We start from the raw sequence: 55,545 nt of genomic DNA, 5'->3' as shown, positions 1-55,545 counted from the left end.
AGTCGAAGTTCACCGCTCACGCTCAAAAGAGATTGGAGAGCGATGCCGGCAACGCCTTTCTGGCGCGCCTCATCACCGCCAGCAACTCACGCGGGGCATTGATCGAGAACTACATCAGGGCCATGACTGGCTCGTCGCTGCAGTCCGTCGAGCAAGTGCAAACAGTCGCCGGCGCCCTCGCGATCACCGACAAGGCGCCCCGAAAGGACATCGTCAAACTTCGCGGTATTTTCGTGGCACGGAACGAGATCGTCCATGAGCTCGACCTAAGGGAACCGTCTCGTCACGGTGACAAGCGGCGTCGCCCGCGAACGATCAGCGCCACCACCGACCTCTGCCACCAAGCGCTAGACATCACCCAGCGCATGATCAACTCTGTGGGCTTGATGCTGGCACCTTGAGCAACGGTCTCTCGACCCGAAGCGTCTTAGCCCACCCACCACCCTTCCACTCGGGAACCGCCTGCTGAGCGACTGCGGCCCCCCGCCGACGGCACCCACCGCTCCCCCGCGGCTGTCCCACATCCGATGGTCTCGCGGGCCTCCCGGTGTCGTGTCGACCTGTCCGCGCTGGCTCTACTCCGGCGCGGTCGTCAGGACGTCCCACCATGGCGACGGCGGCGCACCGACGTCACGGCGAGGAGAACCAGCGCAGCAGCACCGCCGGCGGCCAGCCCGGAGATCAGGCCGACGACCGGATTGTTGAGCACCCCCTGGGCCACCCCGGTGGCCAACGCGATGACAACCACGAGAGAGATCACGAAGGTGGCATCTGTCCGCATCGCTTCACCGTAGCCATCGAGACCCCAGCCATGTGGTCCTCACGCCAGGCCGCGGATGGTCAATCCCCGCTTCTACGGCAACGCCGGGACGTCCCAGCAGACGACCGTCTACCGGTGATGCCGCAGGTCATGGCTGTGACCGAGCGGCGACTGGCGTCGCCTGTCCCGATAGATGGCCTCGTCCGGATGGTCAGTCCCGGACAGGGGGGGTTCAACGGACGCCTTCGGGACCCAGCCGAGTCCGGCGGGAGAAACCCCGTTGCTGTCGAGGGGGGCGGACGCGGAGGGTCTCGCGGATGGACCTCTCCCCCTCCTCTCTGCTCGCGCTCTACGACGAGCAGCTGCGGACCGATGCCGAGACACCGAGTGCTCGAGCGGTCACCCGCCTCGGTCCGCTTCGCCTGGTCACCTTCGACGGTGGCCGCGGCTTCATCACCTACCGCGACCTCGACGGGACGGAGGCGTCCGCCGTGCGCAACCTGGTGGCCGGGGCGCTCGAGCACTACCGCGCCGACCCTTCGGTCGACCGCGTGGAGTGGAAGACCCGGGGCCACGACGCAGCGCCCGACTTGCACAGGGCGTTGCTCGAGCACGGCTTCGCCCCGCAGGAGCAGGAGGTGGTCGTGATGGGCGACGCCCGCTCACTGGCGATCGACGTCACGATCCCGGCGGAGGTCGGTCTGCGACAGGTCACCTCCGAGAAGGACGTCCGAGCGATGAGCGCCATGCAGGACGAGGTCTTCGGCGACCCGGTCTCACCGCGCTACGCCGACGCGCTGCTGCGGCGCCTGGCCACCGGCGACGGGATGGAGCTGTGGGTCGCTGAGGTCGCCAGGCGCATGGTCGGCGCCGCGCGCCTCGAACCGGTCGCGGGTAGCGAGGTCGCCGGCCTGTGGGGTGGAGCCGTGCGCGCCGAGTGGCGCGGTCGAGGCATCTACCGGGCGCTGACCGCAGCGCGGGCACGGTCCGCGCTGCGCCTGGGCAAGCGGCTGCTGCACAGCGACTGCCTCCCGGACTCTCGACCGGTGCTCGAGCGGTCCGGCCTGGTCCCCATCACCACCACGACGCCCTACCTCTGGCGCCGCACCCCGCTCCCCCAGCCATGACCGAGTCGCGGACGCCCGCCCCGCCAACATCGTCAGTACCGGCGGCGTCGCTTCCCACCAGGACGGTGGTGGCTCGGTGCCCTCGGCGAGGACGGTGCCGTAGAGCGTGGCCCGGCTCACGCCGAGGTCCTTGGCCACCGATGTGACCGTGCTCGACATCTGCCTCGGGCGCTGTCGAGAGCGCCCGGGAAGACCGGCAGTCTCGCCGAAGCAGCCAGCCGCCCGCCGCCCCGGTGGCATGTGTGCCGGATCGGGCGGTAGGTACCCGTCCGGCCTCCACGAGATCGGCTCGGACGAGCACCGGCTCGCGCCTAACGACCGCTCCGCTCAGACCGTGAAGCGCCCCACCAGCGTGCGCAGCCGCCCGGACAGCTCGCTCAGCTCGGTCGCCGCGCCGAGCGACTCGGCGACGCCGGTCCGCGTGGCGCCGGCGGCGGCGGCCACCCCCGCGATGGTGCTGGCGATGTCGCCGGCGCCGGACGCGGCGGAGGAGACGCCGCGGCTCATCTCCGCGGTGGTGGCGGACTGCTCCTCGACCGCGGAGGCGATGGTCCCCTGGTAGCCGTTGACCTGGTCGACCACGCCGCTGATCTCGGCGATGGCGGCGACGGCCGCCTCGGTGTCCGCCTGGATGGCCGCCACGCGGGCCGTGATGCCTCCCGTCGCGCGCGCCGTCTCCTGCGCCAGGTCCTTCACCTCGTTGGCGACGACGGCGAAGCCGCGCCCCGCCTCGCCGGCGCGGGCCGCCTCGATGGTCGCGTTGAGCGCCAGGAGGTTCGTCTGCTCGGCGATGGTCGTGATGACCTTGACCACCTTGCCGATCTCCTCCGAGGAGGCCCCGAGCCGGGTGACGAGCTCGGAGGTGCGCGCGGCCACCTCGACGGCATGCTGGGTCACGGCCGCGGCGCTGCCGGCCGTCGTGGCGATCTCGCGGATCGACGCGCCCATCTCCTCGGAGCCGGACGCAACGGTCTGCACGGTCCGGGAGACCTCGGACGCCGCGGCGGACACCTGCGAGGAGCGGGCGGAGGTCTCCTCGGCCGACCCGGCGATGGCGCGGGAGCTGGCCGAGAGCTGGTCCGCAGCCGCCGCGAGCGTGCCGGCACCCGCGCTGACGTCGCGGACGACGCCGGCGACGGCGTCCTGCGCGACCTCGAGCGAGCGGGCCATCCGCCCCAGCTCGTCGTCGCGCTCGACGCGCGGGCGCTGCGTGAGGTCGCCGGCGGCCATGGCGGACAGGACGCGGCCGACCTCGTCGAGCGTGCGCCGCATGCCGCGCACGACGGCCGCGGCCACGACGACCCCCAGGAGGAGTGCGACGAGGGCGAGGGCGACGAGGGCGGCGCCGGTGCTGCGCGCCGTGCCCGCGGCCGCGTCGACCCGGGCGGTCGCCGCGTCGCGCTCGGCGGCGACCGCGCGGTCGAAGGCCGCGGTGAGGGTCGCCACCTCCGAGGAGGTGCCCTGGATGGCGGTCATGAGCGCCGCCTGCTCACCGCTCCGGGCCGCCGGGACGATCTCGTCAGCCAGTGCGCGCCCGTAGGCGTCGAGCGCCGACGCGAGCTCGGCCGCCAGGTCGGGGTCCGCCGCGATGCCCCGGTAGGTCGCCATGTCCTGCGCGATGCGCTCGGTGTCCTCCGCGATCGTGGCGACGCTCGCCTCGGCGGTCATCGGCTGCAGGAGGACGTCGCGGGCGAGCACGCGCTCCTCGAGGTAGGCCGCGCGTGCGTCGTAGACGGCGTCGAGCGCGGCGAGGTTGCGCTCGCGCACGGAGGCGGTCTCGCCGCGGACGTCGTCGAGGGCGACGACGGCCACACCGGCGACCACGACGAGCCCCACGCACGGCAGGGCCGTCGCCGCGGCGATCTTCTGGACGAGGCTGCGGTCGCGGAGCAGGTGGCGGCGGGCGGGTGCGGGCATCGAGGCTCCACGGGGGCTGGGTGGGTCGGCCGGCGGGTCGACGAGCGGGGTCGGCCGGGATGGGGCCGTCTCCCCCGCCCATCGGCGCGTCGGGGGCCGGACCTGAGCCGGGGCGGGGCGCCGTCGGTCGGACGCCCCCGGAGGTCGGTCAGACGCCCGCCGGCACCGCGGGCATCCGGTGGCGGCCGGCGGCGGCGCCGCGGCTGCGCAACCGCATGACGAAGGCGAGCACGCGGGCCACGGCGGTGAAGAGCTCGGCGGGGACCTCCTGGCCGAGCGCGCAGGCGCCGTGCAGGGCGCGGGCGAGCGGCACGTCCTCGACCATCGGCACGCGATGCTCGGCGGCGCGCTCGCGGATCTTCGCCGCGACCGCTCCGGCGCCCTTGGCGACGACGCGCGGGGCGCCCTTCCCGGGCTCGTAGCGCAGCGCCACGGCGACGTGCGTCGGGTTGAGGAGCACGACGTCGGCCGTGGCGATCTCGGCCATCATCCGGTTGCGGCTCATGGCGAGCTGCTTCGACCGGATGGCCCCCTTGAGCTGGGGGTCGCCCTCGGACTGCTTGTGCTCGTCCATGACCTCCTTGCGGGTCATGCGCACGCCCTTGAGGGTCCGCTTCCGCACCACGAGGTAGTCGGCGATCGCGAGCGCGAGCCCGGCGACGACCGCGGTGCGGATGAGGGTCGCCGTGCCGCCGCCGACGGCGTCGACGGTCGCGCCGAGGGGCAGGGAACCGGCACCGACGAGGACCGGCGTGAGGCCCTTGACGGCCAGCCACAGCACGACGCCGAGCACCGCGGTCTTGAGGAGGATCTTGCAGGCCTCCCACCAGGCCTGCGGCCCGAGGATGCGGGTGAGGCCCTGCTTCGGGCTGAGCTTGGAGAACTGCGGCTTGAAGTTCTTCGTCGCCGGGTGCAGGCCGCCCTGCGCGGCCGCCGCGCCGATGGCCACGACGACGGTGACGGCAGCGAGCGGCGCCATGACGAGCGCGATGGAGCGCAGCCCCTCCGACAGCGCCGCGACGGCGAGCTCCGGGTCCGGCGTCGCCGCGACGTCGCGCACGTGCTGCAGCGAGGTCTGCGCCGCCTCCCACCCGCGCGTGACGGTCATCGGCAGCAGCGCGCCGGCGGCGGCCATGCCGAGCCAGGCCCCGACGTCGGGCGAGCGCGCGACCCGCCCCTCCTTGCGCGCCTCCTTGAGGCGCTTCTCGGTGGGCTGCTCGGTCTTCTCCCCGGAGTCACCTCCTGCCACGGGTCACCCCCTCCCGCTCGCGCGCGCCGTGCCCATGACCGTCTCGGCCATCTGGTCGGCGAGCGTGCGGACGACGTCGGGCAGCAGCGTCGCCGTGAGGCCGACGAGGACGAGGGTCACGAGGATCTTCAGGGGGAAGCCGAGCGAGAAGGCGTTGAGCTGCGGCGCGACGCGCGTCAGCAGGCCGAGGCCCACGTCGGTGAGGAAGAGGACGGCGATGAGCGGCCCGGCGATCTGAAGGGCGGCGAGCATGAGGCCGCCGATGCCCTCGGTGGCCACGCGCGCGACGGTGGACAGGTCGATCGCCTGCCCGACGGGCAGCACGTCGAAGGTGCGCAGGAGGCCGCCGAGGACGACGAGGTGGGCGCCGCTCGCGAAGAGCAGCGCGAGCGCGAGCAGCTGGTGGACCTTGCCGAGGATCGACGAGCCGCTCTGCATGAGCGGGTCGTAGCCCTGCGCCAGCTGGAAGCCGCCGAAGACGTCCAGCAGGTCGCCGGCGCTCTGCACGGCCGCGAAGACGAGGTAGCACAGCCACCCCAGGGCGGTGCCGATGACGAGCTCCTGCGCGGCCGCCACGAGCAGCGCGACGGCGCTCAGCCCGGTGGCGACGAGCGCCGAGACGTCGGGCTGGACGACGAGGGCCAGCGCGAGCGCGAGCAGCGCCTTCACCTGCCCCGGGAAGCCCTTGTAGGCGAAGGGCGGGGCCAGCAGCAGCCAGCCGAGGACCCGGAGGCTGGCCAGCGCCGTGGCGACGACCTCGTCGAGCGGCAGCGAGAGCTCCACCGGCTCAGCCGGTCCCGGAGACGAGGCCGGGGATCTGGCCGTAGAGCTCGGTGGTGAAGCTGACCATCTCGATGATCATCCAGCGGCCGCAGACCATGAGGGCGATGCCGACCGCGATGGCCTTGGGCACGAAGCTCAGCGTCACCTCCTGGATCTGGGTGACGGACTGGAAGAGCGAGATGACGAAGCCCACGCAGAGGGCCGTGAGGAGCATCGGGGCCGCGATCTTGGCGGCCACCGTCATCGCCTGGACGGCGACCTCGAGGACGGCGACGTCGTCCATCAGTTCCCCGTCCCGTAGCTGCCGATGACGGCCGTGATGACGAGGCCCCAGCCGTCCACGAGGACGAAGAGGAGGAGCTTGAAGGGCAGCGAGACCGTGACGGGCGGCAGCATCATCATGCCCATCGACATCAGCGCCGCCGAGACGACGAGGTCGATGACGAGGAACGGCACGTAGATGACGAAGCCGATGATGAAGGCCGCCCGCAGCTCGGAGAGCACGAAGGCCGGCACGAGCGTCAGCAGCGGGGTGGCCTCGGGGGTCGCGGGGTTCGGCCGGTCGGCGGCGCGGGTGACGAGCGCCAGGTCGTCGGCGCGGACGTGGGCGAGCATGAAGTCCTTGAGCGGGGCGACGCCGGCCTCGAGCGCCTGCTGCTGGTCGAGGCTGCCGTCGAGGAAGGGCTGCACGCCGAGGTCGTTGACCTGCGCGAGCACCGGCGCCATGACGAAGAGGCTGAGGAACAGCGCGAGGCCCGCGAGGACCTGGTTGGGCGGGGCCGCGGTGAGCCCCAGCGCGTTCCGCGTGATGGAGAGCACCACGAAGATCTTCGTGAAGCTCGTCATCATGAGGAGCAGGGCCGGCGCCACGGACAGGACCGTGATGCCGAGGAGGATGACGAGGGCGCTGCTCGGCTTGCCGTCGACGCCCTGGACGTCGACCGACACGCCCGGCCCCTCGGTGAGGCCCTCGGCGCCGGCCGCCGCGGCGCCCGGCGCGCTGAGCACGAGCAGGACGAGCGCGAGACCCACGAGAGCGGCGGCGAGGACGAGGGCGCGGGCGCGGCCCGCGAGGAGCGCGCTCACCGGCGGCCCGCCAGGTCGCGCACGGCGCCGACGGCCTGGACCCAGGTGCTCGGAGACAGCGCCGACCCGCTGAGCGGGCCCGCGGCCCGGGCGCCGTGCCGGGCGCGGCGCGGGCGGGCGTCGGCGCGCGGGCCCGCCGCGGCGGGCAGGGCATCAGCGAGCAGGGGGGCGGCGGGCGTGCCGGTGGGGACCGCGGCGTCATCCTCGAGGGCGGCACCGAGCTGGGCGTCGAAGGAGACCGGCTGCGGCGCAGGGGCGGACGTCGGGGCGGACATCGCGACGGGGGCAGGGGCGGAGGCGGGGACGGGAGCGGCGCCAGGGGCCGGGGCGACACCGCGGCTCTCCTGCCGCGGCAGGTCGGCGACGGCGGCGGCCCGGCGTCGCAGCTCCTCGTAGAGGGGCTCGGCCCCGGGGAGGGAGCCCGCGCCCGCCGGGGCGGGCGGCAGGACCTCGACGGGCGCGGCGGGGGCGACGGGGGCGACGGCGTCCACGGCCGGCTGCGCGGGCAGAGGCTCGACGGGCAGAGGCTCGACCGGCAGGGCCTCCGCCGCGGGGGCCGCGACGAGCGCCGGCAGGGCGATGACCTCGCGGCGCGACGTCGGCAGCAGCCGCCGAGGGGCCGGGCGGCTCGCCACGGCGCGGGGCCCGCGCGGCGCGGGCTGCGGAGCCGCCTCGACGGGCTGCGCGAGCAGCTCGTCGACGGGGCGGCTGGCCAGCACCTGCACCGAGGAGTCCGTGACGCCGAGCACGAGGCCCGTCCCGCCGACCTGCACCAGCGCGACGCTGGCGCGGTTGGTGAGCTGCTGGCGCGCCAGCACGGAGATGCTGCCGACGGCGGCGCGGGCGCGACCGCCCTGGCCGCGCAGCATCCCGCGGCGCACCATCCAGACGAGGCCGAGCACGGCCGCCAGCGAGGCGACCACTCTCAGCAGGAGACCGAGCGAGTCCATGCCTGGTTCCTCGGCACGTCCGGGCTGCGGGTTGAGCCGGTCGGGTGGTCCGCGCGCGGACGCCGAAGGTCGCCGTCCACCCCACCGGCGCGCCTCCCGCGCGCGCCGTCTTGAGGGTCCTCGGGTGGAGGAGGCGCCGCCGTCGCCGCCCCGAGGCCCCCGGGGTGAAGGAGGCGTCACCTTCACGGTCACGAGGGCCCGAGGGGTGAAGGAGGCGTCACCGTCACCGCCGCGAGGGTCCCGGGGGTGGAGGAGACGTCACCTCCTCCACCGCACGGGGCCCCGGACACGACGAGGCCCCGCCGCGACGTCGCGCGGCGGGGCCCCTGGGGCGGTCGGTCAGCTCTGCTCGCTCCCGAGGATCTCGGTGACGCGGAGGCCGAAGTCCTCGTCGACGACGACGACCTCGCCGCGGGCGACGACCCGGCCGTTGACGAGCAGGTCGGCCGGCGCGCCGGCGGCGCGGTCGAGCTCGACGACCCGGCCGGGGGCGAGGGTCAGCAGCTCGGCCACCGTCATGCGGGCCCGGCCGATCTCGACCGACAGCACCATCTCGACGTCGCGGAGCAGGTGCAGGCCGGCGCTCGCGCCGACCGGGGCGCCCGGCGTGACGGCCGGGAGCTGCTCGCCCGTGGCGACGAGCGAGGCCCACGCCCGGGCGGTGCCGTCGGTGAGCAGCGGCACGACGGGCGCGGACGCGAGGTCCAGCTCGCCGGCCGTCGCCGTCCGCAGCGGGCCGAGGGCGACCGGCCCGAGGCTCCCGGCCGCCGCCTCGAGGGCCGGGCGCAGCGCCTCGGCGAGCCCGTCGGCGCCGGGACCGGCGGGGTCGGCGGCGAGCGCACCGCTCGTGGCGGCGTCGAGCACGAGGACGACGAGGCCGCTGCGGGCGCCGGAGAAGGTGGCGACCACGGCGGGGGCGCTCGGCTCTGGCCACGTGGCGGGGGCGCCGTCCGCGGCGGGGTCGACGACGAGGGCGCCGGGGGCGGGCACGAGGCCGGCGGCGGCGCGCGCCGCGGCGGCGACCTCGGCGACCCCGAAGGGGGCGGTGGTGGTGGGGGCGCTCATCGCGGGTTCTCCTCGGTGGACACGACCATGCAGGCCAGGCGGGTGGAGGACGCCGTCGGGACGGCGCGGGCGACCACGAGCCCGGCGACGACGACCTCGAGGGGGCGGGACGTGGGGTGGCCGAGGGGCACGACGTCGCCCACGGCGAGGTCGAGGACCCGGTCGGAGGTGACGCGCGTGGGCGTCAGGCGCAGGGCGACCTCGACGGGCACGCGGGGCATGGCGCCGACGACGGCGGCCTGGGCGCGGGCCTCGGCCTCGAGCTCCTCGGCGGAGCGCGCCGGCGCGGTCGAGGAGCCGAGGCGGGCCTGGAGGGGCGCGAGGACCAGGGCGAGGGTGGCCTCGCCGGTGGTGGCGCCCACCGTGACCGTGAGGTGGGCGACGACGACCTGGTCGGACGGCTGGGCGGCCTGCGCGAGCTGGGGGATCTGCTCGGTGGCCGTCCGGCGGGCGCCGAGCGGGGTGATGGTGGCGAAGGCGTAGTCGAGCGCGGCCATCGCCTTGTCGCCGAGGTCGCGCAGGACCCCGACCTCGAGCTCGGTGAGCTCCCGGGCCTCCTGCTGGCGGCCGGGACCGCCCAGGCCGTGGTCGACGACCGAGAGGACGACCTCGGCGGGGACGTGCAGGAGGCCGGCGGCCCCGATGTCCGTGCCGATGACGACGAGCGGCGACGGCACCGAGAGCGTGCTGGCGTGCTCGTCGTAGGTGGTCTGCTCGACGGCCCGCAGCTCGACGGCGACGTCCGCGCGCAGGCGCGTCACCATCTGCGTCGTCCACTGGCGGGCGAGGGTCTCGAAGGCGAGCTCGAGCACGCGCAGGTGCTCGCGCGCCATGCGGCCGGAGGCACGGAAGTCCCAGGGGACCACGGCGCCGCGGCGCCGCTGGCGCGCGCTCACCGGCCGGCCGGCGGTGGCGCTCGGCTGCGCTGATCGGGTGGTGGGCACGCCACTGCATCGGCCGCGCCGCGCCGGTGCTTGAGCCCGGCGCGCCGGCGACCTCGGCGAGGACGTCGGTCCCGCCCCGTGCGGGGCGGGACCGACGTCCTCACCGGGTCACTGGGTGACGAACTCGGTGAAGTAGATCTCCATGACCTCGTCCGGGTAGGCCTCCTCGACCTCGCCGAGGAGCTCCTCCTTCAGCTGGTCGCGGACCTCGGGCTTGGCCAGCTCCTCCGTGGTGCGGCCGGAGAAGGTCTTGATGGCGAGGTCGAGCGCCTCGCTGCCGTCGACGGCCTCCGCCGCGTCGACCGTCTGCTGCAGGGCCAGGCCCAGCCGCAGGTACGACCCGTTGGCGAGGTTGATCGACACCGGCTCGAGGGGCACCACCTCGCCCTTCTCGGGCTCGGGCTCCGGCTCCGCGGCGGCCTCGGCGTCGCCCGGGGCGAGGACGAAGAACCAGGCGCCGGCGCCGACGGCGACGAGCGCCACGACCCCGCCGAGCAGCAGCGGCAGCTTCTTCTTCTTGGGCGCCTCGGCCTCGGCGTCGGCGGGCGCGGCGGTCTTGGCGGGCATGGACTTCTCCGTGGTCGTGGTGGGGGTTGCGGTGGTGCGCTGGACGGCCACGTCAGTGGCCCCCCGCGTCGGCGTGGTCGGCGGCGGACGCCTCGACCGGCGGGGCGAGCGCGACGGCGGCCGGGGCGACCTGCGGCTCGGGCGGCGCGGCGCTCGCGGCGGCCTCGGCGGCGGCCTCCGGCAGCAGGGCCTTGACCTCGGCCGGCTGGTCGGAGAGGACGACGAGGTCGACGCGGCGGTTGCCCGAGAGCGCCTGCTCGTCGTCCCCCGGGTAGAGGGGCCGGGTCTGGCCGTACCCGACGGCGGTCATGCGGTCCGAGGCCACGCCGTCGGACTCCAGGTGGCGGACGACCGAGGCGGCGCGGGCGGCGGACAGCTCCCAGTTGCTGGGGTACAGGCCGCCGCGGACCGGCAGGGAGTTCGTGTGGCCCTGCAGCTCGAGCGGGTGCTGGTCCGCGTCGAGGACGGGGGCCATCGCGTCGAGCACCTCACGGCCCGTCTCGCGGAGGGCGGCGCTGCTCGACTCGAAGAAGACGTCGTCCGCGACGATCGCGCCGACGAGGCCACGCTCGGTGATGCGGAAGTCCACCCGGTCCCCCAGGCCGCCGCTCTGCAGCGACGCGTCGAGCTGCCGCTGGAGCTCGTCGAGCCGCTCGACCTCCTCGCGGGCCGCCTGCATCGCCGAGGCGCCGCCGGCGGCCGAGGACGAGGCCCCCTGCCCGGCCGAGCCGGCGTCGGGGGCCTCGGCCTGCACCGCGGTCTGCGGCTGCGCCGGGGCGGCGATGGAGCCGTTGCTGACGAGCAGGCCGGAGCCGCCGTCCACGGGGATCGTGCTGCTGGCGCCGACGCCCTCGGCGAGGCCCTGCTTGAGCTGCAGGAACTTCTGGGCGTCGACCTGGCTGATGGCGAAGAGCACGATGAACAGGGCCATGAGCACCGTGATCATGTCGGCGTAGCTGACGAGCCAGCGCTCGTCCGGGCCGTCGTGCCCGCCCTCGTCGTGTCCGCCCCCGCCGCGGCGGCCGCGGCCGTGGGCGCCGCCGGCGCTCATGCCGCCTTCTCGTCGGCGGGCAGCTCACCCTCCGGCACGAGGCTGGCGAGGCGCTGCTTGACGAGGCGCGGGTTGGAGCCGGACTGGATGGCGAGGACGCCCTCGACGACGAGGTTCATCTGCGCCGCCTCGACCTCCGCGAGCCGCTTGAGGCGGTTGGAGATCGGCATCCAGAACACGTTGGCCGAGAGCACGCCCCAGAGGGTCGCGACGAACGCGCCGGCGATCATGTGGCCGAGGCCGCCCGGGTCGGAGAGGTTCTCGAGCACGTGGACGAGCGAGATGACCGTGCCGATGATGCCGATGGTCGGCGCGTAGCCGCCCATGTCGCTGAAGAACTTGGCCGAGCGCTTGTCGGCGGCGGCCTTCTGGTCGCTCTTGTCGAGCATCATCGTGCGGAGGTCCTCGGGGTCCGTCCCGTCGACGGCGGCCTGGAGGCCGTCGCGCAGGAAGTCGTCCTCCACCTCCTTGACGGCGTCCTCGAGGGCCAGCAGGCCCTCGCGGCGCGCGCGCTCGGCCAGCTCGACGATGGTGGCGACCGTCTGGTCCATCTTCTTCGGCGGCGAGAGGAAGGCCTTCTTGAGGCTGCCGACGACGGCCTTGGCGTCCTTGAGCAGTCCGCCGGCGATGGCGACGCCGAAGGTGCCGCCGAAGACGAGGATCATCGGGGGCGGCAGGAAGATCGCGAGGGGGTTGCCCCCCTCCATGATCATCATGGTGAGGATCGCCCCGAGGCACAGGACGATGCCGACGATGGCTGCGGGATCCATCAGGACCTCCTGCGGCGGCGCAGCGGCACGGCCGGCGCGAGACGGGGGGTGACGTCGTCCGGCCACGGCGCCGCGGCCTCGACCTGGTGCTCGAGCTCGGCGGCGGCCGCCTGCTCCTCCGCGAGGCGGCGGGCCGTCGCGATGACGGTGGCGCGGTAGTCCGCGACGCGGCCCACGACCTCCTCGAGGCCCTCCGCGACGACGTACTTGGTGCCGTCGAGCAGCGTGAGGACCGTGTCGGGCGTGGCCTCGACGCGTTCCAGGAGGTCGGGGTTCACCGCGAAGCGGGACCCCGCCAGGCGGGTGAGGATGATCATGGTGGCCGTCCTTGGGCGAGCGGTGGAGCGGTGGGTGCACCGCTCGTCGGGGGGCCCGTCCGTGGGCCTCGCTGGTCTATCGGCCGGACGGGGGGCGGGCTGAGGTCCGCCGGCGGGCGGGCGGCGCGCACGACCACCCGTCCGGACCAGACCGGCGGCAGGCGCACGGCGACCTGCGGAGCAGTCGGCCGGCGCGGGCGGCCAGTCCCCTGACCTGCGACGACGTCAGCGGGCGTCGTGCGTGGCGGGTGTCCTGCAGGTCGCTGTGCGGGCAGCCGACGGGTGGGAGCGCACGACCGCCCGGCGCCGCGTCGAGCGGCACCGGGCGGACGGGTGCGGGAGCGGGCGCGCCCGGGGAGGACGCGGGCCCGCGGGGCGTCAGCGCTTGAGGTTGACGAGGTCCTGGAGCAGCTCGTCGGAGCTCGTGATGACGCGGCTGTTCGCCTGGAAGCCGCGCTGGCTGATGATGAGGTTGGTGAACTCCTGCGCGAGGTCGACGTTCGACATCTCCAGCGCGCCGGTGGACATCGTGCCCGCGGCACCCTGGCCGGGCGGGTCGATGACGACGTTGCCGGAGTTGACGCTCTCGCGGTACATCGACGAGCCGGCCTTCTCGAGGCTGCCGTTGTTGGCGAAGGTCGCGACGGCGATGCGCGCGACGGCCTGCTGCGTGACCTGGCCGGCGGCGGCCCGGTAGACGCCGGTGATGACGCCGTCGGAGCCGATGCGGTAGCCCATGAGCGCCTGGACGCCGCCGTCCGGGTCGGCGGGAGCGGAGGCGTTGAGGTTGATGTCGCCCATCGTCGCGCCGGTCTGCGGGCCGAAGACGCCGGTGGCGTCCGCCTGCCAGCCCTGCACCTTGGCGCCCTCACTGTTGACGAAGGTGCCGTCGCGGTCGAAGTCGAAGGAGCCGGCGCGGGAGTAGAGCTGCTCGCCGCCGCTGTCGACGACGAAGAAGCCGTTCCCGTCGAGCATGACGTCGGTCGCGCGGCCGGTGGACTGGGTGGCGCCCTGCGTGAAGTTCGTCGTCATGCCGGCGACGCGGACGCCGAGGCCCACCTGCGAGGGGTTGACGCCGCCGCGGTCCGGCGGGCCGGCCTGCGGGGCGCTCGCGCCCTCGATCATCTGGCTGTACGTGTCCTGGAACGTGATCGCCGAGCCCTTGAAGCCGTTGGTGTTGACGTTGGCGATGTTGTTGCCGGTGACGTCCATCATCATCTGGTGGGCCCGCAGGCCGCTGATGCCGGTGAACAGGGAACGGAGCACGGGGCGCCTCCTCAGGCGGGGTGGTGCGGGTCGGTGTCGCTGGTCTGCGTGGGGTGGTCAGGGGTGCGGGTCGGTGCGGCGGGTCAGGCGGTGGCGGTGGTCGTCACGCCGGTGACCTGCGCGAGCGGGACGTCGGCGTCGCCGACGCGCAGCACGGGGCCGTCGGCGGTGAAGCGGACGGCCGAGACCGCGCCCGACCCGGAGGTCTTCAGCTCGGTGTCGGCCCACTGCACCGTCTGCCCCACGAGGGCGGACGACGACAGCTGCTGCTGCGACGCGAAGGCGGCCTGGCTCGAGCGGACGAGCGTCGTCAGCTGCTCGACGGTCGTCATCTGCGAGGTCTGGGCCATCATCTGCGTCGTGTCCATGGGCTGGCTGGGGTCCTGGTAGCGCATCTGCGTGACGAGGAGCTGCAGGAACGCGTCCTTGTCCAGCTCCTGCTTCGGCACGCGGACGGCCTGGCTGGAGCCCGTGGCGTCGACGGACGTCGCCGGGGTCGGCGCCGGCGTGAAACCGGACGGCATACCGGAGATGGCGGGCACGGGGTCCTCCTGGGACGATAGGTCGGGCTGATCGGGTGGGCTGGGCGAGCGGGACGAGTGGAGCGCTCAGACGACGAGGTCCACGCGCCCCGACCCGGGAGCACCGGCCCGGTGGCCCGGCGGGGCGCTCGAGGTGCCGGCCGCGGCGGTGACGGGCTCGCCGCGGGCCGGGCGGCCGTGCGAGGGGCGCCCGCCCGCGCCGTGGCCGGTGGTGCCGGCCCAGGCGCCGCGGCCGTCGCCGTCGGCGCCGCTGCCCTCCCAGCCGGACGCGCCGAGGGAGACGCTGCCGCCGGCAGCGGAGCCCATGTCACGGCGCAGCTCGGGCAGGGCCTGGCGCAGCGCCTCGTGGCCCGCCTCGGTGGCGGCGTGGAGCTGGACCGAGAGCGATCCGCCCGACACGTCGGCGACCACCCGCACGGCGCCCAGGCCCTCGGGCTGGAGCCGGACGACGACGCGGTGGACGCCGTCGCCGAGGCGGCGCAGGGCCGCCGCGCGCGGGACGAGCTGGTCGGCGACGCCGGAGCCCGAGCGGGCCGAGGCGGCCACCCAGGCCGCCGCGCCCGTCGGGGCCGCGGCGTCCACGGCCGCGACCGCGGGGGCGACGCTCGCCGCCGCGGCGTTCGCGGGGGTGGCGTTCGCGGGGGCGGCGTTCGCAGGAAGGGTGGCGGAAGCCGCCGTCGAGGCCGACCCGGTGCTCGGGGCCGCCGGCGCGCCGCCGGGGCCGGTCGCCGCGGGGAGACCCTCGGCGGACCCGGTCGGCGACGGGAGCTCCTGCCCCGCAGCGGCGCTCGGGGCCGACGAGCCCTGCCCGCCCTGCCCCTGGCTCTGCCCCTGGGTCTGGCTCTGGCTCGAGGAGCCCTGCCCCGTCGAGCCGTCACCGAGAGCGCCCTGAGCCGTGGAGCCGGGGTCCGCGACGGTGCTGGCCTGCGCCGCGACGCCGTCGGCCGGGGGCTGCGGGGCGGCCGTCGTCGAGGGCGCCGGTGCCGCGGTGCCGGGCGGGACGCCGTCGGCCGGGCCGACGGGTGCGGGCGACGACGGCGCGGCGCCGGCGGGCACGGGGGCCGACGCCGCGGCGCCGCCCGTCGGCGCGGGGACGGAGCCGTCGGCCGCCGGGGTGGTGCCGGACGGGGCGGTGCCGGACGGGGCCGGGCCGGCGGGCGAGCTGCCGTCGACGAGAGGGCCGTCGGGGACCGGACGGACGTTCGCCTCGACGGGCACCGGCGCGACGTCCTCGGACGGGCTGGCGCCGGGCGCCGTCCCGTCGGTGGCGGCCGGGTCCGGGACAGGCGACGTGCCGGCCGCGGGCGCGGACGCCGCCGACGGGCCACCGGCGCCTGCGAGGCCGACGGCTGCGGGAGCCGGCGCGGCGCTGCCGGCCGCCGCGGCCTCCGCCGTCGGTGCAGGGGTCGACGAGGTGGGGACGGTGGGGACCTGGCCGGTGGGGACCTGGTCGGTGGGGGCCTGGGCGGTGGAGGGCGCCGCCACCGGCGGGGCTGTGGCGGCCGCGGCAGGGGCACTCGCGACCGAGGCACCAGCGACCGGGGCACCAGCGGCCGGGGCGCCAGCGGCCGGGGCACCGGCGGCCGGGGCGCCAGCGGCCGGGGAGGGCGTGGTGGAGGACGCGGCCGCGTCCACGGCGACAGGTGCCGCGCCCGCGGAGGGCGTGGTCGTCGGCACGGCGGCGGCGAGCGCCGGGTCGGCGGCCGGGGCGCTCTGCCCTGCGACGACCGGCGTCGCGGGGAGGACGGAGCCGTCCGGCGCCGCACCGTCGGTGCGCCCCACCGCGTCGCGCGGCAGGGGCTCGGTCGAGGCCTGCTCCCCGCCGCGGGCCTGCGGGTGCGGCCCGCGCAGCTGCGCGAGGACGCGCCGCTCGTGCGCGCCCGGGCTCGGGTGCGCCGGGGGGCGGCCCCCGCGGTGGTCGCCGACGGGCGTGCGCTCGCGCGGGCGGTCGTCCGGGGCGGCCCCGGCGCGGGCCTGGCCGGCGAGGAGCTCGGCGAAGCCGCCGTCCCCGCCGCCGCGGCGCGGGCCCTCGCCCGAGGGGCCGGGGAGGGTGCAGGACGGGCCGCGGCCCGTCACGGGTGCGGCGCTCACGCGGCGAGGCCCAGGGCTGCGGTGATCTTCTTCACGTACTGCTGCGTCTCCCGGTAGGGCGGCACGCCGTCGTAGCGGGCGACGGCGCCGGGCCCGGCGTTGTAGGCGGCGAGGGCGAGCGGGACGGACCCGTCGTAGCGGTCGAGGTGCTGGCGGAGGAGACGACCGGCGCCGTCCACGGCGGAGGCCGGGTCCATCGGGTCGACCCCGAGGCCGCGGGCCGTGGCGGGCATGAACTGCATGAGGCCGCGGGCGCCGGCGGGCGAGACGGCCGAGGCGTTGCCGCCCGACTCCTGCTGCGCCACGGCGGCGAGCAGCCCGGCGGGCAGGCCGTAGCGCTCGGTGGCGGCCGCGAACAGCGGCTCGAAGCGGCGGACGTCGGCCGAGACGGCGCTGCGGATCGCGCTGGGGCGCGCGGCCCCGGCGTCGAGCGTCGTCGCCCCCCCGGCACCCGCCGCGTGCGCCGCGCCGGTGGTGCCGGCCGTCGAGCCGCCCTCCCCCAGCACGCGGCGGATCGCCGTGGGGGTCTCCCAGACCGCCGAGATCTTGACGACGTCGCCCTTGTGGGGGGCGTGCAGCATCTTGCCGTCGCCGACGTAGATGCCGATGTGGCCGCCGCCGTCGAGGACGACGAGGTCCCCGGGGCGCGCGGACGCGAGATCAGGGACGGGGGCGCCGACGGTCCCCTGGTCCTTCGCCACCCGGGGCAGCTGCACGCCGAGGTCCTGGTAGACCCGCTGCACGAGGCCGGAGCAGTCGAGGCCGGTCGCCGGGTCGGTGCCGCCCCAGCGGTAGGGCACGCCGAGGTACCGGCGGGCGGCGGCGACGACGTCGTCCCCGCTCGCCCCGCCGCGGGACGGCGCCGCCGCACCCGCTCGGGTCGCGCTCCCGCCCTCGACGAGGCCGGCGAGCAGGTCGGAGAAGCCGCCCGAGGCGGAGGTCGTCGTGGCCCCGGCACCTGCGGCGGCGCCGGCCCCGGCCGTCGAGGACGCGGCACCAGCCGCCGTCGCCGGCGCCCACGAGCTCGCGGGGCGGGCGGTCGCCGGGGCGAGGTCCGCGATCATCGACTGGATGCCGGCGATGCGGGACTGGACCGCGGCGATGCCGCTCACAGGCGCTCCTCGTCGGTGTCGTCGGTGGGGTCGTCCGGCGCGTCGTCCGGCAGGTCGGCCCAGGGGCCGCTCGGCCCCGCCCTCAGGTCATCGATCCGCCGCTGCTCCTCCTTGAGCGCCTGGCGGGCCGTCTCCTCGGCGCGGCGGGACTCGAGCTGCTCCAGCGCGCGCGTGCGGGCGCGGGCGGCGGCCCAGCGGCGCTCGGCCTCGCCGGCGCGCTCGGCGGCCAGCTCGGCCTCGCCCTGGGCCTCGAGGAGCCCGCCGCGCAGCGCCGAGCGGGCCGCGACGGACGCGGCCCAGCCGGCGGGGCCTCCCCCGGCCAGCTGGTGGGCGCCCAGCACGGCGCGCGCCTCCTCGTGGAGGCGCCGGGCCACGCGCGCCTCGGAGGCGGACATGGCGCTCTCACCGGCGGCGAGCTTCTCCTGCGTGCGCCGCACCCGCAGGAGGCCGGCGAGGCGGAAGCCGCTCACGCGGCGGCGCCCGGGGAGACGGCGTGCTGGAGCGGCGGGGCGTCGGGGTCGAGCAGCCGCGCGAGCCCCGACAGGGCGGCCCACGACGTGCCCGGGTCGGCGAGGGAGTCGACGGACTGGGTGAGGAAGGCGCGCGTGCTCGGCGCGGCCGCGAGCGCGGCGTCGACGAGCGGGTCGGCGCCGGGCACGTACGCGCCGACGTCCACGAGGTCCTGCGCGTCGCGACGCGCGGCGAGGGCCCGGCGGACCGCCGTCGCGTCGGCGCGCTGCTCCGCCGTCGTCACGCGGGAGGCCACGCGGGAGACGGAGCCGAGGACGTCGACGGCCGGGAAGTGGCCCGCCGTCGCGAGCTTGCGGTCGAGGACGACGTGCCCGTCGAGGATGGAGCGCGCGGCGTCGGCGACCGGCTCGTCGTGGTCGTCGCCGTCGACGAGGACGGTGTAGATGCCGGTGATGGACCCGACGACGCCGGGGCCCGCCCGCTCGAGCAGGCGCGGCAGCAGGGCGAAGACCGACGGCGGGAAGCCGCGGGTGGCGGGCGGCTCGCCGACCGACAGCCCGATCTCGCGCTGGGCCGTGGCCACGCGGGTGAGGGAGTCCATCATGAGGACGACGTCGAGGCCCTGGTCGCGGAAGTGCTCGGCGATCGCCGTCGCCGTGGCCGCCGCCTTGAGGCGCACGAGCGGCGGCTCGTCGGAGGTCGCGACGACGACGACGCTGCGGGCGAGGCCCTCGGGCCCGAGGTCGTCCTCGAGGAACTCGCGGACCTCACGGCCGCGCTCGCCGACGAGGGCCAGGACGACGACGTCGGCGCGGGCGCCGCGGGCCACCATCGACATGAGGCTCGACTTGCCGACGCCGGAGCCGGCGAAGAGGCCGAAGCGCTGCCCCCGGCCGGCGGGGACGAGGGTGTCGAGAACGCGCACGCCGAGCGGCAGGGGCTCGCAGACGCGCTGGCGCTGCAGGGCCGGCGGCGGCGGCGCCTCGAGCGGCACCTCGGCGAGGCCCGCGGGCAGCGGCGCGCCGTCGAGGGGGCGCCCGAGGCCGTCGAGCACGCGCCCGAGGAGGGCGTCGCCGACGCGGACGGTGAGGCGGGGGGCGGAGCGACGGACCGGGACGCCGGCGGCCAGGCCGTCGGCGGTGCCGAGCGGCATGCACGCGAGGACGCCGGCGCGGACGCCCACGACCTCGGCGCGCACGGGCGGGACGCCCTCGTGGCCGATGTCGAGCACCTCGCCGACCCCGGCGGTGAGCCCGACGACCTCGACGGCCAGCCCCGTGACGGACCGGACGACGCCGAGGGCGAGGGGGCCGCCGGCGCGGCGGGCGGCGGCCACGCGGGCGGCGAGCGCCCCGAGCCCGGCGGGCATGGCCGGCACGGGGACGTCGGCCGCCGTGTCCGGCAGCGGCACGGCGCTCGGGCGGGGCGGCTCCTCGACCGGGGGTCGGCGCTGCGCCGGCGGGGAGGCGAGGGGGGCGGACCAGCGGTGCCCCACCAGGGAGGTCGGGCGCTCGGCGTCCGCGCGGCTCGCCGGGGCGGCCGCTCCCCCGAGCTGCCCGGCCTGCGCGAGCTGCCCGACCTGCACGGCGTGACCGGACTGCAGGGGGTGACCGGACTGCAGGGGGACGCTCACGCGCCGCCGCCGAGCAGGACGTCGGCGGCGCGCTGCAGCGCCTGGTCGAGCCGCGCGTCGACGCTGCCGCCGGGGTGCTCGGCCACGGCGTCGCCGCGCCCGAGCGCGGGGTCCTCGAGGAGCTGGACGCCCTCCGGGACGTCGCCCGCGCGGCGGACCTCGACGAGGTCGGCCGGGTGGAGGTGCACCGTGATCCGGCCCGTGGGCGGGCACGGGGCCAGGGCGCGCAGCAGCGCCGCGCGGGCGCCGGCCCCGGCGCGCACCTCGGCGCCGACGACGGCCGCGGCCAGCTCCAGGCCCGTGCGGGCCAGGGCGTCGGTGAGGTCGGCGAGCGCGGGCGCGTCGCGGGCCTCGAGGTCCGAGGCGGCGCGCAGCAGCGCCGTGAGCGCGAGCCGCGAGCTGGCCTCGCGGCGCTCCTCCGCCTCGAGGCGGCGCGCCGTCTCGGCCTCCAGGGCCGCCCGCGCGCGCTCGTCGGCCGCGGCCGCGCCCTGCGCCCAGCCCGCCGCGTACCCGGCCGCGTACCCCGCCGCCCGTCCCGCGTCGGGAGCGGCGGGGCCGGCGGCCAGCCAGGGGGCGGGTCGGTGGGACGCAGCAGCGGCGGGTCGGTGGGACGCAGCAGCGGCGGGTCGGTGGGACGCAGCAGCGGCCGGTCGGGTGACCGCGTCTGGCCCGGACGGGTGGTGCGCGCGCGGCGCCGGCACGAGGACCTCAGGAGACGTACTCATCAGCACCCTCTCGGCGCAGGACGATCTCGCCTGAAGCCTCGAGGCCGCGGATGACGGCGACGACCGAGCCGCGGGCCTCCTCGACGTCGGAGAGCCGGACGGCGCCGAGCAGGTCGATCTCCTCGAGGAGGTTCTCGCGGGCCCGCTCGGAGACGTTGGACAGGACCTTGTCGCGCGTCGCGTCCGCCGTGCCCTTGAGGGCGAGGGCGAGCACGGCCGTCTCGACCTGGCGGGCCAGCAGCTGGACCGCCTTGTCCTCGAGGCCGGTGATGTCGTCGAAGACGAACATCCGCTGGCGCACCTGCTCGGCGAGCTCGGCGTCGACCGTGTCGAGGCCCTCGAGGACGAGCTTCTCGGTCGCCGGGTCGGCGCGGGCGAGGACGTCGACGAGCGGCTGGAGGCCGCCGACGGGCGCCGTGGAGGCGGCCGCCGGGATGATCGTCGAGCTGCGGCGGGACAGGTCCTCGGCGACGAGCTGCACGAGGTCGGGGTCGGGGCGGTCCATCACCGCGATGCGGTGCGCCACCTCGGTCTGCACCTCGCCCGGCAGGCCGGCGAGGACGGTGGCCGCCTGCACCGGCTGCAGGTGCGCCAGCACGAGCGCCGTCGTCTGCGGGTGCTCGCCGGTGAGGAAGCTGAGGATCTGGCGGGGGTCCATCTCGAGGAGGAACTCGAAGACCTTGCCGGGGGTCGCGATGGCGACGCGCTCCATGACGTCGTCGGCGCGGGTGCTGCCGAGCGTCGCCTCGAGGAAGGAGCGGGCGACGGCGACGCCGCCGCGGGTGACCTGCATCCCGCCCGACTCCGCCAGCTCGCGGAACTCGGTGATGACGTCGTCGGCGACCTGCGGGTCGAGCGCGCCCAGCTGGGCGATCTCGGCGGCGAGCTCCTCGACCTCCACCGGGCCCATCCGCGACAGCACGCGGGCGGCGTGCTCGCGGCCGAGCTGGACGAGGACGACGGCGGCCTTCTGGCTGCTCGTCAGGGTCCCGGGCTCCCCGCGGACGGCGAGGGCGCTCACCGCTTGTCCGCCGTGAGCCAGCCGCGGAGGAGCTCGGCCACGTCGTCGGGCGAGCTCTCGGCCAGCTCGACGACCTGCTCGCGGGCGACCGCGGCCGGCGGCTTGGCCACCTGCTCGAGGGCCGGGCGCGGCGCCGGGACGGCGGCGATCGCCTCGGTGGGCGGCGGCGCCGGCGCGGGCACCGGCTCCATCGGGCCGAGGTCGAGCGGCTCCTCCTCGCCCCGCTTCTTGCGCCGGCGCAGGGCCGCGATGGCGGCGACGACGAGGAGGAGCAGGACGACGGCGAGCACCGCGACCGTCTGGATGAGCGCCGTCCGGGCGTCGGCGGCCTCCGCCGCGTCGGCCGCGGCCGCCGCTTCCGCCGCGGCGTCCGCACCGGCGGTGTCGAAGGGCATCTGCGAGACGCTGAGGACGTCGCCGCGGGCCGCGTCGATGCCGGCCGCGGCGCTCACGGCCTCCTGGAGCTGCTGCAGGTCGATGGTGCGCGACGCCTCGGTGTCGACGACGACCGAGACCGACTGGCGGCGGACCCCGCCCGGGGCGGCCTGCGTCTGCGTCGTCGTCTTGTTGACGCCGTTCGTCCGGTCGGTGCTCGAGTTCGTGTACCCGCCGGCGTCGGCCCCGTCGACGCCCTGGGTCTGCTGCGTCGGCACCGCGATGTTGTCGGGCCCGAAGATCCCCGTGCCGCCGAGCTGGCCGCCGACGAGCGCGCCGCTCGCCCCGGTGTACTCCTCCTCGGAGCCGCTCTCGGCGAGCGCCAGGGGGCCGCCCTCGGGGTTCGTGAAGACCTCCTCGGTGCTGCGGACGTCGTCGAAGTCGAGGTCCGCCGTCACGGTCGCCACGGCCTTGCCCGGGCCGACGACCCGGTCGAGCACCTGCTGCAGGTCGCCCTGCACGCGGCTCTCGTAGTCGGTGGTCTGCTGGTCGCGCATGCCGCCCGCCGCGCCGCCGGCGCCGGCCGCGGACAGGAGGGTCCCGGCGGCGTCGACGATCGTGACGTCCTCGGGCTTCATGCCCTCCACGCTCGAGGAGACGAGGTTGAGGACCGACTGCACCTGGCCGCCCGTGAGCTCCTGCCCGGGGCGCGTGGTCACGAGGACGGACGCCGTGGGGGTGCCCGCCGTGTCGGCGAAGACGTCGTCCTCGGGGATGGCCAGCTGCACGCGGGCGCTCTCGACGCTCGCGATCGAGCCGATCGTCGTGGCGAGCTCGCCCTCGAGGGCGCGCTGCCACGTGGTGCGCTGCTGGAACTGCGAGGCGGTGACGCCCTGCTCGTCGAGGAGCGCGTAGCCCGTGCCGGCGTCGCCGGGCAGGCCCGCGGCGGACATGTCGAGGCGCAGGTCGTAGACCCGGTCCCGCGGCACGAGGACCGTGGAGCCGCCGTCGGCGAGCTCGTACGGCGTCCCCGTGCTGTCGAGCTGCTCGGTGATGGCGCCGGCGTCGGCCATCGCCAGGTTGGAGAACAGCGGCGTCATCGTCGGGGCGCTGGCCCAGCGCCAGAAGAGCACCCCGCCGGCGACGAGCGCGACGACGGCGACGATGGCGACGACCTTCTGCGCGGCGGTGGACGAGCCGAAGCTCGCCCCCAGCTTCTTGAGGGGCTCGAGGGCTCCCGCGGCGGCACCCATCAGGCCTGCAACCTCATGATCTCGGAGAAGGCCTCGACGGCCTTGTTGCGGACGGCGACGGTGAGCTCGGTGGCGAGCTTCGCCTGGTTGGCGGCGATCACGTAGTCGTGGACGTCGGTGAGGTCACCCGTCGCGGCCTGCACGGCCTTGACGTCGGCGGTGGCCTCCATCGACTGCACGGTCTGCAGGCCCTGGGCCATGGCCGCGCCGAAGGCGCGGGTGACGTCGGCGCTGCTCGAGGGCTGCTCCACGAGGCCGGCCGGGGCGACGGAGCCCGTCGGCAGCGACGGCAGGCTCGGCGCGACGCCGCGGACGCCGACGGAGCCGATGGCCTCGACCCCCATGACGCTCACGCGCCGCCGCCGATCCGGAGGGCGGCCATGTAGGACTCACGGGCGCGGTCGACGACGGCGAGGCTCGCCTGGTAGCCGCGCTGGGCCATGATCATCTGCGACATCTGGCTGCTGAGGTCGACGTCGGGGTAGCGCACGTAGCCCTCCGCGTCGGCGTAGGGGTGGTTCGGCTCGTAGACGAGGCGGCCCCCCGGCGTGGAGCCGGCGGCGATGCCCGCCACCCGGACGCCGCCGGTGCCAGCGCCGTAGTCGACGGCCTCCGCGAGCACCCGCTTCTCCTGGTAGGCGGCCTCCGTCGTCGGCCGGGCCGTGTTGACGTTGGCGATGTTGTCGCTGATGGCGTCGAGCCACTTGCGGTGCACGGTGGCGCCGGTGCCCGCGATGCCGATGGCCTGGAAGATGGTCACGGGAGCCTCACTGGGTCCGCATCGAGGTGCGCAGCAGCGACATCCGGTCCGTCACGGCCTGCGTGACGAGCTGGTAGCGCAGCACCGTGTCGGTGTTGGAGATGGTCTCGGTGTCGAGGTTGACGTTGTTGCCGTCCTCGCGCGTCGGCTCGAGGGAGCGCGCGGTGGTGTGGCCGGTGGAGGCCACGCGGCGGGTCTCGCCCGACCGCACGGCGTCGCGCAGCGAGTCCTCGAACTGCACCCGGCCGGCGAGGAAGCTGGGGGTGTCGATGTTGGCCACGTTGTCGGCGATGGCCCGCTGGCGGGCCGACAACCCGTCCATGGCGACCCTGAGCGCCACGCTCGTCACGTCTGCGAACACCGGCGTGCCCTGCCTTCGGCTCGTCCCCCCGGCGAGGCCGGGAGGTGGTGCGGCGGCCAGTCCGTGGCCGGGGGGTGAGCCGCTCCTTGGCTCACAGGTGGCTTCGGCCGCACGGGTGGTTCCCTTGAGCGCAGGGCCGGGCGGGTGATCACGCGATGCGCCAGGAGGGTGACGCCCCGGCGCGCCTCCGCCGCCGGCGGCGTCGGGTGCGCTGCGGCGATGCGCCTCCGGGCGCGCTCCCCCGCTCCCCCCGCCCCGCGAGGGGCGATGTGTGGCCATGTCGCCCTAGGGCCGCCCCACGGAGGGCGATGTGTGGCCATGTCGCCCCCGCAGAGCCGCCCGGAGGGGCGACATGGCCACACGTCGCCTCCAGGGGGGCGGCGGCAGGGGACGACGTCGGGTCCCGGGAGGGGACGACGACGCGACGACGCCCCGCGGCTCGTCGTCGAGCGCGGGGCGGTGGCGTCGGCCGTGGAGGCCGTGCGCGAGAGCTAGAGGGCGACGTCGAGGTAGAGCGCCTGCTCGCCGTCGCGGCGGGTCTCGCGGGCGTCGGCGAGGGCGTCGACGGCGCGGGCCTGGCGCCGGTTGAGGACGATGGCGCGCCCGAGGGCCTCGGCGGTGCGCGCCTGGCGCTCGGCGAGGGCGCGGGCGCGGTCGGCCAGGGGCGCGGGCAGGGGGCCGAGCCCGACGGGCGGCGCCCAGGGGCGGCGCGGGGTCGCCGGCGGGGCCTCGGCCTGGTGGTGCAGCCGGGCGAGGAGGTCCTCGGCGGCGGCGACCTCGAGCTCGAGCTCGCCCAGCGCCGCCTCCCACCGCGCGCGGAAGGCCCGCCCGCGGTCGTCGTCCCCGACGGGCGCGGGGGCGTCGACGACCGGCGCGCGGTCGCCGTCGCGCCGCGGCGCCGGGCGCCCGTCCGAGCGGCCGTCCCGGGGCGCGGGCACGGCGGCGCGACGCTCCTGCTGCCGCGCCCGCAGCGCGGGGAGGAGCCCCCCGCGCCGGCTGCTCGTGTCCGCCACCGGGGTCAGGCGCTGACCGAGAGGAGGCCGCCGGTGCCGGCGGTGACGCTCGCCGCCCCGGTGCGCTGGGAGGGCAGGACGGGGGTGGCGTGGCCCGCCGGAGCGGACTGCTGGGCCACGGTCTGGGCGGCCTGGTGCCACGCGTCGCGCAGCGGCTCGACGAGGCCCCGGCAGGCGGCCGTGCGGGCGACGTCGCCGGTGATGTTCGCCTCGACGAGCTCGGAGGCGAGGAAGGTGTAGAGCCCGGCGAGGCCGGCGGCGCCGGCCCACCCGGAGGCGCCCGAGGTGTCGAGCGAGCTGTGGAGCTCGGTGACGACGTCCTGGGCGTGCTGCAGCTGGGCGTTCGCCGTGGCGCGGTCGCCCGCGGCCTGGGCGCGCTCGGCGCGGGACAGGTCGAGCACGAGCCGGTCGTAGAGCATCGTCAGCAGCTTGGCCGGCGACGCGGTGGCGACGGCGTCGGCGAGGAAGCGGGCGCGCGCGGCGGCGGGGTTGTGCACGGGTGGTCCCTCTCGTCGTGGTGCGGTCGGGGCAGCGCCGCCGTGGTGGCGGCACCTCCGGGGGGCGCGACGACCGGCCGATGTCGGTCGTGGCCGTCGCTCAGCCGTACGTCGGCAGACCGGCGATCTGGCTGGAGAGGTAGGAGGACTGCGACTTGAGTCCGGACAGCACCGTCTCGAGGGACGCGAACTGCCGCTCCAGCGTGGTGCGCCGCAGCTCGAGCCGGGTGTCCCAGCGCTCGACCTGGTCGTTGAGGTCGGTGACCGTGCTGCGACGCCCGGTGATCGCGGTGGTGAAGGTGCCGCTGACCGGGTCGCTCGCCCGGTCGGCCACGGCTCTGACCCTCTCCGCCAGGCCGGAGACGAGCGCCTCGGCGCGCGCGGGGTCCTTGGCCATGAGGTCGTCGAACGCGGCCTGGTCGAAGACGAGGGTCCCGTCACGGGTCAGCTGGACACCCGCCGGGGCCACCGAGTCCGACGAGCCCGAGACCGCCGACAGCAGGTCCTGGATCGTCGACCGCACGACGGCGTCGCCGGCGAGCGCTCCTGAGACGCCCTTGGTGCCGCCGGACCCGGGGGTCGAGGAGCTCTGCGAGCGGAGCTCGGCGAGAGCGGTGTTCACCGTCTCGACCAGCGCCTTGGCGGCGGCCGACCCGGCGCTGGTGTCCTTCGCGACGGTGACGGTGACCACCTCACCGTTGACGGCGGTCGGGCGGATGGAGGCTCCCGGCAGGAGGTCGTCGAAGGACCCCGTCGCCGAGGTGAGCAGGAAGCCGCCTCCGAGGTCGATCTCGGCGTCCCGGCCCTGCACGAGCAGGACCTCCTCGCCGAGCGCCTCCTCCATCCCCGTGATCTGGAACTCGCCCGCGGCACCCGGCGTGGAGCTGGAGACCTGCAGCCGGAACTCCCCGGGGGAGACCTGCAGCACCGTGGCGCGCATCCCGAGCGAGGCGTCGCCGTTGATGGCGGCCGCCACGTCGCTGACCGTGCCGTTGCCCCCGACGAGCAGGCGGACGGCGTCGGTGCCGGCCGCGGGGAACTCGATCGAGACCTCGAACGGGGGGCCCGCGACCACGGTCTGGTCGGCAGCGGCGGGAGCGCCCGTGACGACGGAGTGGTTCGTCGCGAGCTGGTTGACCGAGAAGCTGACCGACCCCGGACGGGCGTCTGCGGAGGCCCTCGCCGTCGCCGTGACGGCCGTGGAGGACGACGTCGCCGTCGTCGCGGTCCACGCCGCCCCGGGCGAGGTCACGCCGAGGGAGGTCGACGGGAGGAGCTTGGCCGCCGCGGCGGTGATGGAGCTGAACCGCGTGTTGATGGACTGCAGGGCGGTGATCTGCTTCTCCACCGCGGTGGCGCGGTTCTTCAGCGCGGTCTGCGACTGCGACTCCACCGCCATGAGCTGACTGATGATGGTCGTCGTGTCGAGCCCGCTCGACAGGCCCCCGATCGACAGCCCTCCGGCCATGGCAGTGCTCCTCGCGTCCGTGCGTCGGTTGAGCCCCGCGGCCTCGTGCCGGCGGAGCGCTGACGTCTGGTGCATCGGCCCTCATGAGCCCCACCTGAGCCGCCTGACCACCTCGCCACCCGTCCNTGGTGGCTCCCCCTCCTCATCGGCCCCCACGACGGGGACTTGAGGGGACTGCGGGCCGCTGACCCGACCGGGTGGCGACCTGGACGCGGCAGCGGCGGGCCGGTCCCCGTGGGGTCCGGCCCGCCGCTGGCGTGCTGGTGGTGCCGTGGTGCTGGGTGCGGGCGGTGCCCGCGCTGGTCAGCGGAGCAGGGACAGGACGCCCTGGCCCATCTGGTTGGCCTGGGCCAGCATCGCGGTGCCGGCCTGGGACAGGATCTGGGACTTCGTGAAGCTGACCATCTCCGAGGCCATGTCGGTGTCGCGGATGCGGCTCTCCGACGCGGTGAGGTTCTCGATCGAGACGTTGAGGTTCTTGATCGTGGACTCGAAGCGGTTCTGGACCGCACCCAGGTTCGCGCGGGCCGTGGAGATCGTCTCGATCTGCGTGTCGATCGTCCCGATCGCCGCCTGCGCACCCGCAGCGTCGCTGAAGTCGAGGCCGCCGAGCGCGGTCGCGACACCGGTGACGCTCGCCGAGGACAGGTCGACGACGATCGCGTTGACGGTCGCGTCCGAGTTGGCGCCCACCTGGAAGTTGACCGAGGTGGCCGTGCCGTCGAGCAGGTTGGTGCCGTTGAAGGACGTCGACTTGCCGATCCGGTCGAGCTCGGCAACGAGCTGCTTGGCCTCGGTGTCGATGTTGGTGCGGGCCTTGTCGGAGTTGGTGTCGTTGGCGGCCTGGACCGACAGGTCGCGCAGGCGCTGAAGCATCGAGTGGGTCGTGCCCAGCGCGCCCTCGGCGGTCTGGACCATCGAGATGCCGTCCTGGGCGTTGCGGGCGGCGACCTTGAGGCCGCCGACCTGGCTGCGCAGGCCCTCGGAGATCGCCAGGCCGGCCGCGTCGTCCGCCGCGCGGTTGATGCGGAGGCCGCTGGACAGCTTCTCGAGGGAGCTGCTCACCGAGTTCTGCGTGACCGAGAGGTTCCGGTAGGCGTTGAACGCGGCGACGTTGTTGTTGATCTGGAAACCCATGACTGGAGTCCTCTTCCGTGAGGTGGAGCAGGTGGTGGTCGGAGAGCCCCCGTCCGTGGTGGCTCCCCCTCCTCATCGGCCCCCACGACGGGGACTTGAGGGGACTGCGGGCCGCTGACCCGACCGGGTGACGACCGAGCGCGCGGCGGGTCAGGCCAGCAGGGCCTGGCGCGTCACCCACGGCGCCGGCCGCACGGTCTGGCGCTGCGCGGGCACGGCGGCGGCCGCCGCCACGGCGGCCGCGGTGGCCGTGCGTGCGGGCGCCGCAGCGCGGGAGGCCAGCTCCTCGCGGGCCTGCGCGGAGCGGGCGGCGCTGCCGACGCCCGCGGCGGCGGCGTGCAGGGCGACGTCGGCGTAGAAGGCCTCGCGGCGACGGGCCGCGACGCCCGCGGGGGCCTCGGCCGGGCGCTGGGGCTCGAGCACGGCCTCCATGCCGGCGCGCAGGAGGCCGAGCGCCTCGGTGCGCAGCTGGCTCACGCGCGACTCCGTGACGCCGAGCTCCTCGGCCACCTCGGCCAGCGGGCGCTGCTCGAGGAAGGTGCCGACGACGACGCGCCGCAACCGCTCCGGCAGCGCGGCGACGCCGGCGCCCATGACGCGCATCCGCTCGGCGCGCAGCGCCAGCTCCTCGGGACCGGGCCGCTCGTCGGCCAGTCCCTCGGCCCACGTGCGGGCGAGCGCCTCGCCGCCGTCGCCCGAGCCCGCGACCGGGGCGTCGAGGCTGGAGACGGTGACGCCGGACTCGGCCCGGCGACGGTCGACCTCGGCGGTGCCGACGCCCATGGCCCCCGCGAGCTCCTCGCGGGTGGGGCGGCGGCCGAGGGTGGCGGTGAGGGAGTCCTCGACGCCGTGCATCTCCCGGCCGCGCGAGCGGACGCCGCGGCTCACGAGGTCCATGACCCGCAGCTCGTCGAGCACGGCCCCGCGGATGCGGGTGCTCGCGTACCGCGTGAAGGGGACACCGGTCTCCTCGTCGTACCCGCGCGCGGCCTGCAGCAGCCCGGCGGCGCCGGCGCCGGCGAGGTCGCCGGAGTCGACGTGCGCGGGGAGGCGCATGGCCACCTCCCGGACCACGTGGCCGACGAGGGGCAGGTGTGCGGTGACGAGCGCCTCGACGGCGGCCGCGTCACGGCGGGAGGAGCGGGGAGAGGCGCTGCGGGGAGCGGTCGCGGCGCGCGCGGTGCGCGGGGCGGCGGGCTCGGCCGTGCGCTGCGTCGGGATCATCACGCTGCAGTCCTCGTCCCGGCGGCTGAGGGCCTTGAGCCCGGACGGGTCACGGCGTCGGCGCGGACCACCCGGTCGGACGCACCCTCCCCGCTCCCAGCGGCCCCGGACCGCTCAGCCGTCGCAGCGGACCGCCGATGGGCGCACCGGACCACCTGCCGGCCGCCCGGCCGCCGCAGGAGCAGGACGCCCCCCGGACCACCACCCGGGGAGGACCACCGAGGAGAGGACCGTCATGGGCCTGGCAGAGCTGTCGAACGTGCTGTGGCGGGAGCGGGAGGTGCTCGAGCTCCTGCTCTTCAAGCTGGAGGAGGAGCAGCTCGTGCTCTCCAGCGGGCGCACGCGCTGGCTCGCCCACGCCACCCGCGAGGTGGAGGTCGTCCTCGACCAGGTCCGCGCCGCCGAGCTCGAGCGCGCCGTGCACGTGCAGGCGGTGGCCGCCGAGGTCGGCGTCGACGCCGGCGCCGGCCTGCGCCAGCTCGCCGAGGCCGTCGACGCCCCCTGGGACGAGGTCCTCGGGGCGCACCGCGACGCCTTCCTCGTCCTCACGAGCGAGATCAGCGCCACCGCGGCGGCCAACCGCGACGTCCTCGCCTCCGGGCGCCGGGCGCTCGACGAGGCCATGGCCTCCCTCGGCGAGGTCGGCCCGGGCGCCCCCGTCGTCCCCGTGCAGACCTACGGGCCGCGCGGCGGGCACCGCTCCGGCGCGGCCGACGCGGGCTCCCGCGCGCGGCTCGTCGACGAGGCGCTCTGACCTCTCTCCCCCGCGGATCTCCTCCCGCGGAGAGCCTCAGCACCACGCCCGTTGCGCCGATGGAGCGACGACGGAGGAGGGCCCCGCGCCCGCCCCGCCACCCGGACCCAGTCCCGGGTTCCGACCGACGACGACCCACACCGATGCGGAGACCACGATGAGCACCTTCCAGGGCCTGTCCGTCGCCCTGAGCTCGCTGCAGTCCCAGCGGCGCGCGATGGACGTCGCCGGCCAGAACATCGCCAACGCGGCCACCCCCGGGTACACCCGCCAGCGCGCGGACCTCGTCTCGCAGGCGGGACCGGTCAACCCGATCTCCAACGTGCGCGGCTGGACCACCGGCAACGGTGTGGCCGTCGCGGACATCACCCGGCTCACCGACCGCCTGGCCTCCAGCCGCGTCGAGATCACCACGGCCGACGCCGCTCTGGCCAGCACCCGCTCCGGCGTGCTCGACGCCGTCCAGGCCGGCTTCAACGAGCCCGGCGACACGGGCCTGCAGCACAAGCTCGGGCAGATGTGGACGGCCTGGTCGGCCCTCGGCGACCAGGACCCCCTGGGCACCGGCGGCGCCGCCGCCCGCGTCACCGTCGCCGGCCGCAGCGAGGAGGTCGCCGCGACGCTCCGCGAGGGTGCGGCCCAGACCGCCGCCACGTGGGGCGACGTGCGGGCCGAGCTCGGCACGCTGGAGACCTCGGTCAACAGCATCGCGACGTCCGTGGCCGACTACAACCGCCTCATCACCATCACCGAGACGACGGGCGCCACCGCGCACGAGCTCGCCGACCAGCGCGACCAGCTCGTCCGCCAGCTCTCCCAGCTCGTCGGCGCCACGAGCCGGCCCCGCCCCGACGGCGGCGTCGACGTCCTCGTCGGTGGCGAGGCCCTCGTCAGCGGCGCCGTCGCGCGCCAGGTCGCCGTCGCCGGACCGCTCGCCATGAGCGGCGCCGCGACCGGCCCGACGACCGTCACCTTCGCCGACACCGGCGCGACCGCCGCCGTCGGCGGGGCCGCCGCCGCGCTCACCGAGGCCCTGACGACGACCATCCCCGGCGTCATGGCCGGCTACGACCGGGTCGCCCAGTCCGTCGCGACCCGCGTCAACGCCGCCCACGGCGACCCCGCGGTCTTCACCGCGGCCGACGGCGGACCCCTCACGGCGGCGAACGTCACCGCCTCGATCGCCCCGAGCGACGTCCGCGCCGGGAGGGGCGGCCGCGGCGTCGAGGTCGCGGACGCCGTCGCCGCCCTGGCGGAGGACCCCTCGGGGCCGGACGGCCAGTGGCGCACCTTCGTCATCGGCGTCGCGGGCGCCGCCTCGGCCGCCGAGGTCCGCGCCACGGCGACGCAGACCAACAGCGACGCCGCCCGGGGGGCGCTCGTCGCGTCCACCGCCGTCGACGTCGACAGCGAGATGGTCGACCTGCTCACGTACCAGCGCGCCTACGAAGGAGCTGCCCGCGTGCTCACCACCGTGGACCAGATGCTCGACACGCTCATCAACCGCACCGGCGTGGTCGGACGATGAGTCCGGTCAGCGGCATCTCCGCCAGCCTGTCCAGCGCCGGCGGCGTCGGCGGCCGCTCCACCCTGCTCGGTGGCGGCGCCTCGGCGCTGGCCGGCATCTCGACGGCCGCGGCCCGCCTGGCCCGCTCCACCGACGAGGTCTCGAGCGGCCGCGCCATCCACAAGCCCTCGGACGACGTCGTCGGCACCGACAAGGCCCTCGAGCTGCGCCGGGCCCTCGCGGCCGAGGACCGCTACGCGCGGTCCGGGTCCGACGCCACCGCGTGGCTCGGGACGACCGACGGCGCGCTCCAGCAGGGCATCGCCGTCCTGCAGCGCGTGCGCGACCTCACCGTGCAGGCCGGCTCCGACGCCAACTCCGCGACCTCACGGTCGGCCCTGGCGACCGAGGTCCGCGGGCTGCGGGACGACGTGCTCTCGATCGCCAACACGACCTACCTCGGCCGGCCGGTCTTCGGCGGCACGACGGGCGAGCCCCGCGCCTTCACCGAGTCCGGCGGCGTCGTCTCGCCGGCGACGGACACCGGCTCCGGGTCGGTCGTGCGCGGCCTCGCCCCCGGCACGAGCATCCGCGTGGACACCTCGGGCACCGCGGCCTTCGGCGCCGGCGACGACTCCGTCTTCGCCGTCCTCGACCGCGTGGCGACCGCCATGACGACCGGCTCCGCCGAGTCCTCCGCCGCGCTCGCCGACCTCGACGCAGCCCTGGGCCGCATGACGACGGCCCTCACGGACGTCGGCACCCGCATGTCCCGCGTGGACTCGCTGCGCTCGCGCGGCGAGGACCGCGTGCTCTCCCTCACCTCGGCGAAGGCCGACGTCGAGGAGGTCGACCTCGCCAAGTCGCTCATGGAGCTGTCGATGCACGAGAAGGCCTACCAGGCCGCCCTCGGCGCGGCCGCCCGGACGTCGACGCCCACGCTCCTAGACTTCCTCCGGTGAGCGCTGCGACGACGCCCCCGCCCGCCCTGCCCGAGGTGCGCTTCGTCGCGCCGCTCCCCGGCCTCGAGCAGCTCACCCGCTTCGCGCTCGTGCGCCTCGACGACACGGGGACCCTGTACTCCCTGCAGTCGCTCGAGGCCGACGACGTGCGCCTCGTCGTCCTCGCCCCCGGCGCCTGGTTCCCCGACTACGCGCCGGAGGTCGAGGAGGACGACGTCGAGGGCCTCGGCCTCGAGACGGCCGACGACGCGCTCCTGCTCGTCGTCATCACGCCGGGGGCGTCGCTCGCCGCCAGCACGGCCAACCTCCTGGCGCCGATCGTCGTGCACGCCGGCACGGGCCTCGCCGCCCAGGTGCTCCTCCCCCGCGGCGAGCACCCGCTGCGCGCGCCGCTCGTCGCCGCCTGACCCGCACCACCTCGGGCCCCGTAGCCCCACGGCCTCCGGGGCCCTCCTGCGCGGACTTCGTAGCCCTTCTCCGGGCGGGACGGCGCCAGGCGCGGGGTTCGTAGCCCTTCTCGGCCGACCTGCGCACGTCACCGCGTATGTACGCTCGTCCACATGAGCGAGTCCGCGCCGCCCCCGTCCGCCGACCGGCCGGGCGACCCGCTCGCCGGCGACCCGCGGTCCATGGCGCAGCGGATGCGCGACGGCGACTGGTACCGCGCCGTCGACGACCCCGAGATCACCGAGGCCGCCCACCGCGGCATCGAGCTGGCCGAGGCCTACAACGCGACGAGCTCGCGCCAGGAGACGCTGCGCGCCGAGCTGCTGCACCGCCTGCTCGGCGCCGTCGGCGAGGGGACGGCGATCCGCCCTCCCCTGCACGTGGACTACGGCGCCAACCTGCGCTTCGGCGCGCGCTGCTTCGCCAACTTCGGGCTGACGGCCCTCGACGTCGCCGCCATCACGATCGGCGACGACGTCCAGATCGGCCCGCACGTCCAGCTCCTCACGCCGACGCACCCGCTCGACCCCGAGCTGCGGCGGGCCGGCTGGGAGGCCGCGGAGCCGATCACCGTCGAGGACGGCGTGTGGCTGGGCGGCGGCGTCGTCGTCTGCCCCGGCGTCACCATCGGCGCCGGCACGGTCGTGGGCGCCGGCTCCGTCGTCACGCGCGACCTGCCGCCCCGCGTCCTCGCCGTCGGCAGCCCCGCCCGCGTCGTCCGCTCCCTCGACGACGACGCCGGGCGGTCCGCGTGAGCGCGTCGCCCACGCCGGGGGCCGCCCCCCGCTCGCCGAGGCCGCGGCGCACCGACCCTCACCGCCGCGAGCGCATCGTCGCGGCGGCGCTCGAGGTCCTCGCCGAGCACGGCGTCGCCGGCACCACGCACCGGCGGGTCGCGGCGGCGGCCGACGTCCCCCTCGGGTCGACGACCTACCACTTCGCCTCGCTGGCCGACCTGCGCGCCGCCGCGTACCGCGCGCTCTCGGAGCGGGTCTCGCAGCAGTACGAGGCCGCGCTGGCCGGCGCGCGCACACCGGCGCAGCTCGTCGACGCCGTCACCGACCTCGTCATGGGCGACGCCGGCGCGGGCGCGGCCGACTGGTCGGTCACCTACGAGCTGTACCTCGAGGCGCTCAAGGACCCGGCGCTGCGCGAGGTCACCGAGGGCTGGATGGCCGCGAGCCGCCGCGTCCTCGAGCGGGTCGTCGACCCGGCGACGGCGCGCGGGCTCGACGCCCTCGTCGAGGGCCTCGTCATGCACCGCCTCCTGTCCACCGCCCCCATGGGCCGCGACGTCGTCCGCGAGGCGGTGCGCCGCGCCGTCGGCGCGCGTCCCGACGACCGCGCACCGGGCACGGCCGCCTCCGGCGGCGGCGCCACCGCACCGACAGCGACTCCCCCCGAGACACCGACCGGCCGAGACGGAGACCCCCGCACGTGAGCACCGCCACCCCTCTCGCCGCCCCGGTCGTCAGCCGGGCGGTCGGCGCGACCTACGTCGCCTTCATCGGCTCGGGCTTCGCCTTCGCCAGCTGGGCCTCGCGCATCCCCCAGGTGCGCGACCGGCTCGACCTGTCGACCGCCGCGCTGGGCCTCGTGCTCCTCGCCATCGCCGCCGGCTCCGTCCTCGCGCTCCCGGCCTCCGGCCCCGTCATCGCCCGCATCGGCTCGCGGCGCATGGTCGCCGTCACGGCCGTGCTGCTCGGGTCGGCGCTCGTCGTCGCCTCGGGCGGCGTCCTGGCGGGGGCGCTGCCCCTGCTCGTCCTCGGGCTCTTCCTCCTCGGGCTGGCGAACGGCGCCTGGGACGTCGCCATGAACGTGCACGGCGCTGTCGTCGAGCGCCTCGTCGGGCGCACGATCATGACGCGCTTCCACGCCGGCTTCAGCGTCGGCACGGTGGCCGGGGCGCTGCTCGGCACGCTGCTCGTGCACCTCGACGTGCCGGTGCCGTGGCACCTCGCCGTCGTCGGCGTCGTCGTGGCCGTCGCCGTCCCCCTCGGGTCCCGGGCCTTCGTCCCCGACGACAGCGCGGCCGACCTCGACCCGATGGACGACGGCCCGGTGGGTGGTGGGCCGGCACAGGACGAGCCGGTCGACGGGTCCCCCGCCGACGCCGCCGCCTCGCTCGCGGCCGGCCCGGAGCCCACGGCGTCCCCCGCGGCGGCGCCCGCGGTCGCCCCGCGCGGCGCGTTCGCGTCCTGGACCGAGCCGCGGACGCTCCTCATCGGCGTCTTCGTGCTCGCCTTCGCCTTCGCCGAGGGCACGGCCAACGACTGGATCGCCGTGGCCGTCATCGACGGCTACGGCGCGGACGCCGCCCTGGGCACGCTGACCTTCGCCGTCTTCCTCACAGCCATGACGGTGGGCCGCTGGTACGGCCCCGACCTGCTCGACCGCTTCGGGCGGGTGGCGACCATCCGCGTCATGGCGTCGGTCTCCCTCGTCGGCCTGCTGCTCTTCATCTTCTCGCCGAGCCTCCCGCTCGCCCTCGTCGGCGCCCTCCTCTGGGGCGGCGGCATCGCCCTCGGCTTCCCGCTCGGCATGAGCGCCGCCGCCGACGACCCGGCCCTGGCGCCGGGGCGGGTCAGCGTCGTCGCCTCGATCGGGTACGTCGCGTTCCTCGCCGGGCCGCCGCTCATCGGCCTGCTCGGGGAGGCGGCCGGGGTGCTGCGGGCGGTGTCCGTCGTCGCCGTCCTGCTCGCGCTGGCGCTGCTCGTGTCCGGCTCGGTGCGCCCGCTCGAGCGCTCTCAGACCCGGCGCGCGACGACGGCGTAGAGCGGGTCACCGCGGTAGGTGCCGCCGCGCTCGGGCCCCGGAGGCGTGCGCAGGGAGACCTCGGGCTCGGAGAAGCCGCCGGCTCGGCGCAGGTACTCCGCGACGAGCGCGCAGCGGCCGTCGTCGTCCGTGGCGAGCCAGCCGTGGACGGCCTTCGTGGGGAAGCAGCGGTTCGAGAAGGTGAGGACGACGAGGCCGCCCGCCCGCAGCGCCCGCGCCGCGTCGGCGAGCACCTCGACGGGGCGCACGAGGTAGTCCACCGACACGCAGCACAGGACGGCGTCGACGGACGCGTCGTCGAGGGGCAGCCGCGGGTCCATGTTGAGGTCGTGGACGACGCGGCGGGTCGCCATCGGGTTGGCGTCGAGCTCGGCGGCGTTCATGCCGAGGACGACGAGCTCCTCGGGCGCGCGGCGCAGGTGCGAGACCCACGACGACATGAGGTCGAGCACGACCCGGGGGCGCCCGTCCGGGCTCGGCGACGACCCGTCGACGCCGAGCTCGGCGTAGAGGTCGCCCACCGCGGCGATCGCGGCGTCGTCGATGTGCGTGACGAGCCGCTGCGGCCCGTAGAACCGGCTGTCGGGCGAGGGGTCGTCGCGCTCGAAGAACCACGCGGGGAAGGGCTCGGGCGCCGGCGTCGTCACCGGAGCAGCGTCACCCGGGCCGGGCCGAGCAGCACGTCCGGGCGCCGAGGGACCCGGACCGCAGGGGCGCGCGGACTTCGAGGGCCGACACGCCACAACGCGCCCACCGGCGCGGACTTCGAGGGCTGGCACGCCGGGCGCCGGCCCTCGAAGTCCGCGCTCGCCGTCGGCCGCTGGGCCGCGCCGTCCGCAGCCCTCAGGGCTGCGGGAGCAGGTCGACCCGCAGGTCCGGCCCGACGCGCACGACGCCGGCCACCTCGAGGCGAGCGATCGTGTCCATCGAGGCGCCGGTCGACGCCGTCACGACGGCGGCGGTCCCCTGCCCGAGCAGGGCGGGCGCGAGGTAGGCGCGCACCCGGTCGACGAGGCCGGCGTCGAGGAAGGCGCCCGCGAGGCGCGGCCCGCCCTCGAGCATCACCGAGCGCACGCCACGAGCGTGGAGCGCGGCGAGCGCCCCCGGCAGGTCCACCCCGCCGGCCGGACCCCGACCGACGTCGGCGGCCGTGAGGACGACGCACTCCCCCGCCCCCGGCCCGCTCCCCGCGCGCACCGCGGCGCCGGCGGGCGTGCGCCCGTCGGCGTCGAGCACGACGCGCAGCGGCGCGCGGGCCGCGAGCGCCTCGTCGGCGACGGCGTCGCCGGTCGGCGGCAGGTCGCGGACCGTCAACGACGGGTCGTCGGCGAGCACGGTGCCGACGCCGACGACGACGGCGTCGCTGCGGGCGCGCAGCAGATGCGCGTCGGCGCGGGCCTGCGGCGAGGTGATCCAGCGGCTCGTCCCGTCGGCGGCGGCGCTGCGCCCGTCGAGCGTGGCGGCGAGCTTCCACGTGACGAGCGGCCGGCCCGTGCGCTGCGCGTGCAGCCAGGCCTCGTTGACCCGACGCGCCGCCTCCGCCTGCTCCGGGTCGGCGCGGACGACGTCGACCCCCGCCGCCGCGAGGGTGCGCGCGCCCCCGGCGGCGCGGGAGTCCGGGTCCGCGACGGCGAGCACGACGCGCGCGACGCCCGCGGCCAGCAACGCCTGCGAGCACGGCCCGGTGCGGCCGGTGTGGTCGCAGGGCTCGAGGGTGACGACCGCCGTCCCGCCGCGGGCGCGCGCCCCGGCCTCGCGCAGGGCGCCGACCTCGGCGTGCGGCCCCCCGGCGCGGGCGTGCCAGCCCTCCCCGACGACCTCGCCCGCGGCGTCGAGGACGACGCAGCCGACGACGGGGTTGGGGCTCGTGCCGCCCAGCCCGCGCGCGGCGAGGGCCACGGCCCGGGCCAGTGCCGCGCGCTCGGCGGCGCGCAGCCCTCCCGTCGCGCCGCCGAGCTCGTCGTCGCCCCCGGTCACCCCTTCAGCGCGGCGTCGACGACGCCGCGGGCCTCCTCGAGGACCTGGTCGAGGTGCTCCTCGCCGCGGAAGGACTCGGCGTAGATCTTGTAGACGTCCTCGGTGCCCGAGGGTCGGGCGGCGAACCAGGCGCTCTCCGTCGTCACCTTGAGCCCCCCGATCGCCGCGTGGTTGCCGGGCGCCTCGGTGAGCTTGGCGGTGATCGCCTCGCCGCCGACCTCGGAGGCGGTGACGGCCTCGGGCGACAGCTTCCCGAGCCGCGCCTTCTCCTCGCGGCCGGCCGGGGCGTCCACGCGCTTGTACGCCGACGCGCCGTACCGCTCGACCAGGTCGCCGTGCAGCTCGCTCGGCGAGCGGCCGGTGACGGCGCGGATCTCCGAGGCGAGCAGCGCCAGGAGGATCCCGTCCTTGTCCGTCGTCCAGACGGTGCCGTCCTTGCGGAGGAAGGAGGCGCCCGCGCTCTCCTCGCCGCCGAAGACGACCGACCCGTCGAGCAGCCCGTCGACGAAGAACTTGAAGCCCACCGGCACCTCGAGCAGACGGCGGCCCGCGCCGTCGACCACACGGTCGATGAGCGACGACGAGACGAGGGTCTTGCCGACGGCCGCCTCGCTCCCCCACCCGCGGTGCTCGAGCAGGTAGGAGATCGCGACGGCGAGGTAGTGGTTGGGGTTCATCAGCCCGGCGTCGGGCGTGACGACGCCGTGCCGGTCGGAGTCGGCGTCGTTGCCGGTGGCGACGTCGTAGCGGTCCTTCTGCTCGATCATCGAGGCCATCGCGTTGGGCGACGAGCAGTCCATGCGGATCTTGCCGTCGCCGTCGAGCGTCATGAAGGCCCACTGCGGGTCGACGGTGTCGTCGACGACCGTGAGGTCGAGGTCGTACGTGCGGCCGATCTCGGCCCAGTAGGCGACCGCCGCGCCGCCGAGCGGGTGGGCGCCGATGCGGACCCCCGCGTCGCGGATCGCGTCCATGTCGAGGACCGAGGACAGGTCGTCGACGTAGTGGCGCAGGAAGTCGTACTCCCCGACGCGCGCGCGGGCCTCCTCGAAGGGCACGCGCTGCACGCCGTCGAGCCCGGCCTCGAGGAGGGCGTTGGCGCGGTCGGCGATCCAGCCGGTGGCGTCCGAGCCCGCCGGGCCGCCGTGCGGCGGGTTGTACTTGAAGCCGCCGTCGCGCGGGGGGTTGTGCGACGGCGTGACGACGATGCCGTCCGCGTCGCCCTCGACGACCTCGTCGGCCGGGGCCGTGCCGCGGCCGTTGAGCCGCAGGACCGCGTGCGAGAGCGCCGGGGTCGGCGTGTACCCGTCGCGGCTGTCGACGAGGACGTCGACGCGGTTGGCCACGAGGACCTCGAGGGCCGAGCGCCACGCGGGCAGCGACAGGGCGTGGGTGTCGCGGGCGATGAGCAGCGGCCCCGTGGTGCCCTGCTGCGCGCGGTACTCGCAGATGGCCTGCGTGATGGCGAGGATGTGCTGCTCGTTGAAGGCGCCGTCGAGCGACGACCCCCGGTGCCCGGACGTCCCGAAGACGACGCGCTGCCCCGGGTCGGACGGGTCCGGCTGCCGGTCCGCGTACGCCGAGAGCAGGGCGTCGACGTCGACGAGGTCCTCGGGGCGGGCGGGCTGGCCTGCGCGCGGGTGCATGGGGGTCATGCAACTGCACCGGCCCGCACGGGCGCCACCGCTGGAGGCCGCCCGTCCCCGCGGCGCCCCGGCTGCTGGTCCCCGGCGGAGGGGTGGATGCGCGCACACCGACCTGCACGACGGGTCGTCGACGGGCGCCACAGGTCGCTGACCTGCGACGACGCTGCGCGACGCCCTGTCGTGCAGGTCGCTGTGCGCCGCACCGGCCGCCGGGCGGGCTACCGGGCCGCCGCGCGGACCTCGTCGGCGTCGTCGGCGAGCCCGCAGCGCACGAGCGCGGCGCCGACGACGGACAGGTCGTCGGTGCCGGCGAGCTCGGCCAGGCCGTCGGCGTCGTGCGGCAGGCCGAGCGCCCTCGCGGGGTCGGTGGCGCGCTCGTCGGCGAAGGGCCGCAGCTGCGGCCAGACCGCCTGCACCTCCCGGCAGAAGATGTCGACGCCGAGCGGGCCGATGCCCGTGAAGGCGCCCACCCCCTCGCGCAGGGCGGGCAGGCCACCGCCGCCGTCGCCGAAGGCCGCGTCGCGCAGGCGCCGCAGGTCGCCCGAGTGCTCCTCCTGCGCGCGCTCGGCCAGCTGCCCGAGCTGGCGGGCCGTCTGCTCCTTCCGCAGGTACTTCGCGTCGGCGAGCACCTGCCACCGCTCCTCGTCGCTCGCGCCGGCGAGCTTGTCCGCCGTCGTCAGGCCCGCCTCGCGCAGCGACCGCGCCGTCCGCACGCCCAGGTCGGCCTGGAGGTTCGCCGACAGCAGGGAGGACAGGACGAGCAGCTCGAAGAGCGGCGCCGGGGTGTCCTCCAGCCGGAGCCCCGACTCCTGCGCGTAGGTCGTGCCGTGGCGCTCGAGCAGGGCGTCGAGGACGGCGCGGCGGTCGGGCTTCGTCATGGCCCCGGCCTACCAGCGCCCGCCCGGCCCGGCACCCGGACGCCCGGCGCCCGAGGACGGCACGGGCGGCAGACTCCCCCCGGGCCCGTACGGGAGCCGGGCCGCCCAGGACGTCGACAGTGTGGGACGAGGAGGAGCCGTGCGCGCTGCGTACCTGCCGGGAGGCAGCCGGGTCGACCTGCGGGAGGTGCCCGACCCCGAGCCGGGCCACGGGCAGGTGCTCGTGGGGACGAGGGCCTCGACGATCTGCGGCAGCGACCTGCGGGCGATCTACCGCGAGCACCTCGGCGAGGGCCCGGAGGCCTACCAGGGCGTCGCCGGGGGCCACGAGCCCGCCGGGCGGGTGCTCGCCGTGGGCCCGGGCGTGGAGCGCGTCGCGGTCGGCGACCGCGTCGTCGTCTACCACATCAGCGGCTGCGGGCAGTGCGCCGAGTGCCGCCGCGGCTACCAGATCTCCTGCACCTCACCGGCGCGCGCGGCCTACGGGTGGCAGCGCGACGGCGGCCACGCCGACCTCCTGCTGGCCGAGGAGCGCGACCTGCTCGCGCTGCCCGAGCCGCTGACCTTCCTCGACGGCGCCGTGGTGGCCTGCGGCTTCGGCACCGCCTACGAGGCCGTGCGCCGCGCCGACGTCTCCGGCGCCGACCGCGTGCTCGTCACCGGGCTGGGCCCCGTCGGTCAGGCCGTGGGGCTGCTCGCGAAGGCCCTGGGCTCCCCGCTGGTCGTCGGCACCGACCCCAGCCCGCAGCGGCGTGCGCTGGCCCTCGAGCTCGGCGCCGTGGACGAGGCCGTCGCCGGGACCGACGCCGAGCTCACCGGGCTGCTGGGCGACGGCGCCGAGGTGGCCGTCGACTGCTCCGGCCACGGCAGCGGCCAGCTGACGGCGCTGCGCCACACCCGCCGGTGGGGCCGGGCCGCGCTCGTCGGCGAGGGCGGGCAGCTCACCGTCGACGTCAGCGAGGTGCTCATCCACCGCCAGCTGACCGTGCACGGCTCGTGGGTGACCTCGACCGTGCGCATGGGCGAGCTGCTGGACGACCTCGTGCGCTGGGACCTGCACCCCGAGCGCCTCGTCACCGCGACCTTCCCGCTCGAGGAGGCCGCCGAGGCCTACCGCACCGCCGACGCCGCCGCCGGCGGCAAGGTGGGCGTCGTCTGGCCCGACGAGGGCTGAGCCCGGCGCCGCCGCCCCTGCGGGCGGCGGCGCCGGTGGGCGGCGCGGGGCTCCCGGGTCAGCGGGAGACGAGCGCCAGCGAGAAGAGGGCGTCGTCGCCGCCGAGGGGCGCGTCGGGCCACGTCATCCCGACCGCGACGAGGAGCCCCGGCGCGGTCGGCGGGCCGTCGTGCGCCTCGACGACGTCGGTGCCGGGCAGCCCGAGCCGCCCGCCGGCGGCGCAGTGCGCCTTGACGGCGCCGCCGACGACGTTGGCGATCTCGGCGAGGACGTCGAGGGCGTCGGCCTCCCCGACGACCTCCTCGTCGTCCATGGCGAGCATCGCGCGGGCCCACCGCTCGGCGGCGAGGGGCGCGCAGCTGACGACGAGGTCGCCCTCCCAGGAGCCCTCGATCCCGATCGTCGATCGCAGGAGGCGGCTCCCGGCCGGGTGCCACCCCGCCTCGACGGGCGCGTCCTCGAGCTCCGGGTCGGCGGACACCGAGCGCCAGAGGTCGCCGACGAGGCCGACGAGGTCCTCCGCGGTGACGACGGGCGGGGCGTCGGGGCCGGTGACGACGGACGTCTCGCTCACGACCACGCACCCCCCGCCGCCGCGGGCTCGCCCACCGGGGCGGGCGCCAGGCCCAGCAGCTCGAGCTTGGCGAGCAGCGCCTCGGGCGTGAAGGGCTTGAAGAGGTACTCGTGCGCCCCGGCCGCGAGCGCCTTGACGACCTGCGACTGCTCGGACTCGCTCGTCACCATCATCAGCGCCATCGAGCGCAGCTCGCGCCGGCGCCGGACGGTCGTGACGAGCTGGAGACCGTCCATGACGGGCATGTTCCAGTCGATGCAGGCGATGTCGGGCACGTCGCCGCCGGCGGCGAGGTGGCGCTCCAGGACGTCGAGGGCCTCCTGGCCGTCACCCGCCTCGAGCACGTCCATCCCGGCACGGCGCAGGACCCCGCTGACGATGCGCCGCATCGCACGGGAGTCGTCCACCACGAGGGCGATCATCGGGTTCCTCCGCTGTCGGGTCGTGGGCCGCCGGGAGATGCGGTCCGGGGTCGTGCGCTGGTGGGGTGCGGTCGGGCGTCCGTCCGGGAGGCGGCCGCCGGTGGGTGCTGTGGCGCCGCCCGTGGTGGCGGGGCGGGCGGACGCCCGCCCGCGGGCGGTGCGAGCAGCCGGCGCGGCGAGCCGGGCACGACGGGCTGCGTCGGCGCGGGCCGGCTCCCGTCGGGTCCCGCCGGCCGGGAGCCGGCCGGGTTCGGGAAGGCGGAGCCGGGCAGCACCGTGCCGGCGCGCGACGGCGGCGCGACGGCGCCCGACCGGGTCGCCGGGACGCGCCCGGCAGCGAGCGGTGAGGCCGGCGCCGCCGGTGCGGCAGCGGTGCGCGGGGCGAGCGGGCGCGGGCGCGCCTCCCCGGCGGGCGTCCGGCGAGGCTCCGCGGCCCCCGGGCGGAGCGCCGAGGCCGGGACGGCCGGGGGGCGCGCCGGCGCGGGCAGCCGCAGCGGCGCCGGGGCCGGCGGGCGCGCGGCGAGCAGCGGGCCGGACACCGGGGCCGGCGCCGACGTCGGCACCGCACCGAGGCGTCCACCGCCGGCCGCGCCGGATCCGAGCGACGGGGAGCCGAGCGAGGAGGAGCCGACCGAGGAGGTCGCGCCGGCCGGGCGGTAGAGGGCGGCGCGGCTGCCCTCCACGCGGGTCCACGCCGAGGAGACCCCGAGGGTGGTCTCGGCCGCGCCGAGGACGAGGACGCCGTCCGGCGCGAGCACCTGGTGGATGCGGTCGAGCACCTGCTGCTTGGTCGCCGTGTCGAAGTAGATGAGGACGTTGCGGCAGAAGACCACGTCGAAGCGCCCGCGCTCGGTGAAGGGCCGGGCGAGGTTGAGCTCCGCGAAGCGGACGCACGAGCGCACCGGCTCGCGCACGCGCCACTGCAGCCCCGCCCGCTCGAGGTGGCGGGCGACCATGTCGGCCGGGAGGCCGCGGCCGACCTCCATCTGCGAGTAGGTGGCCGAGCGGGCGCGCTCGAGGGCGGTCCGGTCGACGTCGGTGGCGAGCACCTCGGTGCGGAAGCCGCGCAGCTCGGGGGCGTCCGCCAGGAGCATCGCGATCGTGTAGGGCTCCTGGCCGGTGGAGCAGGCGGCCGACCAGACCCGCAGCGACCGGCCGGGGCGGGCCGCCGCGAGCTCCGGGAGCAGCCGCTCGCGCAGGTACGTGAAGGGCTCGACGTCCCGGAACCACGACGTCTCGTTCGTCGTCATGGCCTCGACGAGCTCCCAGCGGTCGGCCGCGGAGCCGGCGCGCGCCCGCGCGACGTACGCGCCGACGTCGGCCAGCCCGGCGCGCCGCGCGAGCGGCAGCAGGCGGGAGGTGACGAGGTACTCCTTCGACGCGTCGAGGACGACGGCCGTCTCGGCGCGGACGACCTCGCACACCCACGCGAGGTCCGCCGGCGACAGCGACGGGGAGGCCGGCGCGCTCACCGGGCACCCCCCGCGAGGGCCGGTGCGCCGCGGCGGCAGGCGCTCGCGACGGCGCCGGCGACGGCGTCGAGGGGCAGCACGGCGTCGGCCAGCCCGGCGGACGCGACGGCGCCCGGCATCCCCCACACGACCGACGTCGCGGCGTCCTGGACGAGGACGGCGCCGCCCGCGCGGCGCACGTCGGCGCAGCCGTCGCGGCCGTCGCTGCCCATGCCCGTGAGGACGACGGCGAGGACGCCGGCGCCGTGGACGTCGACGCAGGAGCGGAGCATGACGTCGACGGCGGGCCGGCAGAAGTTCACGGGCGCCGCCTGGGAGAGCTGCACGACGACGTCGGCGCCGGCCCGGCGCAGGACGAGGTGGCGGTCCCCCGGCGCGACGAGGACGCGGCCCGGTCGGAGGTCGTCGCCGTCCTCGGCCTCGCGCACGGCGAGGGGTCCGAGGCGGTCGAGGCGGACCGCGAGCTGGCGGGTGAAGACGGGCGGCATGTGCTGGGTGACGACCACGGGCACGGGCAGGTCCGCGGGCAGGGCCTGCAGCAGCCGGGCGAGCGCCTCGGGACCGCCCGTGGAGCTGCCGACGGCGACGACGGCGGGCAGGCCGGCGCCGCGACGGCCCGGGACGGCGGCCGGGGAGGCCGCCGCCGGCGGGGAGGCGGCTGCGCCGACGGGCGCGGTCCGGGCCGGGGCGGGCGCGGCGGGGGCCGGCGGGCGGGCGGGCGAGCCGGGGCGCGGCGCGGGGACGGCCGGCTCACCGGGGACGCCGCGGCCGGTCGACGCCGACGGCCGGGACGGCGCGAGCGGTGCGGGCGCCGGCGCGGCGGGAGCGACGGGGCGCGCGGGCGCCGGGGCGTTGACCACCGGGGGGTGCAGCGCTGCGACGTGCACGACCGGGGGGCGGACGACGCCCGCCGGACCCGCCGACGGGGCGGGGGCGACGACGGGCGGGCGGACGGCGGCGGGGGCCAGCGGGGGCACGACGGGCCGTCCGACGTGGACGCTGCTCGCCGGGGCCCTCCCGGGCCCGCCCGCGACGGCGTGGCCCGCCAGGGCGCGGACGACGGGCACGAGGCCGTCGCGCACGCGCGCCAGCGCCTCGGCGGGCGAGGAGGCCCGCGACGGCTTGGGGAAGAAGTCGGTGGCCCCGGCCGCGAGGGCGCGCAGGGTGGCCTCGGCGCCGTCGTCCGTGGGGGTGCTCACCATGACGACGGGCGTCGCCCAGCCGCGACGGCGCAGCTCGCGCACCGCGCCGACGCCGTCGAGGGCCGGCATCTCGAGGTCCATGACGACGAGGTCGGGCGCCAGGCGCTCGACCTGCTCCAGGGCCTGCTCGCCGTCGCCGGCGGTGCCCACGACGTCGATGCCGCCAGCCGAGGTGAGCGCCCGCGCGACGAGGCGCCGCAGCACGGCGGCGTCGTCCACGACGAGGACACGGATCGGGGCCATGGCCTCCCATCGGCGCGTCGGTGCCCCGGCCTGAGCCGGTGGCGCCGCGCCCCACCCGCTCACCGCGCGCCCCCGCCGTGGCCGCGCCCCCGCGGGCGCGGCAGCCCGGCCGGCGCGGCGCCCGACGGGGCGCCCACAGCGCGCTCGAGGGGCTCGACGAGACGGCGGGCGGCGGGGCCGACGGCGCCGGCGCACAGGGCGTGCAGCGCACCGCTGAGGGTCGGCCAGGCCCCGGCGGCGGCCGCGGACGCGTCGAGGCCGGCGCGGCGCGCGACGACGACGGCCTCGAACTGGACGCACGCCGCCGCCTCCGTGAGGCCGGCGTGCTCGAGGGCCGCGGAGACGTCGTGGACGGCCCGGGCCCACGCCCCGGGCGCCTCCGCCGCACCGGCGCCGGACGAGCGGCGCAGCAGGGCCAGCCGCTCGGGGGGCGCGGCCGCGAGCCGGGCGAGGGCGTCCTCCACGCGGGCGGCCGCCGGCCCGAGGGGCACCGGGCTCGGCGGGGCGAGAGCGGCGGCCCGCGCGACGGCGTCGTCCGGCTCGACGGCGCCGGGCTCGGCGGGGGCGGGGCCGGGGGGCCCGTCCGGGGCGTGGTGGCCCGTCCAGGCCCGGACGAGCGCGTGCGCCACGACGTCGGACGCCGCGGCGCGCACGCGCGGGTCGAGGACGTCGGCGCCCTCGCCCGGCGGGTGCAGGGCGGTGGGCCGCTCCCAGCACTGCGGGACCACCCGCTCGCGCAGGAGCGCGAGGACGTCGGCGAGCCCGCCCACGGGGGCCCGCTCGAGCAGCGCCCGCGCCGCCGCGGAGTCCCCGGCCTGCAGCGCGACGCGCGCCAGCGCCGCGCCGTCCTCCCCGGGGGCGCGCTCCGCGTGACGGCGGGCGGCCTCCTCGGGCGTGCCGCCGGTGGCGGAGGTCGGCGCCGCGTCCGCGAGGGCGCGCACGTGCGCCGCACCGGCGCCGACGGCGTAGCGCAGCACCCGGGCGACCGACGGGCCGGAGGGGTGGCGCACGAGGTCGAAGGCGACGACCGGCGAGCTCACGAGGCCGTAGGGCACGTGCTCCACCTCCTCGGGCGTCGGTCGGGGCGCCGGCGCTCGGGCGTCGGTCGGGCGCCGGTCGGGTGTCGTCAGGACGTCGGTCGGGCGCCGGTGGTCGGGCGGCGGCGCGGCCGCGGCGAGGTCAGCGGCGGGCCCGCGGCGCCCCCGCGGTGGGCGGCGCCGGGGCGGTGGTGGCCGGGCGCGCCGAGGCCGCCCGCGACGCCTCGAGCGCGGCGTCGAGCTCGAGCAGCAGCAGGAGCTCCTCGCGCGCCGTCGGCGCGCTCGCGCCCTGCTCGGCCACGCCCTGGTGCGTCACGCCCGGCTGCCCAGCGCGACGGTGCGCGTCGCGTCGAGGGGCATGAGCAGGCGGTCGGGCAGCTGGCAGGCGCCGGTGATGAGGTCGGCCATCGGCCCGCTCAGGGTGTCCGGCGGCGGCTCCAGGTCGTCCTCGGAGACCTCGACGACGTCGCCGATGGAGTCCACGAGGAGGGCGACGACCTCGTCGCCGACCCGCACGACGAGGTCCGTCGTGGGCAGGCCCTCCTCCCGCGGGGGCAGCCCGAGGCGGCGGCGCAGGTCCACGGCCGTGACCACCTGCCCGCGCAGGTTGACGAGCCCGGCCACCTCCGGCGGCGCGAGCGGCACCCGGGTGAGCGCCTGCTCGGTGAGGACCTCCTGCACGCGCAGGACCTCGATGCCGTACAGGCCGTCGCCGAGGTGGAAGGTCACGTAGCTGACGGTCATGGGGGGCTCCCCTCCGGGCCGGTGGTGGGCTGCGGCGGGGCGCTCCGGCCCCCGGGTGGCGGCGTCCGCGCGCCGGCCGCTCACGCCCGCGCCCCCTCGTGGGCGTCACGCGGCGAGCGGGGCCGCGGCGGGGCGTACCCGCCGCCGCGGGGGGGCGTCTCGACCTCGTCGTAGAAGGTCGCGTCGGCGGCGAGGACGGCCTGGCGGACGTCGAGGAGCTCGACGATGTGCTCGTCGACGACGGCCGAGCCGGACAGGCCCGGGTCGCCGAGGTGGCTGACGCGCGCGCCGGCGGCCGGGGTGACGTCGAGGATCTCGTCGACCGCGAGCGCCACCGAGCGCCCGCCGACGGCGTGCACGACGAGCGGCACGGACTCCTCGCCGGAGGTCAGCTCCCCGAGGTGCTCGGCGAGCACGAGGACGGGCATGACCTCGCCGCGGTGCTGGACGGCCCAGCGGCGCCCGATGCGCTCGAGCCGCTCGCGCGGCACGTCCTCGAGGCGAGTGACGACCTCGAGCGGGATCGCCATGCGGCGCGAGCCCACGCGGACCAGCAGCAGCTGGGTGCTGTCGCCCGGGCCGGCGTCGAGCTCGCCGGCGCGCTCGTCGGCGCGCTCCTGCTCGCGGGCCGAGCGGGACAGCGCCTGGACGTCCAGGATGAGCGCGAGCCCGCCGTCGCCGAGGATCGTCGCGCCCGAGTAGTGGGGCAGGTCGCCCAGCAGCGCGCCGAGCGGCTTGACGACGATCTCCTGCGTCGCGAGGACGGCGTCGACGACGAGGCCGAAGCGGCGCCCGGCGGTCTCGAGGACGGCGACGACCGAGGACTCCCCCGGCTCCGGGCGGCCCAGCGCCAGGGCGTCGTGCAGGCGCACCAGCGGCAGCAGGTGCCCGCGCAGCCGGTGCACCTCGGCGTCGCCCACGTGCTCGGTGCCCCCGCCCCCGTCGCGGTCCAGGCCGACGAGCTCGCGGAGGCCGTTCTGGGGGATGGCGAAGCGCTGGCCGCCGCAGGAGACGACGAGGGCGGGGATGATCGCCAGGGTCAGGGGCACGCGCAGGCGCGTCGTGCTGCCGCGGCCCACGACCGACTCGAGCTCGATCGAGCCGCCGATGCGCTCGATGTTCGTGCGGACGACGTCCATGCCGACGCCGCGCCCGGACACGCTCGTCACCGCGGCGGCCGTCGAGAAGCCGGGCGTGAAGACGAGCCCGAGCACCTCCGTCGTCGACATCTTGCGCAGCGTCGCCTCGTCGACGAGCCCGCGCTCGAGGGCCCGGGCGCCGATGACCCGCGGGTCCATGCCGCGGCCGTCGTCGGAGACCTCGACGAGCACCTGCCCGCCCTCGTGGCGGGCGCGGAGGGTGACGAGGCCGACCGGGTCCTTGCGGGCGGACCGCCGGTCCTCCGGCGGCTCGAGGCCGTGGTCGACGGCGTTGCGGACGAGGTGGGTGAGCGGGTCCTTGACGGCCTCGAGGAGGGTGCGGTCGAGCTCGGTGTCGGCGCCCTCCATCTCGAGGCGGACCTGGCGGCCGAGCTGGGCGCCGAGGTCGCGGACGACGCGGGGGAGCTTCGACCAGACGTGGTCGATCGGCTGCATGCGGGTCTGCATGACGCCCTGCTGCAGCTCGCCGGCGACGAGGTCGAGGCGGTGCGCCGCGCGGAGCATCTCGGCGTCGCCGGAGCTCGACGCGCGCTCGAGCACCTGGTTCCGGGTGAGGACGAGCTCGCCGACCATCGACATCAGCTGCTCGAGCAGCTCGACGTCGACGCGGACGCTCGCCTCGCCGCTGCGGCGGGCCGGGGCCGGCTCCTCCGCACCCGCGGGGGCGCCGCCCGTCGGGCCGCCGGCGGGCCGGTCCGCCCCGGGCGCGTCGAGGACCGGGTCCGGCACGAGGGCCGGGACGGGGAGGCCGGCCGGGGGCTCGACCGGCGCCACCGCCGCGGGGGCGGCCGGAGCCGTGGCCGCGGGGGGCACCGGGGCGGGCGCGACCTCGGGCGCCGGGGCGGCGGACGGAGCGGGGGCGGGCGCGGCCTCTGCGGCGTGCGCCTCAGGAGCGGGCGGCGCCGCGGCGGCGGCCGGGGCCGGTGCGCCCTCGAGCTCGGCCGTGATCTCGGCGAGCACGCCGGTGAGGTCGGCGCCGGCGTCGGAGCCGGTGGCCTCGATGCGCCCGAGGAGCCCGCGGACGGCGTCGACCATGTGCAGGAGCACCGTGACGGTCTGCGGCGTGGCGACGGCGCGGCCGTCGCGCAGGCGCGCCAGCAGGGTCTCGCCCACGTGCGCGAGGCGCTCGAGGTCGGAGAAGGCGAGGAACCCGCTCGTGCCCTTGATGGTGTGGATGGTGCGGAAGATGCCGGCGAGGAGCTGGCGGGAGGAGGGGTCGGCCTCGAGCGCGACCAGCTGCTGGTCGAGCTCGTCGAGGTTCTCCTCGGACTCGACGAGGAACTCGCCGACGATCTCGTCCATGCCCTCGAGTGCGCCGTCGTCCATGCCGCTCCTAGCTCGCTCGCTCCGGCGCGCCGGCGGCGCGCTCTCCTGCTGTCGGTCGCCGGGCCCCCGACCTGGAGGCGCGGGCGCGCCCCGGTGCGGGGCGCGGGCCCGCCCGGGGGGCCGCGGTGGGCGCCCCGGGCGGGTCGTCGCTACGTGAGGAGCAGCGACATGCCGCCGCGGCCGTAGCCCGCGACGTCGAGGACGAGGTCCAGGCGGCCGGCGCCGCGGCGCAGCGCGTCGGCGACGTCCGGCGGGCAGGGCTCGCCGCTGCCGTGGACGGACGCGAGGCGGCCGTGGCCGCCGCCCGCCACCGGCACGAGCGGGGCCATGACGTTGCACAGCTCGGCCACGTTCTCGGCGAGGAGCGGCGAGAGCTGCCCGTCCTCGACGGAGGCCTCGGCGCCGCCGCGCGGCACGAGGCCGAGGGCGGCGCCCAGGATCGCGGAGCCGGCGAGGTCGAAGGCCAGCAGGCCGACGGTCTCGGCGCCGCGCGTGTAGACGGCGACCGTGCCGGCCGCGTCGTCCCCGGTGACGCGGGCTCCCGGCCCCGGCACCACGTCGCGCCCGAGGAGCCCCTCGAGGACGCCGCGGACCGCCGCGGTGGTGGGCAGCTCGACGGCGGTGGCCGCCGCCTCGCTCACGACGCCACCCCGGCGAGCGCGGACTCGATCGCGTCGTGGAGGACCTCGGGCGTGAAGGGCTTGGTGACGACGAAGGTCGCCCCCGCCGCCGAGGCCCGGTCGTGCACCTCGCTCGCGGCCTCGGAGGTGATGAAGCCGAACGGCGTGCGGTCACCGCCCGCCCGCAGCTGCTGGAGCATCTCGATGCCGGAGGTGCCCGGCATGTTCCAGTCGCACAGCACGAGGTCCGGGGACTCCTCCGCGACCTTCTCCAGGCCGGCCCCGCCGTCGCCGGCCTCGACCACCTCGAGGGAGCCGAACCCCGCCTGCCGCAGCGCGCGCACCACGATCTGGCGCATCACCCGGCTGTCGTCCACCACGAGCACTCTCACCGCTGGCCTCCCCTGCGTCGGCGCCGCCTCAGCGCCCCTGCGCCGTCTATCGGCAGGCACCCGCCCGGGCTTCACCCCTGAGGGAGACGCGCTCGCGGGGCGCCGGCGGAGGGCGCGCCGGGGGCGGGTCAGAGGGCGCCGGTGAGACCGCGCGCGGTGCGCGTGGCCCAGGCGAGCGCCTCGAGGTGGGCGGCGGCGACCGCCGCGGCGCCGGGGGCCTCGCCGTCGCCGTCGGAGGGCCAGGGGGACCCGCCCTCGAGGGCGCGCACGGCGACGAGCGCCGGACCGACCGGCCCCGTGCCGGTGAGCAGGGCGGCCGCGCCGACCGGCCCGAGGCCCGTCTCGCGCACGAGCTGCTCCACGGGGGCGCCCGTCGTGTCCGAGACCGCCGACAGCAGCCCCACGGTGTACAGCTCGCCCTCGAGGCAGCGCTCCGGGGCCAGCAGCTCGCACGCGCGGGCCCGGGCGAGGACGCGGACGACGTCGTCCAGGGGGTCGGCCGAGGAGGACGACGCGCCGAGCAGCGCCACGACGACCCACGAGCGCAGCGCGCGCGGGCCGAGGAGCACGAGCGCCTGGCTGACGGAGCGGACGGGCGTGCGGGCGCCGCTGCCGGCCGACCCGACCCAGCGCAGCACGCGCAGGCCGAGCGCCGGGTCCTCCTGGACGAGGCGCTCCACGGCGCGGGCCGAGGCGTCGGGCTCGCCGAGGAGCGCGAGCAGCCGGGCGCAGACGACCTGCGACGGCGACAGGGCGACGCCGTCGACGACCCGCGGCCGGTCGAACCAGAAGCCCTGGAACCAGGTGTAGCCGGCGGCGGCGCACTCCTCGACGTCGTCCGGGCCCTCGACGCGCTCGGCCAGCAGCCGGACGTCGGGGGACGCGAGGCGCACCCGCGCGGCCACGTCCGCGGGCGTGCGGCCCGCGGCGCGCACGGCCTCCACGTCGACCTTGACGACGTCGACGAGCGGGACGAGGGCGAGCCGCTCGTCGTCGCCGACGTAGTCGTCGAGGGCCAGCACGTAGCCCTCGCCCCGCAGGCGCACGAGCCCCTCGCGCAGCGCGTCGTCGACCGGGACGTCCTCGAGCACCTCGAGGACGACGCCCTCGGGGCGCACCGGCAGGGGCACCTCGCCGAGGAGGAAGGAGCGGGTGAGGTTGAGGAAGACGAGGCCGCCCTCGCCCACGGGGCCGGGCGTGAGCCCCCCGAAGGCCGCCGAGATGACGGCGGAGGTGGCCCGGTCCTGCGCGGCCGCGTCCCAGCCGGGCCCGCCCGGCGCCGCGCCCTCCCCGCGGAAGAGCAGCTCGTAGCCCACGCGGCGACCGCCGGCGTCGACCACCGACTGGCGGGCCAGGGGGAGCCGCGTGCTCGTGACCACGGTCCCCCCTGTCGGCGGCCCCGGCCTGCTGCCGGGGACGCCGCCTCATCGGCAGCCGCGAGCCCGCGCCGCAGGGGCGGCGCGCCGGGGGTCGCCCGTTCGGCGGTCCCCGTCCGCCCGGGAGGGGGCGTGGTCGTCCGGGGAGGTGGCCGAGGGGGTGGGCGGGGAGGTGGGTCGAGGAGGTGCGGCGAGCGCCGACGGGGAGGTGCGCGGGCGGTGGCGGTGCCACAGTGGCGCGGTGCCCGAGCTGCCGGAGGTCGAGGCCCTCGCCGAGTTCCTGCGCGAGCGCGCCGTCGGCCGCGTCGTCGCCGCCGTCGAGGTCGCCGCCATCAGCGTGCTGAAGACCTTCGACCCGCCCCCGACGGCGCTGGCGGGCCTGGAGGTCGTCTCGGCCGACCGGCACGGCAAGTGGCTCGACCTCGGCGCCGACGGGCTGCACCTCGTGTGGCACCTCTCGCGGGGCGGCTGGCTGCGCTGGTACGACGCCGTCCCCGAGCGGCCGGCCCGCCCCGGGAAGGGGCCCCTGGCCCTGCGGGTGCGCCTGGACGACGGCAGCGGCTTCGACCTCACCGAGGCGGGCACGCGCAAGCGGCTCGCCGTCCACGTCGTCCGGGACGCGGCCGAGGTGCCGCAGGTGGCCTCGCTCGGGCCCGACCCGCTCGACCCGGGCTTCGACCGCGACGCCCTCGTGCGCCTGCTCGCCGGCTCGCGGCAGCAGCTGAAGGGGCTGCTGCGCGACCAGCACCTGCTCTCGGGGGTGGGCGGCGCCTACAGCGACGAGGTGCTGCACGCCGCCCGTCTGTCCCCCTTCGCCGTCGCGGGCCGCCTCGGCGAGGAGGAGGTGGACCGGCTCGACACGGCGCTGCACGCCGTCCTCGAGGCCGCCGTCGCCGCGGCCCGCGGGCGGCCGGCGGCCGAGCTCAAGGACGCCAAGCGGCAGGGCATGCGCGTCCACGGCCGCACGGGGCAGGAGTGCCCGGTGTGCGGGGACGTCGTCCGGGAGGTCTCCTTCGCCGACCGCTCCCTGCAGTACTGCGCCACGTGCCAGACCGGCGGCCGCGAGCTCGCCGACCGGCGGATGTCGCGGCTCCTGCGCTGAGGGACGCACGCCCCCGAGCGACGTCGCGACCGACGCCCAGGAGCGGCGGACGCCCGGGGGGCGGCCTCAGCGCGAGGTGCGGGTGCGCCGCCGGGCCAGGTCGTCGCGGCTCGTCGGGTCGGCGTCCGGCGAGGGCGCGAGCACGTTGCCCGGCGTGTCCTCGACGCGGCGCCTGTCGAGCCCCAGCAGCCGCAGGAGCGGGCCGACCGCCGCGTCGTAGACGCCGGGCAGGGCGACGAACCCCAGGCGCAGGAAGGGGTTGCCCCAGCCCGCGCGCGTGTCGCGCTGCGCCGCAGCGGGTCGGGCGAGCACCCGGACGACGCGGTCGGCCACCGTCGCGGGGTCGTAGACCGGCATCGGGGGCTTGCCGTGGTGGCCGAGGTAGGTCGCGGCGCGGCGGTAGACGGGCGTCTCCACCCCACCCGGGGAGACGAGGCGCACGTGGACGCGCCGCCACGGGCGGTTCTCCTGCTGCAGCGTGCGCGCCAGCCCGTGCACGGCCCACTTGCTCGTGACGTAGGACGACATCCACGGCGCCGTCACCTGGCCGAGCACCGAGCCCAGCAGGACCAGGGTCCCCTCCTCCTGCGCGCGGAAGCGGCGCAGCGCGTGGCGGGCGACGGCGGCGGTGCCGAGGACGTCGGTGCGCACGACCCGCTCGAAGACGTCGGCGGGCACGTCGGTGAGGTCGCCGTAGGCGATGACGGCGGCGCTGTGCACCACGGCGTCCAGGCGGCCCTCGCGGCGCACGACGTCGTCGACGCACGCCGCGACGGCGGCGTCGTCGGCCACGTCGAGGGGGTGGGTCGTGGCGCGGGCGCCCTGCGCGCGGCAGTCGGTCGCGACGGCCTCCAGGCCCTCGCGGCCGCGAGCGGCGAGGGCCAGGACGGCGCCGGGGCGGGCGAGGCGCAGCGCCGTCGCGCGCCCGATGCCGCTGGACGCGCCCGTCACGAGGACGACGCGGGGCAGGTCGGCCCCGTGCGCCCGGGGGGCCCCGCTCAGCGCGCCCGCAGCGCTCGTCGTCCTCGTCCGCCGGTCACCTGTCGCCACCGCCCCACCCTGGCCCCGCGGGCGCGCGCCCGCAGCGCGGCGGCCCCGCCCGGCGCTCCCCCCGCGCGCCCGGCCGCCCGCAGGCCGGGCCGCCCGCAGGTCCGTACGGAACGGCTCAGGCCTCGCCGCCCGGCACGAGCGGCACGAGCGCGTCCCAGCGGCTGATCTGGCACCCGTCGGCGCGCGCCAGGTCGGCCGAGACGGGCGAGCCGTCGACGGTGCCGCTGACGAGGGCCGTCTGCGGCCCGCCGAAGACCTGCGTGCACTGCACGTCCCCGCGCGGCGGGGCGAAGGCCTCGGCGCCCGCGTCGGCGACGGCGGCGCAGGCGGCCCCCGGGTCGGGCGCGGTGCCGCTGGCCTGCGCGCCGTCGCAGACGAGGTCGTAGGTCTGGGCCGTCCCGCCGCCGTCGTCGTAGGTGACGGTGAGGTCGGCGGTGAAGCCGTCGGGCACGCCCTGCGCCGTGGCGCTCGACGTGGGGGGCGCGGGCGCCTGCGTCGTCGCCGTCGGCGAGGGCGTCTCGGTCGGCCCGGTGGGGCCCTCGCTCGGGCCGAGGGTCGTGGGCTCGCCGCCGGGCACGTCGACCGACGCGGGGGTCTCGGGGTCGTCGCCGCAGCCCGCCGCGAGGAGCAGGACGGCGGCGGCCGGCAGCGCGACCAGCGCGCGGCGGGCGCGACGACGGGCGGCGCCGCGGCGCGGGTCGGTCGGGGCGGTGGGCGTCGGCATGGTGTCCTCGCTCGTCTCGCGTCTGGTCGGCGTCTGGTCGGCGTCTGGTCGGCGTCCGGTCTCGGAGCGCCGGTGGGATCCCCGGGGCGGTGGGCCCACCGCCATGCTGGACCGACGCGCGGGAGGGCGCCCGCGGTTCCCTCCCGCCCCTCCCCCGGCCTGCTGGGCGGGCGCCGGGGGCGCCGCCCGGGGCATCATCGCCTCCGTCCGCCGGCGCCGGCCGCGGCGCCGCCACCGACCCGGCGAGCCCGGTCCCGGCACCGCACCCGCCACCGACCCCAGGGAGATCCCGTGAGCGACGACCAGCGCCGCGTGCCCGCCGCCGACGTCCCCGAGGACGCCGTCCTCGTCGACGTCCGCGAGGACGACGAGTGGGCCGCCGGCCACGCGCCCGGCGCCGTCCACATCCCGCTCGGCGACCTGCCCGCCCGCGTCGGCGAGCTCCC

The 55,545-nt window shown here is 77.2% G+C and carries 59 protein-coding genes (2 of these 59 only partly in view); 12 read left to right on the top strand and 47 right to left on the bottom strand.

Annotated elements, in window-relative coordinates:
- A protein-coding gene (locus WDV85_RS06235; RefSeq protein ID WP_339569815.1) for a hypothetical protein crosses the window boundary here: on the top strand, window positions 1-401 show its 3' portion. It extends 16 nt beyond the left edge of the window; only the last 401 of its 417 coding nucleotides appear in the window; its start codon lies off the left edge, out of view; its stop codon occupies window positions 399-401.
- 191 nt (window positions 402-592) lie between these two features.
- Here WDV85_RS06235 and WDV85_RS06230 read toward each other — a convergent pair whose 3' ends face one another.
- Entirely contained in the window at window positions 593-760 is a 168-nt protein-coding gene (locus tag WDV85_RS06230) for a hypothetical protein (protein WP_339569814.1), read from the bottom strand.
- Between the two features lie 317 nt (window positions 761-1,077).
- Here WDV85_RS06230 and WDV85_RS06225 point away from each other — a divergent pair, with 317 nt between their 5' ends.
- The gene (locus tag WDV85_RS06225; protein WP_339569813.1) at window positions 1,078-1,887 is read left to right on the top strand and encodes a GNAT family N-acetyltransferase; all 810 of its coding nucleotides are present in this window, start codon (window positions 1,078-1,080) and stop codon (window positions 1,885-1,887) included.
- A gap of 327 nt (window positions 1,888-2,214) precedes the next feature.
- On the opposite strand, the gene WDV85_RS06220 is transcribed toward WDV85_RS06225, so the two are convergent.
- The 29 genes from WDV85_RS06220 to WDV85_RS06080 form a co-directional block, all read right to left on the bottom strand.
- Window positions 2,215-3,804 (bottom strand): methyl-accepting chemotaxis protein, encoded by a 1,590-nt coding sequence (locus WDV85_RS06220; RefSeq protein WP_339569812.1) that lies wholly within the window; start codon window positions 3,802-3,804, stop codon window positions 2,215-2,217.
- A 148-nt stretch (window positions 3,805-3,952) separates the two neighbouring features.
- Complete coding sequence (locus WDV85_RS06215) at window positions 3,953-5,053, bottom strand: EscU/YscU/HrcU family type III secretion system export apparatus switch protein (protein WP_298988680.1); 1,101 nt, start codon at window positions 5,051-5,053, stop codon at window positions 3,953-3,955.
- A 3-nt stretch (window positions 5,054-5,056) separates the two neighbouring features.
- On the bottom strand, window positions 5,057-5,836 hold the full coding sequence (locus WDV85_RS06210) for a flagellar biosynthetic protein FliR (protein ID WP_339569811.1): 780 nt from the start codon (window positions 5,834-5,836) through the stop codon (window positions 5,057-5,059).
- 4 nt (window positions 5,837-5,840) lie between these two features.
- Window positions 5,841-6,119, bottom strand: a complete 279-nt coding sequence (gene fliQ / locus WDV85_RS06205; RefSeq protein ID WP_339569810.1) for a flagellar biosynthesis protein FliQ — start codon at window positions 6,117-6,119, stop codon at window positions 5,841-5,843.
- The gene (gene fliP, locus WDV85_RS06200) at window positions 6,119-6,922 is read right to left on the bottom strand and encodes a flagellar type III secretion system pore protein FliP (protein WP_339569809.1); all 804 of its coding nucleotides are present in this window, start codon (window positions 6,920-6,922) and stop codon (window positions 6,119-6,121) included. Before fliP ends, fliQ begins: the two co-directional genes overlap by 1 nt.
- Window positions 6,919-7,872 carry a FliO/MopB family protein gene (locus tag WDV85_RS06195; RefSeq protein ID WP_339569808.1) on the bottom strand — a complete coding sequence of 318 codons (954 nt, stop codon included), beginning with the start codon at window positions 7,870-7,872 and terminating at the stop codon, window positions 6,919-6,921. Before WDV85_RS06195 ends, fliP begins: the two co-directional genes overlap by 4 nt.
- Before the next feature lie 339 nt (window positions 7,873-8,211).
- Window positions 8,212-8,937, bottom strand: coding sequence for a flagellar motor switch protein FliN (fliN, locus tag WDV85_RS06190; protein WP_339569807.1), 726 nt, complete (start codon window positions 8,935-8,937; stop codon window positions 8,212-8,214).
- Window positions 8,934-9,881: a flagellar motor switch protein FliM gene (locus WDV85_RS06185; protein ID WP_339569806.1), complete on the bottom strand. Its 948-nt coding sequence runs from the start codon at window positions 9,879-9,881 to the stop codon at window positions 8,934-8,936. The genes fliN and WDV85_RS06185 overlap by 4 nt, the downstream gene beginning before the upstream one ends.
- A gap of 108 nt (window positions 9,882-9,989) precedes the next feature.
- Entirely contained in the window at window positions 9,990-10,448 is a 459-nt protein-coding gene (locus WDV85_RS06180; protein ID WP_298802650.1) for a flagellar basal body-associated FliL family protein, read from the bottom strand.
- A gap of 52 nt (window positions 10,449-10,500) precedes the next feature.
- Entirely contained in the window at window positions 10,501-11,499 is a 999-nt protein-coding gene (locus WDV85_RS06175; protein ID WP_339569805.1) for an OmpA/MotB family protein, read from the bottom strand.
- On the bottom strand, window positions 11,496-12,269 hold the full coding sequence (locus tag WDV85_RS06170; protein ID WP_171203558.1) for a motility protein A: 774 nt from the start codon (window positions 12,267-12,269) through the stop codon (window positions 11,496-11,498). Before WDV85_RS06170 ends, WDV85_RS06175 begins: the two co-directional genes overlap by 4 nt.
- Window positions 12,269-12,586: a flagellar FlbD family protein gene (locus WDV85_RS06165; protein ID WP_171203559.1), complete on the bottom strand. Its 318-nt coding sequence runs from the start codon at window positions 12,584-12,586 to the stop codon at window positions 12,269-12,271. The genes WDV85_RS06170 and WDV85_RS06165 overlap by 1 nt, the downstream gene beginning before the upstream one ends.
- Window positions 12,587-12,964: 378 nt before the next feature.
- A complete protein-coding gene (locus WDV85_RS06160) occupies window positions 12,965-13,852 on the bottom strand; it encodes a flagellar hook protein FlgE (RefSeq protein WP_339569804.1) in 888 nt (295 codons plus the stop codon).
- An 83-nt stretch (window positions 13,853-13,935) separates the two neighbouring features.
- Window positions 13,936-14,394: a flagellar hook assembly protein FlgD gene (locus WDV85_RS06155; protein WP_298802642.1), complete on the bottom strand. Its 459-nt coding sequence runs from the start codon at window positions 14,392-14,394 to the stop codon at window positions 13,936-13,938.
- A 66-nt stretch (window positions 14,395-14,460) separates the two neighbouring features.
- Complete coding sequence (locus WDV85_RS06150) at window positions 14,461-16,485, bottom strand: flagellar hook-length control protein FliK (protein WP_339569803.1); 2,025 nt, start codon at window positions 16,483-16,485, stop codon at window positions 14,461-14,463.
- Entirely contained in the window at window positions 16,482-17,597 is a 1,116-nt protein-coding gene (locus tag WDV85_RS06145) for a transglycosylase SLT domain-containing protein (RefSeq protein ID WP_339569802.1), read from the bottom strand. Before WDV85_RS06145 ends, WDV85_RS06150 begins: the two co-directional genes overlap by 4 nt.
- Window positions 17,594-18,067, bottom strand: a complete 474-nt coding sequence (locus tag WDV85_RS06140) for a hypothetical protein (RefSeq protein WP_339569801.1) — start codon at window positions 18,065-18,067, stop codon at window positions 17,594-17,596. The genes WDV85_RS06145 and WDV85_RS06140 overlap by 4 nt, the downstream gene beginning before the upstream one ends.
- Window positions 18,064-19,437 (bottom strand): FliI/YscN family ATPase, encoded by a 1,374-nt coding sequence (locus tag WDV85_RS06135; RefSeq protein ID WP_445263240.1) that lies wholly within the window; start codon window positions 19,435-19,437, stop codon window positions 18,064-18,066. Before WDV85_RS06135 ends, WDV85_RS06140 begins: the two co-directional genes overlap by 4 nt.
- Window positions 19,438-19,697: 260 nt before the next feature.
- Window positions 19,698-20,426 (bottom strand): FliH/SctL family protein, encoded by a 729-nt coding sequence (locus WDV85_RS06130; RefSeq protein ID WP_339569799.1) that lies wholly within the window; start codon window positions 20,424-20,426, stop codon window positions 19,698-19,700.
- On the bottom strand, window positions 20,410-21,447 hold the full coding sequence (gene fliG / locus WDV85_RS06125; protein WP_339569798.1) for a flagellar motor switch protein FliG: 1,038 nt from the start codon (window positions 21,445-21,447) through the stop codon (window positions 20,410-20,412). Before fliG ends, WDV85_RS06130 begins: the two co-directional genes overlap by 17 nt.
- Window positions 21,444-23,075, bottom strand: coding sequence for a flagellar basal-body MS-ring/collar protein FliF (fliF, locus tag WDV85_RS06120; RefSeq protein ID WP_339569797.1), 1,632 nt, complete (start codon window positions 23,073-23,075; stop codon window positions 21,444-21,446). Before fliF ends, fliG begins: the two co-directional genes overlap by 4 nt.
- Window positions 23,075-23,428: a flagellar hook-basal body complex protein FliE gene (locus tag WDV85_RS06115; protein ID WP_212771051.1), complete on the bottom strand. Its 354-nt coding sequence runs from the start codon at window positions 23,426-23,428 to the stop codon at window positions 23,075-23,077. The genes fliF and WDV85_RS06115 overlap by 1 nt, the downstream gene beginning before the upstream one ends.
- On the bottom strand, window positions 23,425-23,835 hold the full coding sequence (locus tag WDV85_RS06110; RefSeq protein ID WP_339569796.1) for a flagellar basal body rod protein FlgC: 411 nt from the start codon (window positions 23,833-23,835) through the stop codon (window positions 23,425-23,427). The genes WDV85_RS06115 and WDV85_RS06110 overlap by 4 nt, the downstream gene beginning before the upstream one ends.
- A 7-nt stretch (window positions 23,836-23,842) precedes the next feature.
- On the bottom strand, window positions 23,843-24,196 hold the full coding sequence (gene flgB / locus WDV85_RS06105; protein ID WP_339569795.1) for a flagellar basal body rod protein FlgB: 354 nt from the start codon (window positions 24,194-24,196) through the stop codon (window positions 23,843-23,845).
- Between the two features lie 491 nt (window positions 24,197-24,687).
- Window positions 24,688-25,134 carry a hypothetical protein gene (locus WDV85_RS06100; RefSeq protein ID WP_339569794.1) on the bottom strand — a complete coding sequence of 149 codons (447 nt, stop codon included), beginning with the start codon at window positions 25,132-25,134 and terminating at the stop codon, window positions 24,688-24,690.
- 80 nt (window positions 25,135-25,214) lie between these two features.
- Window positions 25,215-25,706 (bottom strand): flagellar export chaperone FliS, encoded by a 492-nt coding sequence (gene fliS, locus WDV85_RS06095; protein ID WP_339569793.1) that lies wholly within the window; start codon window positions 25,704-25,706, stop codon window positions 25,215-25,217.
- 100 nt (window positions 25,707-25,806) lie between these two features.
- Window positions 25,807-27,174: a flagellar filament capping protein FliD gene (fliD, locus tag WDV85_RS06090; RefSeq protein ID WP_339569792.1), complete on the bottom strand. Its 1,368-nt coding sequence runs from the start codon at window positions 27,172-27,174 to the stop codon at window positions 25,807-25,809.
- A gap of 303 nt (window positions 27,175-27,477) precedes the next feature.
- Window positions 27,478-28,311 carry a flagellin N-terminal helical domain-containing protein gene (locus WDV85_RS06085; protein ID WP_339569791.1) on the bottom strand — a complete coding sequence of 278 codons (834 nt, stop codon included), beginning with the start codon at window positions 28,309-28,311 and terminating at the stop codon, window positions 27,478-27,480.
- Window positions 28,312-28,461: 150 nt separating this feature from the next.
- A complete protein-coding gene (locus WDV85_RS06080; RefSeq protein WP_339570199.1) occupies window positions 28,462-29,535 on the bottom strand; it encodes a sigma-70 family RNA polymerase sigma factor in 1,074 nt (357 codons plus the stop codon).
- A gap of 235 nt (window positions 29,536-29,770) precedes the next feature.
- Between WDV85_RS06080 and flgN the strand changes: the two genes are divergently transcribed.
- The 7 genes from flgN (at window position 29,771) to WDV85_RS06045 (ending at window position 35,980) form a co-directional block, all read left to right on the top strand.
- Window positions 29,771-30,289 (top strand): flagellar export chaperone FlgN, encoded by a 519-nt coding sequence (gene flgN / locus WDV85_RS06075; RefSeq protein ID WP_171203144.1) that lies wholly within the window; start codon window positions 29,771-29,773, stop codon window positions 30,287-30,289.
- Window positions 30,290-30,446: 157 nt separating this feature from the next.
- Window positions 30,447-31,817, top strand: a complete 1,371-nt coding sequence (flgK, locus tag WDV85_RS06070) for a flagellar hook-associated protein FlgK (RefSeq protein WP_339569790.1) — start codon at window positions 30,447-30,449, stop codon at window positions 31,815-31,817.
- On the top strand, window positions 31,814-32,758 hold the full coding sequence (locus WDV85_RS06065; RefSeq protein ID WP_339569789.1) for a flagellin N-terminal helical domain-containing protein: 945 nt from the start codon (window positions 31,814-31,816) through the stop codon (window positions 32,756-32,758). The genes flgK and WDV85_RS06065 overlap by 4 nt, the downstream gene beginning before the upstream one ends.
- Window positions 32,755-33,165: a flagellar assembly protein FliW gene (gene fliW, locus WDV85_RS06060; RefSeq protein WP_339569788.1), complete on the top strand. Its 411-nt coding sequence runs from the start codon at window positions 32,755-32,757 to the stop codon at window positions 33,163-33,165. Before WDV85_RS06065 ends, fliW begins: the two co-directional genes overlap by 4 nt.
- Window positions 33,166-33,318: 153 nt before the next feature.
- The gene (locus tag WDV85_RS06055; protein ID WP_339569787.1) at window positions 33,319-33,960 is read left to right on the top strand and encodes a sugar O-acetyltransferase; all 642 of its coding nucleotides are present in this window, start codon (window positions 33,319-33,321) and stop codon (window positions 33,958-33,960) included.
- Window positions 33,957-34,646: a TetR/AcrR family transcriptional regulator gene (locus tag WDV85_RS06050; protein WP_339569786.1), complete on the top strand. Its 690-nt coding sequence runs from the start codon at window positions 33,957-33,959 to the stop codon at window positions 34,644-34,646. The genes WDV85_RS06055 and WDV85_RS06050 overlap by 4 nt, the downstream gene beginning before the upstream one ends.
- On the top strand, window positions 34,643-35,980 hold the full coding sequence (locus WDV85_RS06045; RefSeq protein ID WP_339569785.1) for an MFS transporter: 1,338 nt from the start codon (window positions 34,643-34,645) through the stop codon (window positions 35,978-35,980). The genes WDV85_RS06050 and WDV85_RS06045 overlap by 4 nt, the downstream gene beginning before the upstream one ends.
- Here WDV85_RS06045 and WDV85_RS06040 read toward each other — a convergent pair.
- The 4 genes from WDV85_RS06040 to WDV85_RS06025 form a co-directional block, all read right to left on the bottom strand.
- Window positions 35,953-36,627 (bottom strand): methyltransferase domain-containing protein, encoded by a 675-nt coding sequence (locus WDV85_RS06040; protein ID WP_339569784.1) that lies wholly within the window; start codon window positions 36,625-36,627, stop codon window positions 35,953-35,955. The two genes, WDV85_RS06045 and WDV85_RS06040, sit on opposite strands and share 28 nt — an antisense overlap.
- Before the next feature lie 196 nt (window positions 36,628-36,823).
- Window positions 36,824-37,915: a bifunctional diaminohydroxyphosphoribosylaminopyrimidine deaminase/5-amino-6-(5-phosphoribosylamino)uracil reductase RibD gene (gene ribD, locus WDV85_RS06035; protein ID WP_445263239.1), complete on the bottom strand. Its 1,092-nt coding sequence runs from the start codon at window positions 37,913-37,915 to the stop codon at window positions 36,824-36,826.
- A 38-nt stretch (window positions 37,916-37,953) separates the two neighbouring features.
- Window positions 37,954-39,603, bottom strand: a complete 1,650-nt coding sequence (gene pgm / locus WDV85_RS06030) for a phosphoglucomutase (alpha-D-glucose-1,6-bisphosphate-dependent) (protein ID WP_339569782.1) — start codon at window positions 39,601-39,603, stop codon at window positions 37,954-37,956.
- Between the two features lie 218 nt (window positions 39,604-39,821).
- Window positions 39,822-40,481 carry an endonuclease gene (locus WDV85_RS06025; RefSeq protein WP_339569781.1) on the bottom strand — a complete coding sequence of 220 codons (660 nt, stop codon included), beginning with the start codon at window positions 40,479-40,481 and terminating at the stop codon, window positions 39,822-39,824.
- Between the two features lie 139 nt (window positions 40,482-40,620).
- Between WDV85_RS06025 and WDV85_RS06020 the strand changes: the two genes are divergently transcribed.
- Entirely contained in the window at window positions 40,621-41,655 is a 1,035-nt protein-coding gene (locus tag WDV85_RS06020) for a zinc-dependent alcohol dehydrogenase family protein (RefSeq protein WP_339569780.1), read from the top strand.
- 58 nt (window positions 41,656-41,713) lie between these two features.
- Here the strand turns inward: WDV85_RS06020 and WDV85_RS06015 are convergent, their stop codons facing one another.
- The 11 genes from WDV85_RS06015 to WDV85_RS05965 form a co-directional block, all read right to left on the bottom strand.
- Window positions 41,714-42,229 (bottom strand): chemotaxis protein CheX, encoded by a 516-nt coding sequence (locus tag WDV85_RS06015; protein WP_339569779.1) that lies wholly within the window; start codon window positions 42,227-42,229, stop codon window positions 41,714-41,716.
- Window positions 42,226-42,651, bottom strand: coding sequence for a response regulator (locus WDV85_RS06010; RefSeq protein ID WP_339569778.1), 426 nt, complete (start codon window positions 42,649-42,651; stop codon window positions 42,226-42,228). Before WDV85_RS06010 ends, WDV85_RS06015 begins: the two co-directional genes overlap by 4 nt.
- A complete protein-coding gene (locus WDV85_RS06005) occupies window positions 42,648-44,123 on the bottom strand; it encodes a CheR family methyltransferase (RefSeq protein WP_339569777.1) in 1,476 nt (491 codons plus the stop codon). Before WDV85_RS06005 ends, WDV85_RS06010 begins: the two co-directional genes overlap by 4 nt.
- Window positions 44,120-45,568: a chemotaxis-specific protein-glutamate methyltransferase CheB gene (cheB, locus tag WDV85_RS06000; protein ID WP_339569776.1), complete on the bottom strand. Its 1,449-nt coding sequence runs from the start codon at window positions 45,566-45,568 to the stop codon at window positions 44,120-44,122. The genes WDV85_RS06005 and cheB overlap by 4 nt, the downstream gene beginning before the upstream one ends.
- A gap of 59 nt (window positions 45,569-45,627) precedes the next feature.
- Entirely contained in the window at window positions 45,628-46,632 is a 1,005-nt protein-coding gene (locus WDV85_RS05995) for a hypothetical protein (RefSeq protein WP_339569775.1), read from the bottom strand.
- A gap of 115 nt (window positions 46,633-46,747) precedes the next feature.
- Entirely contained in the window at window positions 46,748-46,921 is a 174-nt protein-coding gene (locus WDV85_RS05990; RefSeq protein ID WP_339569774.1) for a hypothetical protein, read from the bottom strand.
- Window positions 46,918-47,349, bottom strand: a complete 432-nt coding sequence (locus WDV85_RS05985; protein WP_171204195.1) for a chemotaxis protein CheW — start codon at window positions 47,347-47,349, stop codon at window positions 46,918-46,920. Before WDV85_RS05985 ends, WDV85_RS05990 begins: the two co-directional genes overlap by 4 nt.
- 80 nt (window positions 47,350-47,429) lie before the next feature.
- The gene (locus WDV85_RS05980; RefSeq protein WP_339569773.1) at window positions 47,430-49,835 is read right to left on the bottom strand and encodes a chemotaxis protein CheW; all 2,406 of its coding nucleotides are present in this window, start codon (window positions 49,833-49,835) and stop codon (window positions 47,430-47,432) included.
- Window positions 49,836-49,984: 149 nt separating this feature from the next.
- A complete protein-coding gene (locus tag WDV85_RS05975; protein ID WP_339569772.1) occupies window positions 49,985-50,476 on the bottom strand; it encodes a hypothetical protein in 492 nt (163 codons plus the stop codon).
- On the bottom strand, window positions 50,473-50,847 hold the full coding sequence (locus WDV85_RS05970) for a response regulator (RefSeq protein ID WP_298802550.1): 375 nt from the start codon (window positions 50,845-50,847) through the stop codon (window positions 50,473-50,475). Before WDV85_RS05970 ends, WDV85_RS05975 begins: the two co-directional genes overlap by 4 nt.
- A gap of 128 nt (window positions 50,848-50,975) precedes the next feature.
- Window positions 50,976-52,226 (bottom strand): EAL and HDOD domain-containing protein, encoded by a 1,251-nt coding sequence (locus WDV85_RS05965; RefSeq protein ID WP_339569771.1) that lies wholly within the window; start codon window positions 52,224-52,226, stop codon window positions 50,976-50,978.
- A 238-nt stretch (window positions 52,227-52,464) separates the two neighbouring features.
- Between WDV85_RS05965 and WDV85_RS05960 the strand changes: the two genes are divergently transcribed.
- On the top strand, window positions 52,465-53,325 hold the full coding sequence (locus tag WDV85_RS05960) for a DNA-formamidopyrimidine glycosylase family protein (RefSeq protein ID WP_339569770.1): 861 nt from the start codon (window positions 52,465-52,467) through the stop codon (window positions 53,323-53,325).
- Window positions 53,326-53,391: 66 nt separating this feature from the next.
- Here WDV85_RS05960 and WDV85_RS05955 read toward each other — a convergent pair whose 3' ends face one another.
- Together WDV85_RS05955 and WDV85_RS05950 are read right to left on the bottom strand one after the other, a co-directional pair.
- Entirely contained in the window at window positions 53,392-54,375 is a 984-nt protein-coding gene (locus tag WDV85_RS05955) for an SDR family NAD(P)-dependent oxidoreductase (protein ID WP_339569769.1), read from the bottom strand.
- A 115-nt stretch (window positions 54,376-54,490) separates the two neighbouring features.
- The gene (locus WDV85_RS05950; RefSeq protein ID WP_339569768.1) at window positions 54,491-55,099 is read right to left on the bottom strand and encodes a hypothetical protein; all 609 of its coding nucleotides are present in this window, start codon (window positions 55,097-55,099) and stop codon (window positions 54,491-54,493) included.
- Window positions 55,100-55,390: 291 nt separating this feature from the next.
- Here WDV85_RS05950 and WDV85_RS05945 point away from each other — a divergent pair, with 291 nt between their 5' ends.
- Window positions 55,391-55,545 carry the beginning of a rhodanese-like domain-containing protein gene (locus WDV85_RS05945; RefSeq protein ID WP_171204053.1) on the top strand. 172 nt of this gene lie beyond the right edge of the window, so only the first 155 of its 327 coding nucleotides appear in the window; the start codon lies at window positions 55,391-55,393; the stop codon falls past the right edge of the window.

The organism is Pseudokineococcus sp. 5B2Z-1, from assembly GCF_037482305.1.
Taxonomy (GTDB): domain Bacteria; phylum Actinomycetota; class Actinomycetes; order Actinomycetales; family Quadrisphaeraceae; genus Pseudokineococcus.
The sequence above is the reverse complement of the archived record's forward strand: the minus strand, read 5'-3'. Positions and strand labels throughout refer to the sequence as shown.

Bases quoted from the DNA above. Each gene is read 5' to 3' on its own strand.
- WDV85_RS06225 (WP_339569813.1), top strand. From the start codon at position 1,078: ATGGACCTCTCCCCCTCCTCTCTGCTCGCGCTCTACGACGAGCAGCTG.
- WDV85_RS06220 (WP_339569812.1), bottom strand. From the start codon at position 3,804: ATGCCCGCACCCGCCCGCCGCCACCTGCTCCGCGACCGCAGCCTCGTC.
- fliQ (WP_339569810.1), bottom strand. From the start codon at position 6,119: ATGGACGACGTCGCCGTCCTCGAGGTCGCCGTCCAGGCGATGACGGTG.
- WDV85_RS06195 (WP_339569808.1), bottom strand. From the start codon at position 7,872: ATGGACTCGCTCGGTCTCCTGCTGAGAGTGGTCGCCTCGCTGGCGGCC.
- fliN (WP_339569807.1), bottom strand. From the start codon at position 8,937: ATGAGCGCCCCCACCACCACCGCCCCCTTCGGGGTCGCCGAGGTCGCC.
- WDV85_RS06180 (WP_298802650.1), bottom strand. From the start codon at position 10,448: ATGCCCGCCAAGACCGCCGCGCCCGCCGACGCCGAGGCCGAGGCGCCC.
- WDV85_RS06175 (WP_339569805.1), bottom strand. From the start codon at position 11,499: ATGAGCGCCGGCGGCGCCCACGGCCGCGGCCGCCGCGGCGGGGGCGGA.
- WDV85_RS06170 (WP_171203558.1), bottom strand. From the start codon at position 12,269: ATGGATCCCGCAGCCATCGTCGGCATCGTCCTGTGCCTCGGGGCGATC.
- WDV85_RS06165 (WP_171203559.1), bottom strand. From the start codon at position 12,586: ATGATCATCCTCACCCGCCTGGCGGGGTCCCGCTTCGCGGTGAACCCC.
- WDV85_RS06135 (WP_445263240.1), bottom strand. From the start codon at position 19,437: ATGCCCGCCGGGCTCGGGGCGCTCGCCGCCCGCGTGGCCGCCGCCCGC.
- WDV85_RS06130 (WP_339569799.1), bottom strand. From the start codon at position 20,426: ATGAGTACGTCTCCTGAGGTCCTCGTGCCGGCGCCGCGCGCGCACCAC.
- fliF (WP_339569797.1), bottom strand. From the start codon at position 23,075: ATGGGTGCCGCCGCGGGAGCCCTCGAGCCCCTCAAGAAGCTGGGGGCG.
- fliD (WP_339569792.1), bottom strand. From the start codon at position 27,174: ATGGCCGGAGGGCTGTCGATCGGGGGCCTGTCGAGCGGGCTCGACACG.
- WDV85_RS06085 (WP_339569791.1), bottom strand. From the start codon at position 28,311: ATGGGTTTCCAGATCAACAACAACGTCGCCGCGTTCAACGCCTACCGG.
- WDV85_RS06080 (WP_339570199.1), bottom strand. From the start codon at position 29,535: ATGATCCCGACGCAGCGCACGGCCGAGCCCGCCGCCCCGCGCACCGCG.
- flgN (WP_171203144.1), top strand. From the start codon at position 29,771: ATGGGCCTGGCAGAGCTGTCGAACGTGCTGTGGCGGGAGCGGGAGGTG.
- flgK (WP_339569790.1), top strand. From the start codon at position 30,447: ATGAGCACCTTCCAGGGCCTGTCCGTCGCCCTGAGCTCGCTGCAGTCC.
- WDV85_RS06065 (WP_339569789.1), top strand. From the start codon at position 31,814: ATGAGTCCGGTCAGCGGCATCTCCGCCAGCCTGTCCAGCGCCGGCGGC.
- WDV85_RS06055 (WP_339569787.1), top strand. From the start codon at position 33,319: ATGAGCGAGTCCGCGCCGCCCCCGTCCGCCGACCGGCCGGGCGACCCG.
- pgm (WP_339569782.1), bottom strand. From the start codon at position 39,603: ATGCACCCGCGCGCAGGCCAGCCCGCCCGCCCCGAGGACCTCGTCGAC.
- WDV85_RS06025 (WP_339569781.1), bottom strand. From the start codon at position 40,481: ATGACGAAGCCCGACCGCCGCGCCGTCCTCGACGCCCTGCTCGAGCGC.
- WDV85_RS06010 (WP_339569778.1), bottom strand. From the start codon at position 42,651: ATGATCGCCCTCGTGGTGGACGACTCCCGTGCGATGCGGCGCATCGTC.
- cheB (WP_339569776.1), bottom strand. From the start codon at position 45,568: ATGGCCCCGATCCGTGTCCTCGTCGTGGACGACGCCGCCGTGCTGCGG.
- WDV85_RS05985 (WP_171204195.1), bottom strand. From the start codon at position 47,349: ATGACCGTCAGCTACGTGACCTTCCACCTCGGCGACGGCCTGTACGGC.
- WDV85_RS05980 (WP_339569773.1), bottom strand. From the start codon at position 49,835: ATGGACGACGGCGCACTCGAGGGCATGGACGAGATCGTCGGCGAGTTC.
- WDV85_RS05950 (WP_339569768.1), bottom strand. From the start codon at position 55,099: ATGCCGACGCCCACCGCCCCGACCGACCCGCGCCGCGGCGCCGCCCGT.